Source organism: Enterobacter sp. E14S, assembly GCF_055666685.1.
This window is the reverse complement of record NZ_JBVODQ010000001.1, coordinates 1-56,980: the sequence shown is the minus strand read 5'-3', so window position 1 is coordinate 56,980 and position 56,980 is coordinate 1. Positions and strand designations below refer to the sequence as shown.

The 56,980-nt window shown below is 54.2% G+C and carries 55 protein-coding genes and 2 pseudogenes (1 of these 57 cut by a window edge); 29 read left to right on the top strand and 28 right to left on the bottom strand.

From position 1 onward, the window contains the following. Positions 1-179 carry the 3' portion of an asparaginase gene (gene ansA / locus ACZ6J2_RS00285; RefSeq protein ID WP_008500705.1) on the top strand. 838 nt of this gene lie to the left of the window's left edge, so 179 of the gene's 1,017 nt are visible here — the last part of the coding sequence; its start codon lies off the left edge, out of view; it ends in the stop codon at positions 177-179. A gap of 9 nt (positions 180-188) precedes the next feature. Beyond that, positions 189-830 (top strand): bifunctional nicotinamidase/pyrazinamidase, encoded by a 642-nt coding sequence (pncA, locus tag ACZ6J2_RS00280; RefSeq protein ID WP_471724455.1) that lies wholly within the window; start codon positions 189-191, stop codon positions 828-830. 45 nt (positions 831-875) lie between these two features. On the opposite strand, the gene ACZ6J2_RS00275 is transcribed toward pncA, so the two are convergent. After that, entirely contained in the window at positions 876-1,139 is a 264-nt protein-coding gene (locus ACZ6J2_RS00275) for a YeaC family protein (RefSeq protein ID WP_196239757.1), read from the bottom strand. A 56-nt stretch (positions 1,140-1,195) separates the two neighbouring features. Next, positions 1,196-1,609: a peptide-methionine (R)-S-oxide reductase MsrB gene (gene msrB, locus ACZ6J2_RS00270; RefSeq protein WP_008500710.1), complete on the bottom strand. Its 414-nt coding sequence runs from the start codon at positions 1,607-1,609 to the stop codon at positions 1,196-1,198. Between the two features lie 339 nt (positions 1,610-1,948). Here msrB and gapA point away from each other — a divergent pair, with 339 nt between their 5' ends. Continuing rightward, positions 1,949-2,944, top strand: coding sequence for a glyceraldehyde-3-phosphate dehydrogenase (gene gapA / locus ACZ6J2_RS00265; protein WP_023311257.1), 996 nt, complete (start codon positions 1,949-1,951; stop codon positions 2,942-2,944). Between the two features lie 74 nt (positions 2,945-3,018). Next, a complete protein-coding gene (locus tag ACZ6J2_RS00260) occupies positions 3,019-3,903 on the top strand; it encodes a D-hexose-6-phosphate mutarotase (RefSeq protein ID WP_471724454.1) in 885 nt (294 codons plus the stop codon). Between the two features lie 78 nt (positions 3,904-3,981). Here ACZ6J2_RS00260 and ACZ6J2_RS00255 read toward each other — a convergent pair whose 3' ends face one another. Continuing rightward, positions 3,982-4,728 carry a MipA/OmpV family protein gene (locus tag ACZ6J2_RS00255; protein ID WP_032657936.1) on the bottom strand — a complete coding sequence of 249 codons (747 nt, stop codon included), beginning with the start codon at positions 4,726-4,728 and terminating at the stop codon, positions 3,982-3,984. A gap of 431 nt (positions 4,729-5,159) precedes the next feature. On the opposite strand from ACZ6J2_RS00255, the gene yeaG reads away from it, so the two are divergent. The 3 genes from yeaG (at position 5,160) to ACZ6J2_RS00240 (ending at position 9,052) form a co-directional block, all read left to right on the top strand. Then, positions 5,160-7,094, top strand: coding sequence for a protein kinase YeaG (gene yeaG / locus ACZ6J2_RS00250; protein ID WP_008500713.1), 1,935 nt, complete (start codon positions 5,160-5,162; stop codon positions 7,092-7,094). Positions 7,095-7,169: 75 nt separating this feature from the next. Then, positions 7,170-8,453 carry a YeaH/YhbH family protein gene (locus tag ACZ6J2_RS00245; RefSeq protein WP_032651499.1) on the top strand — a complete coding sequence of 428 codons (1,284 nt, stop codon included), beginning with the start codon at positions 7,170-7,172 and terminating at the stop codon, positions 8,451-8,453. A gap of 98 nt (positions 8,454-8,551) precedes the next feature. After that, complete coding sequence (locus tag ACZ6J2_RS00240) at positions 8,552-9,052, top strand: YbaK/prolyl-tRNA synthetase associated domain-containing protein (protein ID WP_471724453.1); 501 nt, start codon at positions 8,552-8,554, stop codon at positions 9,050-9,052. Between the two features lie 20 nt (positions 9,053-9,072). On the opposite strand, the gene yoaI is transcribed toward ACZ6J2_RS00240, so the two are convergent. Then, positions 9,073-9,177 carry a small membrane protein YoaI gene (gene yoaI, locus ACZ6J2_RS00235; protein WP_087822389.1) on the bottom strand — a complete coding sequence of 35 codons (105 nt, stop codon included), beginning with the start codon at positions 9,175-9,177 and terminating at the stop codon, positions 9,073-9,075. A 145-nt stretch (positions 9,178-9,322) separates the two neighbouring features. Between yoaI and ACZ6J2_RS00230 the strand changes: the two genes are divergently transcribed. Then, a complete protein-coding gene (locus ACZ6J2_RS00230; protein ID WP_023311252.1) occupies positions 9,323-9,769 on the top strand; it encodes a DUF441 domain-containing protein in 447 nt (148 codons plus the stop codon). On the opposite strand, the gene ACZ6J2_RS00225 is transcribed toward ACZ6J2_RS00230, so the two are convergent. Continuing rightward, a complete protein-coding gene (locus ACZ6J2_RS00225) occupies positions 9,753-10,544 on the bottom strand; it encodes an AraC family transcriptional regulator (RefSeq protein WP_471724452.1) in 792 nt (263 codons plus the stop codon). The genes ACZ6J2_RS00230 and ACZ6J2_RS00225 overlap by 17 nt on opposite strands. Positions 10,545-10,643: 99 nt before the next feature. Between ACZ6J2_RS00225 and ACZ6J2_RS00220 the strand changes: the two genes are divergently transcribed. After that, entirely contained in the window at positions 10,644-11,831 is a 1,188-nt protein-coding gene (locus ACZ6J2_RS00220; RefSeq protein ID WP_471724450.1) for a CynX/NimT family MFS transporter, read from the top strand. Positions 11,832-11,863: 32 nt separating this feature from the next. Here the strand turns inward: ACZ6J2_RS00220 and ACZ6J2_RS00215 are convergent, their stop codons facing one another. Continuing rightward, positions 11,864-12,571: a CTP synthase C-terminal region-related (seleno)protein gene (locus ACZ6J2_RS00215; protein ID WP_048975694.1), complete on the bottom strand. Its 708-nt coding sequence runs from the start codon at positions 12,569-12,571 to the stop codon at positions 11,864-11,866. Positions 12,572-12,672: 101 nt separating this feature from the next. Here ACZ6J2_RS00215 and ACZ6J2_RS00210 point away from each other — a divergent pair, with 101 nt between their 5' ends. Beyond that, on the top strand, positions 12,673-13,017 hold the full coding sequence (locus tag ACZ6J2_RS00210) for a DUF488 domain-containing protein (RefSeq protein WP_471724449.1): 345 nt from the start codon (positions 12,673-12,675) through the stop codon (positions 13,015-13,017). Here the strand turns inward: ACZ6J2_RS00210 and ACZ6J2_RS00205 are convergent, their stop codons facing one another. Together ACZ6J2_RS00205 and ACZ6J2_RS00200 are read right to left on the bottom strand one after the other, a co-directional pair. Further along, positions 13,018-13,323 (bottom strand): nuclear transport factor 2 family protein, encoded by a 306-nt coding sequence (locus ACZ6J2_RS00205; protein ID WP_023311247.1) that lies wholly within the window; start codon positions 13,321-13,323, stop codon positions 13,018-13,020. 80 nt (positions 13,324-13,403) lie between these two features. Further along, entirely contained in the window at positions 13,404-13,658 is a 255-nt protein-coding gene (locus ACZ6J2_RS00200) for a DUF333 domain-containing protein (RefSeq protein ID WP_395994780.1), read from the bottom strand. A gap of 309 nt (positions 13,659-13,967) precedes the next feature. Here ACZ6J2_RS00200 and ACZ6J2_RS00195 point away from each other — a divergent pair, with 309 nt between their 5' ends. Both ACZ6J2_RS00195 and ACZ6J2_RS00190 read left to right on the top strand, forming a co-directional pair. Next, positions 13,968-14,996 (top strand): sensor domain-containing diguanylate cyclase, encoded by a 1,029-nt coding sequence (locus ACZ6J2_RS00195; protein WP_471725038.1) that lies wholly within the window; start codon positions 13,968-13,970, stop codon positions 14,994-14,996. A gap of 45 nt (positions 14,997-15,041) precedes the next feature. Continuing rightward, entirely contained in the window at positions 15,042-15,140 is a 99-nt protein-coding gene (locus ACZ6J2_RS00190; protein WP_029739841.1) for a YoaK family small membrane protein, read from the top strand. 130 nt (positions 15,141-15,270) lie between these two features. On the opposite strand, the gene ACZ6J2_RS00185 is transcribed toward ACZ6J2_RS00190, so the two are convergent. The 3 genes from ACZ6J2_RS00185 to ACZ6J2_RS00175 all read right to left on the bottom strand — a co-directional run bounded on the left by ACZ6J2_RS00185 (position 15,271) and on the right by ACZ6J2_RS00175 (position 18,953). Next, on the bottom strand, positions 15,271-15,519 hold the full coding sequence (locus tag ACZ6J2_RS00185) for a GlsB/YeaQ/YmgE family stress response membrane protein (RefSeq protein WP_006174788.1): 249 nt from the start codon (positions 15,517-15,519) through the stop codon (positions 15,271-15,273). 285 nt (positions 15,520-15,804) lie between these two features. Beyond that, positions 15,805-17,289, bottom strand: coding sequence for a sensor domain-containing diguanylate cyclase (locus ACZ6J2_RS00180; protein ID WP_471724448.1), 1,485 nt, complete (start codon positions 17,287-17,289; stop codon positions 15,805-15,807). 113 nt (positions 17,290-17,402) lie between these two features. Further along, the gene (locus ACZ6J2_RS00175) at positions 17,403-18,953 is read right to left on the bottom strand and encodes an EAL domain-containing protein (protein ID WP_471724447.1); all 1,551 of its coding nucleotides are present in this window, start codon (positions 18,951-18,953) and stop codon (positions 17,403-17,405) included. A 205-nt stretch (positions 18,954-19,158) separates the two neighbouring features. On the opposite strand from ACZ6J2_RS00175, the gene ACZ6J2_RS00170 reads away from it, so the two are divergent. Next, positions 19,159-20,658: an EAL domain-containing protein gene (locus ACZ6J2_RS00170; RefSeq protein ID WP_471724445.1), complete on the top strand. Its 1,500-nt coding sequence runs from the start codon at positions 19,159-19,161 to the stop codon at positions 20,656-20,658. Positions 20,659-20,948: 290 nt separating this feature from the next. Here the strand turns inward: ACZ6J2_RS00170 and ACZ6J2_RS00165 are convergent, their stop codons facing one another. The 3 genes from ACZ6J2_RS00165 to icd form a co-directional block, all read right to left on the bottom strand. Continuing rightward, a complete protein-coding gene (locus ACZ6J2_RS00165; RefSeq protein ID WP_471724444.1) occupies positions 20,949-21,194 on the bottom strand; it encodes a YmjA family protein in 246 nt (81 codons plus the stop codon). Between the two features lie 74 nt (positions 21,195-21,268). Next, entirely contained in the window at positions 21,269-21,616 is a 348-nt protein-coding gene (locus tag ACZ6J2_RS00160) for a DUF1304 domain-containing protein (protein ID WP_471724443.1), read from the bottom strand. 76 nt (positions 21,617-21,692) lie between these two features. Continuing rightward, positions 21,693-22,943, bottom strand: coding sequence for an NADP-dependent isocitrate dehydrogenase (gene icd / locus ACZ6J2_RS00155; protein WP_032657958.1), 1,251 nt, complete (start codon positions 22,941-22,943; stop codon positions 21,693-21,695). 117 nt (positions 22,944-23,060) lie between these two features. On the opposite strand from icd, the gene rluE reads away from it, so the two are divergent. The 8 genes from rluE (at position 23,061) to ACZ6J2_RS00115 (ending at position 30,867) form a co-directional block, all read left to right on the top strand. Further along, positions 23,061-23,714, top strand: a complete 654-nt coding sequence (gene rluE, locus ACZ6J2_RS00150) for a 23S rRNA pseudouridine(2457) synthase RluE (protein WP_023311239.1) — start codon at positions 23,061-23,063, stop codon at positions 23,712-23,714. 9 nt (positions 23,715-23,723) lie between these two features. Next, positions 23,724-24,197, top strand: a complete 474-nt coding sequence (locus tag ACZ6J2_RS00145; protein ID WP_471724442.1) for an NUDIX hydrolase — start codon at positions 23,724-23,726, stop codon at positions 24,195-24,197. Positions 24,198-24,237: 40 nt separating this feature from the next. Then, positions 24,238-25,350: a tRNA 2-thiouridine(34) synthase MnmA gene (mnmA, locus tag ACZ6J2_RS00140; protein WP_032657963.1), complete on the top strand. Its 1,113-nt coding sequence runs from the start codon at positions 24,238-24,240 to the stop codon at positions 25,348-25,350. Positions 25,351-25,376: 26 nt separating this feature from the next. Beyond that, on the top strand, positions 25,377-26,006 hold the full coding sequence (hflD, locus tag ACZ6J2_RS00135) for a high frequency lysogenization protein HflD (RefSeq protein ID WP_032657965.1): 630 nt from the start codon (positions 25,377-25,379) through the stop codon (positions 26,004-26,006). A gap of 19 nt (positions 26,007-26,025) precedes the next feature. Beyond that, entirely contained in the window at positions 26,026-27,396 is a 1,371-nt protein-coding gene (gene purB, locus ACZ6J2_RS00130; RefSeq protein WP_008500757.1) for an adenylosuccinate lyase, read from the top strand. A 122-nt stretch (positions 27,397-27,518) separates the two neighbouring features. After that, positions 27,519-28,190: a two-component system response regulator PhoP gene (gene phoP / locus ACZ6J2_RS00125; protein ID WP_028019015.1), complete on the top strand. Its 672-nt coding sequence runs from the start codon at positions 27,519-27,521 to the stop codon at positions 28,188-28,190. Then, positions 28,191-29,654, top strand: coding sequence for a two-component system sensor histidine kinase PhoQ (gene phoQ, locus ACZ6J2_RS00120; protein ID WP_471724440.1), 1,464 nt, complete (start codon positions 28,191-28,193; stop codon positions 29,652-29,654). 91 nt (positions 29,655-29,745) lie between these two features. Further along, a complete protein-coding gene (locus tag ACZ6J2_RS00115; RefSeq protein WP_023311180.1) occupies positions 29,746-30,867 on the top strand; it encodes a ribosomal protein uL16 3-hydroxylase in 1,122 nt (373 codons plus the stop codon). Between the two features lie 43 nt (positions 30,868-30,910). On the opposite strand, the gene pepT is transcribed toward ACZ6J2_RS00115, so the two are convergent. After that, on the bottom strand, positions 30,911-32,134 hold the full coding sequence (gene pepT, locus ACZ6J2_RS00110) for a peptidase T (protein ID WP_471724439.1): 1,224 nt from the start codon (positions 32,132-32,134) through the stop codon (positions 30,911-30,913). Between the two features lie 237 nt (positions 32,135-32,371). Here pepT and potA point away from each other — a divergent pair, with 237 nt between their 5' ends. The 4 genes from potA to potD are packed head-to-tail and all read left to right on the top strand — an operon-like array spanning position 32,372 to position 36,180. Further along, positions 32,372-33,520: a spermidine/putrescine ABC transporter ATP-binding protein PotA gene (gene potA / locus ACZ6J2_RS00105; RefSeq protein WP_471725036.1), complete on the top strand. Its 1,149-nt coding sequence runs from the start codon at positions 32,372-32,374 to the stop codon at positions 33,518-33,520. Continuing rightward, a complete protein-coding gene (potB, locus tag ACZ6J2_RS00100; RefSeq protein ID WP_033145229.1) occupies positions 33,504-34,361 on the top strand; it encodes a spermidine/putrescine ABC transporter permease PotB in 858 nt (285 codons plus the stop codon). Before potA ends, potB begins: the two co-directional genes overlap by 17 nt. Further along, a complete protein-coding gene (gene potC / locus ACZ6J2_RS00095; RefSeq protein ID WP_471724437.1) occupies positions 34,358-35,149 on the top strand; it encodes a spermidine/putrescine ABC transporter permease PotC in 792 nt (263 codons plus the stop codon). Before potB ends, potC begins: the two co-directional genes overlap by 4 nt. After that, positions 35,146-36,180, top strand: a complete 1,035-nt coding sequence (gene potD, locus ACZ6J2_RS00090; protein ID WP_471724436.1) for a spermidine/putrescine ABC transporter substrate-binding protein PotD — start codon at positions 35,146-35,148, stop codon at positions 36,178-36,180. Before potC ends, potD begins: the two co-directional genes overlap by 4 nt. 46 nt (positions 36,181-36,226) lie before the next feature. Here potD and ACZ6J2_RS00085 read toward each other — a convergent pair whose 3' ends face one another. Next, positions 36,227-37,456, bottom strand: coding sequence for an EAL and HDOD domain-containing protein (locus ACZ6J2_RS00085; protein ID WP_471724434.1), 1,230 nt, complete (start codon positions 37,454-37,456; stop codon positions 36,227-36,229). A gap of 236 nt (positions 37,457-37,692) precedes the next feature. Between ACZ6J2_RS00085 and ACZ6J2_RS00080 the strand changes: the two genes are divergently transcribed. After that, positions 37,693-39,624 carry a methyl-accepting chemotaxis protein gene (locus ACZ6J2_RS00080; protein ID WP_471724432.1) on the top strand — a complete coding sequence of 644 codons (1,932 nt, stop codon included), beginning with the start codon at positions 37,693-37,695 and terminating at the stop codon, positions 39,622-39,624. A gap of 45 nt (positions 39,625-39,669) precedes the next feature. Here the strand turns inward: ACZ6J2_RS00080 and cobB are convergent, their stop codons facing one another. The 5 genes and pseudogenes from cobB to lolC all read right to left on the bottom strand — a co-directional run bounded on the left by cobB (position 39,670) and on the right by lolC (position 44,607). Beyond that, entirely contained in the window at positions 39,670-40,491 is an 822-nt protein-coding gene (cobB, locus tag ACZ6J2_RS00075; protein WP_045888802.1) for a Sir2 family NAD+-dependent deacetylase, read from the bottom strand. 14 nt (positions 40,492-40,505) lie between these two features. After that, positions 40,506-41,417 (bottom strand): N-acetylglucosamine kinase, encoded by a 912-nt coding sequence (gene nagK / locus ACZ6J2_RS00070; RefSeq protein ID WP_214578979.1) that lies wholly within the window; start codon positions 41,415-41,417, stop codon positions 40,506-40,508. A gap of 53 nt (positions 41,418-41,470) precedes the next feature. Continuing rightward, positions 41,471-42,715, bottom strand: coding sequence for a lipoprotein-releasing ABC transporter permease subunit LolE (lolE, locus tag ACZ6J2_RS00065; RefSeq protein ID WP_032657985.1), 1,245 nt, complete (start codon positions 42,713-42,715; stop codon positions 41,471-41,473). Beyond that, positions 42,715-43,416, bottom strand: a complete 702-nt coding sequence (lolD, locus tag ACZ6J2_RS00060) for a lipoprotein-releasing ABC transporter ATP-binding protein LolD (RefSeq protein ID WP_010429765.1) — start codon at positions 43,414-43,416, stop codon at positions 42,715-42,717. Before lolD ends, lolE begins: the two co-directional genes overlap by 1 nt. Continuing rightward, positions 43,409-44,607 (bottom strand): annotated as a pseudogene (gene lolC, locus ACZ6J2_RS00055) (lipoprotein-releasing ABC transporter permease subunit LolC). Before lolC ends, lolD begins: the two are co-directional and overlap by 8 nt. A gap of 255 nt (positions 44,608-44,862) precedes the next feature. Here lolC and ACZ6J2_RS00050 point away from each other — a divergent pair. From ACZ6J2_RS00050 to ldtC, 3 genes are all read left to right on the top strand, one after another. After that, entirely contained in the window at positions 44,863-45,936 is a 1,074-nt protein-coding gene (locus ACZ6J2_RS00050) for an acyltransferase family protein (protein WP_471724430.1), read from the top strand. Between the two features lie 149 nt (positions 45,937-46,085). Beyond that, on the top strand, positions 46,086-49,532 hold the full coding sequence (gene mfd / locus ACZ6J2_RS00045; protein WP_471724429.1) for a transcription-repair coupling factor: 3,447 nt from the start codon (positions 46,086-46,088) through the stop codon (positions 49,530-49,532). Positions 49,533-49,681: 149 nt separating this feature from the next. Then, positions 49,682-50,647 carry a L,D-transpeptidase LdtC gene (gene ldtC, locus ACZ6J2_RS00040; protein ID WP_471725034.1) on the top strand — a complete coding sequence of 322 codons (966 nt, stop codon included), beginning with the start codon at positions 49,682-49,684 and terminating at the stop codon, positions 50,645-50,647. 527 nt (positions 50,648-51,174) lie between these two features. Here the strand turns inward: ldtC and ACZ6J2_RS00035 are convergent. The 7 genes and pseudogenes from ACZ6J2_RS00035 to ACZ6J2_RS00005 all read right to left on the bottom strand — a co-directional run. Then, on the bottom strand, positions 51,175-51,513 hold the full coding sequence (locus tag ACZ6J2_RS00035; RefSeq protein WP_208763763.1) for a hypothetical protein: 339 nt from the start codon (positions 51,511-51,513) through the stop codon (positions 51,175-51,177). After that, positions 51,513-52,886 carry a hypothetical protein gene (locus ACZ6J2_RS00030; RefSeq protein WP_471724428.1) on the bottom strand — a complete coding sequence of 458 codons (1,374 nt, stop codon included), beginning with the start codon at positions 52,884-52,886 and terminating at the stop codon, positions 51,513-51,515. Before ACZ6J2_RS00030 ends, ACZ6J2_RS00035 begins: the two co-directional genes overlap by 1 nt. Then, a complete protein-coding gene (locus tag ACZ6J2_RS00025; protein WP_471724427.1) occupies positions 52,886-53,143 on the bottom strand; it encodes a PAAR domain-containing protein in 258 nt (85 codons plus the stop codon). Before ACZ6J2_RS00025 ends, ACZ6J2_RS00030 begins: the two co-directional genes overlap by 1 nt. A gap of 13 nt (positions 53,144-53,156) precedes the next feature. Beyond that, positions 53,157-53,828: a YidX family protein gene (locus tag ACZ6J2_RS00020; protein WP_471724426.1), complete on the bottom strand. Its 672-nt coding sequence runs from the start codon at positions 53,826-53,828 to the stop codon at positions 53,157-53,159. Between the two features lie 46 nt (positions 53,829-53,874). Beyond that, complete coding sequence (locus ACZ6J2_RS00015) at positions 53,875-54,594, bottom strand: T6SS immunity protein Tli3 family protein (protein WP_471724424.1); 720 nt, start codon at positions 54,592-54,594, stop codon at positions 53,875-53,877. A gap of 13 nt (positions 54,595-54,607) precedes the next feature. Next, positions 54,608-56,746, bottom strand: coding sequence for a T6SS effector phospholipase Tle3 domain-containing protein (locus ACZ6J2_RS00010; RefSeq protein WP_471724422.1), 2,139 nt, complete (start codon positions 56,744-56,746; stop codon positions 54,608-54,610). After that, positions 56,743-56,980 (bottom strand): annotated as a pseudogene (locus tag ACZ6J2_RS00005) (type VI secretion system tip protein VgrG); the annotation flags it as partial. The pseudogene ACZ6J2_RS00005 and the gene ACZ6J2_RS00010, both read right to left, overlap by 4 nt.

Sequence of the window (56,980 nt, the reverse complement as noted above, 5' to 3'; positions counted from 1 at the left end):
TGGGCGGCTATGCCACCGGCAACGCGCTGGCGCATGCGGGAGTCATCAGCGGCTTCGATATGACCGTTGAGGCAACGCTGACTAAACTTCACTATTTACTGAGTCAGGATCTGGACATTCAGTCCATTCGCAGCGCGATGATGCAAAACCTGCGCGGCGAGCTGACCCCGGACGAATAAGGAGTGCTCATGAAGCAACGCGCCCTGCTACTGGTCGATTTGCAAAATGATTTCTGCGCGGGCGGTGCGCTGGCAGTCGCCGAAGGTGACAGCACCGTTGACGTGGCAAACACGCTGATTGACTGGTGCAAAGCCCGCGGCGAAGCGGTTGTCGCAAGCCAGGACTGGCACCCGGCGAACCACGGCAGCTTTGCCAGCCAGCACGACGTCGAGCCTTTCACTCAGGGGGAACTCGACGGGCTGGCGCAAACCTTCTGGCCGGATCACTGCGTACAGCAGACGGAAGGCGCGGAGCTACATCCGCTCCTGAATCAGAAAGCCGTCGACGCGGTGTTCCATAAAGGTGAAAACCCGGCTATCGACAGCTATAGCGCGTTTTTTGATAACGGGCATCGCCAGAAAACGGCGCTGGACGCGTGGTTACGTCATCACGAAATCACGGAGCTGATCGTGCTGGGCCTGGCGACGGATTACTGCGTGAAGTTTACCGTGCTGGACGCGCTCCAGTTAGGTTATACCGTCAGCGTCATCACCGACGGCTGCCGCGGGGTGAACATTCACCCGCACGACAGCGCTCAGGCGTTTATGGATATGGCTGCGGAAGGCGCGACGCTGTATACGCTCGAAGACTGGCTGGAAACGCAGGCGTAGTCTTTTACGCCCTCTCCCTGTGGGAGAGGGTATCAACCCGCACCGTTATTGCATTTTCATCGTCGCAATCGGCTTCGGCGTGATGCCGAAGTCTTCTTTCAGCTCGCGCTTGCTCTTCATCACCATCTGGCCCTGGGTGTCGATCGTCATGTGCTGCGCGTCGGTGTTATTGCGCGCCTGCCACAGCATCACCAGCTGAAGACTGTTCTCTTTTTGCTCCGGCGTCAGCGCAACGCCGTCGGGCCATTTTCCCAGTTCTACGGCGGTCACCAGACGCTGATAAATCTCCGGCGTCATGCCGCTAATCATGTCATCAATATTCACTCTCGCGCCCTTTCAAAGGAATAATTTGCTGAATCGTTTTTTCAACCCTTAATCTGGTCACCGTTTTCATCATCGGTGAAGCTCATTGAGGCCGAATTTACGCAGAAACGCTCGCCCGTAGGCTGTGGGCCATCCGGGAAGACGTGCCCAAGGTGCGCGTCGCAGTTGCCGCAGCGAATTTCCGTACGCACCATGCCGTGCGACGAGTCGGTCAGGTAGCGAATGGCCTCATCGCTCACCGGCTCGTAGAAACTCGGCCAGCCGCAGCCAGAATCAAATTTCGTTTGTGAATTGAACAGAGGCGCATCACAGACCAGGCAGTGGTAGACGCCGTCTCGCTTGTTGTGCAGTAAACGCCCGGTGAACGGCGGTTCCGTTCCGTGATTCTGCGTCACGTAAAACTGCATTTCTGTGAGGTTTTTTTTCAAATCGTCAGGGTTACGTTGGTTCGACATATGCTTACATCTCGCTGTAGAAACAGACATCTTTAACCCGGATTCTAACAAAACATTAACACCCTTGCGTGCACTTTTGATCTAAACTTATGTGTCGCGAATAAGCGGTCAGGCAATTGTGATCATGTTCACATTTTTATCCTGAGAGGACTTTAAAATCCCGGCTCAGCCCCCATATGGGTGCAAGCTCAAAGGGAAAGTGAGGCGAGTCAGTCGCACAAACGTTAGTCACAGGATTGATTTGTCGCAATGATTGACACGATTCCGCTTGACGCTGCGTAAGGTTTTTGTAATTTTACAGGCAACCTTTTATTCACTAACAAATAGCTGGTGGAATATATGACTATCAAAGTAGGTATCAACGGTTTTGGCCGTATCGGCCGTATTGTTTTCCGTGCTGCTCAGAAACGTTCTGACATCGAAATCGTTGGTATCAACGATCTCCTGGACGCTGAATACATGGCGTACATGCTGAAGTACGACTCAACTCACGGTCGTTTCGACGGCACCGTTGAAGTGAAAGACGGCCACCTGGTTGTTAATGGCAAAACCATCCGCGTTACTGCTGAAAAAGACCCAGCTAACCTGAAATGGAACGAAATCGGTGTTGACGTTGTTGCTGAAGCAACCGGTATCTTCCTGACCGACGAAACTGCGCGTAAACACATCACCGCTGGTGCGAAGAAAGTTGTTCTGACTGGTCCTTCCAAAGACAACACCCCAATGTTCGTTCGTGGTGCAAACTTCGAAACTTACGCTGGCCAGGATATCGTGTCTAACGCATCCTGCACCACCAACTGCCTGGCACCGCTGGCTAAAGTTATCAACGACAACTTCGGCATCATCGAAGGTCTGATGACTACCGTTCACGCGACTACCGCTACTCAGAAAACCGTTGATGGCCCGTCTCACAAAGACTGGCGCGGCGGCCGTGGCGCGGCTCAGAACATCATCCCATCCTCTACCGGTGCTGCTAAAGCTGTAGGTAAAGTACTGCCAGAACTGAATGGCAAACTGACTGGTATGGCGTTCCGCGTTCCAACTCCTAACGTATCCGTTGTTGACCTGACCGTTCGTCTGGAAAAAGCTGCTTCTTATGAAGAAATTAAGAAAGCGATCAAAGCTGCTTCCGAAGGCGCAATGAAAGGCGTTCTGGGCTACACCGAAGACGACGTTGTATCTACCGATTTCAACGGCGAAATCTGCACTTCAGTATTCGATGCTAAAGCAGGTATCGCACTGAACGACAACTTCGTGAAACTGGTTTCCTGGTACGACAACGAAACTGGCTACTCTAACAAAGTACTGGACCTGATCGCTCACATCTCCAAATAAGTTGAGATGAGTGTTTGATCCAAAAAGGCGACTTCGGTCGCCTTTTTTATTGTTTTTAGACAGAGGATTGCTTAATGACTAATAAAATTTTTGCACTTCCGGTAGTCGAACAACTTACCCCTGTGCTCTCCCGCCGTCAGATTGACGGTGCCGACGTTATCGTCGTTGACCATCCACGCGTTAAAGCGTCCGTGGCGCTGAACGGCGCGCACCTGCTCTCCTGGAAACCGGAAGGTGAAGCCGAAGGTTTGTGGCTGAGCGATGCGACCTCCTTCAAAAAAGGGGCGGCTATTCGCGGTGGCGTACCGATCTGCTGGCCGTGGTTCGGCCCGTCCGCACAGCCGGGTTTGCCGTCTCACGGTTTTGCCCGCAACCAGCAGTGGACGCTGAAAGCGCATAACGAAGATGACAACGGCGCAGTGCTGACCTTTGAGCTGCAGGCTAATGATGAAACCCGCGCTCTCTGGCCGCACGATTTCACCCTGTATGCCCGCTTCAAGCTGGGTAAAACCTGTGAAATCGAACTGGAAGCTCACGGCGAGTTCGAAACCACCTCTGCCCTGCACACCTATTTCAACGTGGGTGATATCAGCGCAGTGAAGGTGAGCGGCCTGGGCGATACCTATATCGACAAAGTCGATAACGCGAAAGAAGGCAAACTGAGCGACGGCGTTCAGGCATTCCCTGACCGTACCGATCGCGTTTACCTGCACCCGGAAGCGTGCAGCGTGATCCACGACGGTGCCCTTAACCGCGGCATTGAAGTGGTGCATCATCATCACAGCGACGTGGTGGGCTGGAACCCGGGTCCTGCGCTGTCCGTCAGCATGGCCGACATGACGGATGATGGGTATAAAACGTTTGTCTGCGTGGAAACGGCTCGCGTGACTAACCCGCAGAAAGCGAGTGAAGAAAAACCGTCTCGTTTAGGGCAGACGATTCGCATTGTTAAGCGATAAATTCTCTGCACCACGCTAAAGCAAATGGGGCGCAAACGCCCCGTTTTAATGCATCAATTGCACTATATTAGTGCGCAATCAGAACTTGTAGCTCACACCCACAGAGAAGATGCCTGCCCAGGACTTATCGACCATCGGGCTATCCTTCACTTCGTCGCTCAGACGCTCATAGCGGCCAGTACCGTACACGCTCCAGTCGCCAAGGAAGTTGTAGCTCGCGGTCAGCTCCAGGTAAGGATCCCAGCCGTCATCTGCACTGTAGCTTTTCAGACCACTGCGGCGGGACTCGTTTTTAGAGACGCCGTAATAGTAGTCGTTGTAGTTCTCGCTGTTGTACTGCACACCGATACCCGGCGTCAGGGTGAGCCCGCCGTTGGTGTAGCGGTACAACCATGCCAGATCCCAGATAAAGCCGTTGCTGTTATCCAGCGTGTCACCCGCCAGGGCCGTACGCAGGAAGCCATACTCGGTGTTATGTACATACGAGAGCCCGGCCATCATGGTGCTTTTACGCTTGTCGAGCTGGCGAAGCGCATGGCTGTCGCTGTCACCCGGCTTGAAGTGCGTTGGATCGTAGTAGGCCATGATGGAGAGCTTATCGGCCTTATCGTTCCAGAGATAGTAGCCGCCGCCGAGCCCGCGGAACCAGACGTTGTCGCCTTCATAGGTGATAACGGGAACAGGATAAACATCACGGTCATACTGTTTATACGGGCTGTTAATGACGCCAACACCCGCGCCAACCGTCCACTGACTTTCCGCCTGCGCGGTGTTCACTGCGGTCGCGGCAAGGATGCCTAATGCCAGAAGTTTGAGTTTGGTCACAATCCATTCTTTCCTGTAGTCAAATAATCAGCGGATGAAGTGTAACCGCCATTCCCGTACATCCCAAAATTTTTTGCCTGCTAATCAGTCTGATTAACCCGTTATTTTTAACTTTTCAGATGACAACACGCTTTCATTTATATGACCACTGAATGAAAAACGTGCATTTGTCTTATAACGACAGTGGAAATTTTTGGATGAGTTATTGATATGTCATTGAAAGTAGATTTTCTGGGCATGCAAGTTTTGCAAATGCCATCTACGCTTTAATTTAAGAAGAGTTTTCCTGAACACCCTGCGGTTCTTAGCGTCTGACCTGGCACACAGGTTGCTGCTCTGGCAGTGAGGTGCGAGAGATTCTCTTCCGGGAGCCTCCACTACTCATACGAACGGCTCTTATCCTGTGCTAAAAAACGAAAGGACGGCATGCCATGAATATATTCGATCACTATCGCCAGCGCTATGAAGCTGCCAAGGACGAAGAGTTCACACTGCAGGAGTTTCTTACCATCTGTCGGCAAGATCGCAGTGCCTATGCCAATGCGGCAGAACGGCTATTGATGGCTATTGGTGAGCCAAACATGGTTGACACTGCCCTGGAGCCTCGGCTTTCCCGTCTCTTTTCGAATCGGGTGGTCGCCCGATACCCGGCGTTTGAAGAGTTCTATGGTATGGAAGATGCCATCGAACAGATTGTCTCCTATCTGAAGCATGCCGCTCAGGGTCTGGAAGAGAAGAAACAGATCCTCTATTTACTCGGCCCGGTGGGTGGCGGTAAATCCTCGCTGGCTGAACGCCTGAAGTCGCTGATGCAGCGCGTTCCTATTTATGTGCTGAGCGCCAACGGTGAACGCAGCCCGGTGAACGACCATCCGCTGTGCCTGTTCAATCCGCAGGAAGACGCGCAGATTCTGGATAAAGAGTATGGCATCCCGCGTCGCTACCTCGGCACCATCATGTCGCCGTGGGCGGCAAAACGCCTGCACGAGTTTGGTGGCGACATCACCAAATTCCGCGTGGTGAAGGTCTGGCCATCTATCCTTGAACAGATCGCTATCGCCAAAACGGAACCCGGTGATGAGAACAACCAGGATATCTCGGCGCTGGTAGGTAAAGTCGATATCCGTAAGCTGGAAAACTTCGCGCAAAACGATCCGGATGCCTACGGTTACTCAGGCGCGCTGTGCCGTGCGAACCAGGGGATTATGGAATTCGTCGAGATGTTTAAAGCACCGATTAAAGTGCTGCATCCTCTGCTGACGGCTACCCAGGAAGGCAACTACAACGGGACGGAAGGTATCTCCGCCCTGCCGTTTAACGGGATTATTCTCGCCCACTCGAACGAATCTGAATGGGTGACCTTCCGTAATAACAAAAACAATGAGGCCTTCCTTGACCGCGTGTACATCGTCAAGGTGCCTTATTGCCTGCGGATCTCCGAAGAGATCAAAATTTACGAGAAACTGCTTAACCACAGCGAGCTGGTGCACGCTCCTTGCGCACCGGGAACGCTGGAAACGCTGTCGCGCTTCTCCATCCTTTCACGTCTGAAAGAGCCGGAAAACTCCAGCATCTATTCGAAAATGCGCGTCTATGACGGTGAAAGCCTGAAAGATACCGACCCGAAAGCGAAGTCGTATCAGGAATACCGCGACTATGCCGGGGTCGATGAGGGGATGAACGGTCTGTCCACGCGTTTCGCGTTTAAGATCCTCTCCCGCGTCTTTAACTTCGACCATGCGGAAGTGGCGGCCAACCCGGTTCATCTGTTCTACGTGCTGGAGCAGCAAATCGAACGCGAGCAGTTCCCGCAGGAGCAGGCTGAACGCTACCTTGAGTTCCTCAAAGGTTACCTGATCCCGAAATACGCCGAGTTCATTGGCAAAGAGATCCAGACGGCCTACCTGGAATCCTATTCAGAATACGGGCAGAACATTTTCGACCGTTACGTCACCTATGCTGACTTCTGGATCCAGGATCAGGAGTACCGCGACCCGGATACCGGCCAGCTGTTTGACCGTGAATCCCTGAACGCGGAGCTGGAAAAAATCGAGAAGCCTGCCGGGATCAGCAACCCGAAAGACTTCCGTAACGAGATTGTGAACTTCGTCCTGCGCGCCAGAGCGCATAACAACGGGCGCAATCCGAACTGGACCAGCTACGAGAAGCTGCGCACGGTCATTGAGAAGAAAATGTTCTCCAATACCGAAGAGCTGCTGCCGGTGATCTCGTTTAACGCCAAAACCTCAACCGATGAGCAGAAAAAGCACGATGATTTTGTCGACCGTATGATGGAAAAAGGCTACACCCGCAAGCAGGTCCGCCTGCTCTGCGAATGGTATCTGCGCGTGCGTAAATCGTCTTAAAAACAAGTGCCCGGTGGCGGTTAGCGCTGACCGGGCCTACAAAATGCAAGTTGGCAAATGCAGTACGGGGGGTATATGACCTGGTTTATTGACCGGCGTCTTAACGGCAAAAACAAGAGCACGGTGAACCGCCAGCGCTTCTTGCGTCGTTATAAAGCGCAAATTAAACAGTCTATCTCCGAGGCCATCAACAAACGCTCGGTGACCGACGTCGACAGCGGCGAGTCTGTCTCCATCCCCACCGATGACATCAGCGAACCGATGTTTCATCAGGGGCGAGGCGGCCTGCGCCATCGCGTACACCCAGGTAATGACCACTTCGTTCAGAACGACAGAATTGAGCGTCCTCAGGGCGGCGGCGGTGGTTCAGGAAGCGGTCAGGGACAGGCCAGCCAGGACGGTGAAGGTCAGGACGAATTTGTCTTCCAGATTTCGAAAGACGAATATCTCGACCTGCTGTTTGAAGACCTGGCGCTGCCGAATCTGAAAAAGAATCAGCATCGTCAGCTTAATGAATACAAAACCCATCGCGCGGGCTATACCGCCAACGGCGTGCCCGCCAATATCAGCGTCGTGCGTTCGTTGCAGAATTCGCTGGCGCGACGAACGGCCATGACGGCGGGCAAACGGCGCGAACTGCGCGAGCTGGAGAGCAGCCTGAAGGTCGTGGAAAATACGGAACCAGCGCAACTGCTGGAAGAGGAGCGCCTGCGTAAAGAGATTGCGGAACTAAGAGCGAAGATCGAACGGGTACCGTTTATCGACACCTTCGACCTGCGCTACAAGAATTACGAAAAACGCCCTGAGCCCTCCAGCCAGGCGGTAATGTTCTGTCTGATGGACGTGTCCGGCTCGATGGACCAGGCCACGAAGGATATGGCGAAGCGTTTTTATATTCTGCTCTACCTGTTCCTGAGCAGAACCTATAAGAACGTGGAGGTGGTTTATATTCGTCACCATACTCAGGCGAAAGAAGTAGATGAACATGAGTTTTTCTACTCGCAGGAGACCGGCGGGACCATCGTATCAAGCGCTCTGAAGCTGATGGATGAAGTGGTCAAAGAGCGTTACGACCCGGCGCAGTGGAACATTTATGCCGCGCAGGCGTCCGACGGCGACAACTGGGCCGACGACTCACCGCTGTGTCACGAGATTCTGGCGAAGAAAATTCTGCCGGTGGTGCGTTACTACAGCTATATCGAAATTACCCGTCGCGCGCACCAGACCCTGTGGCGGGAGTATGAACATCTGCAAGCAATGTTCGATAATTTTGCCATGCAGCATATCCGTGACCAGGATGATATTTATCCGGTGTTCAGGGAGCTGTTCCATAAACAATCTGCTACCAGCAACGCATAATCCAACAGCCAGCGAACGCGCTGGCTGTTTTCTTTCGACCCCGTTCATCCCGTGCTAATGTAGAACCCTGCAAAATGGATTATCACCGGGAAATCGTTATGACTGACGACGTTATTGGGGCAGAAACCCACCAGCAGCTGATCACCTTACTCACCGAGCAGGGCGCGCGGTTTCGCGTCATGGAGCACGAGGCGGTCGGGAAATGCGAAGCGGTAAGTGAAATTCGCGGGACCGATCTGCGACAAGGCGCAAAGGCCCTGGTCTGCAAGGTGAAGGGAAACGGCGTAAAAAAACACGTTCTGGCGATCCTCGCCGCCGATCTGCAGGCCGACCTGAGCCAGCTTGCCAGCCATTTTGGCGGGCTGAAGGCCTCCCTCGCCAGCCCGGCTGAGGTCGGTACCCTGACCGCCTGCGTTTTCGGCGCTATCCCGCCCTTTAGCTTCCATCCTGATTTGGCGCTGGTTGCCGACCCGCTGCTGTTCGAGCGTTTTGACGAAATCGCCTTTAACGCCGGTTTACTGGAGAAATCCGTGATTATGGATACCCAGGATTACCTGCGCATCGCCCGCCCTGAGCTGGTAACCTTCCACAAAGCGTAACCGTGATGGCTGACGACCTGTCAGCCTTTTCTTTCCAGAAACAGCACGGAGGCGACGAGAATAATGGCAATAGCGAAAAACGATGAGGAGATAATCAGCGTTTCAACAAACATGTGATCGTTCATGATGGCGACCCCTTTTGCGATATCTGCCTTCGTTTTAATCCGCGTAAATGACAAGGTTATGACAGCAATATAATCTTTTTAAAACTGTCCTCCGCCGCGTTTGCGCTTACAGTAAGCAAGTTGATTATTTTGGCAAGGATTCCCTATGTTTGACCCTACTCTGCTCATTCTTCTGGCACTCGCCGCGCTCGGCTTTGTCAGCCATAACACCACCGTCGCCATCTCGATTCTGGTGCTGATTATTGTTCGCGTGACCCCGTTAAATAGCTTTTTCCCGTGGATAGAAAAACAAGGCCTCACCATCGGGATCATCATTTTAACCATCGGGGTAATGGCGCCCATCGCCAGCGGCACGCTTCCCGCTTCAACCCTGCTGCACTCGTTTGTAAACTGGAAATCGCTTGTGGCAATCGCGGTGGGGATTTTTGTCTCGTGGCTGGGCGGGCGCGGCGTTACGCTGATGAGCAGCCAACCCTCGCTGGTGGCGGGCCTGCTGGTGGGCACCGTGCTGGGCGTGGCGCTCTTTCGCGGCGTTCCGGTGGGGCCGCTGATTGCGGCAGGCCTTGTCTCTCTGTTTATTGGGAAGTCGTAGTCAGGCTGGCCATATAACGCGCCGGCGTCTGGCCCAGTCCCTTTCTGAACATGGTGATAAACGCGGTGGTAGAGTCATAGCCGAGTGTCTGTGCCACCTGCTGTACCGATTTCCCACCGATCAAATGCTGTAACGCCACGATCAGCTGCAGCTGGTGACGCCAGCGGCGAAAGCTTAAACCGGTCTCTTTCACCACCAGCCGCGCCAGGTTGCGTTCGCTCATGGCAAAGTGGCTCGCCCACTGCGTCAGCGTCTGCCAGGCGGCGGGCTCTTCCGCCATTTTCTCGCTCATCAGCCGAATTTTAGGATGGGGCGAGACGGGCAGCTGCAGATGCTCCTGACGCTGGAGCGGCAGCTCGTCAAACAGAACGTCCACCAGGCGCAACGTGGCAGCAAGAGGGAGCTGTTCACGCGTTTTTTCCGCCAGGGATAAAATCAGCTCCCGCACCAGAGGGGAGATTTTCAGGGTGCAGCAGCGGTCGGGCAAGCTTGCCGCCCCCGGTTCAATGAACAAAAAGCAGAGCTGCGCGCCCGGGGTGGCCCTGTTGCTGTGCGGCATCTGGCCGGGGATCCAGACGGCGTACTGAGGCGGAACCATCAGCATGGCATTTTCCACTTCGCAGGTGATCGCGCCGCCGAGGGCCAGAATCAGCTGCCCCTTACGGTGATGATGCCGGGGAATATACTGTTCCTCCGCCACCACGCGGATGCGAAATGCGACGGCAGCATCGTGCTGGCTATCGGGATCATAGCCGTCCAGTCCCAGACCAATCATCAGTTTGTCCGATTTTAGCGATAAACTGTCATTTTAGCCTGATTTAAACCGCCGGGAAAATCGGTATTGTGTGCGCTCGCTTGAACGTATGAGAACATAATGACTACTGCTATTCGCACCTCAGGAAAACACGGCGCGCTGTTGATTGCAGGCATCCTGATGATTGCCACTACGCTTCGCGTCACCTTTACCGGCGCAGCCCCGCTGCTCGACACTATTCGTCTTGATTATGGCTTAAGCACGGCGCAAACCGGTCTGCTGACCACCCTACCCCTGCTGGCTTTCGCCCTTGTCTCACCGCTCGCCGCAGGCGTTGCCCGGCGTATTGGCATGGAGCGCAGCCTGTTTGTCGCCCTGCTGCTGATTTGCGCCGGAATTGCACTTCGCTCGCTGCCTTCCGCCGCGCTGCTTTTCATCGGAACCGCGGTCATCGGCTGCGGGATTGCGCTCGGGAACGTGCTGTTACCCGGATTAATTAAGCGTGACTTCCCGGGCCAGGTAGCCCGACTCACCGGGGCCTATTCCCTGACGATGGGGGTCTCGGCGGCGTTTGGCTCAGCGATGATTGTTCCCCTGGCGCAGGGTAGCGCAGGCTGGCATGGCGCGCTGCTGATGCTAATGGCGTTTCCGCTGGTCGCGCTGCTGCTCTGGCTGCCGCAGTGGCGCCAGAAACATATTGCGACGGTAACGGGCGCTGGCGCGCTGCATAACCGCGCCATCTGGCGCTCGGCCCTCGCCTGGCAGGTCACGCTCTTTTTGGGGATTAACTCGCTGATTTACTACGTCATCATCGGCTGGCTGCCGGCGATATTGCTCAGCCACGGCTACAGCGAAGCGCAGGCCGGCTCGGTGCACGGACTGTTGCAGCTGGCCACGGCCGTGCCGGGGCTTGCCGTTCCGCTGATCCTCCACCGTCTGAAAGATCAGCGGGGGATCGCCGGCTCGGTGGCGCTGATGTGCGCGGTAAGCGCGGCAGGGCTATGGTTTATGCCTGACATGGCGGTGATGTGGACGCTGGTGTTTGGCTTTGGCTCCGGAGCAACGATGATCCTCGGCCTGACGTTCATCGGTCTGCGCGCCAGCTCCGCGCACCAGGCTGCAGCGCTGTCCGGCATGGCGCAGTCGATTGGCTATCTGCTCGCCGCCTGCGGCCCTCCGCTGATGGGGAAAATTCACGATAGCGCGGGAGACTGGCAAATCCCGCTTCTGGGCTGCGCCCTGGCCGCCGTGATAATGGCGCTCTGCGGCGTGCTTGCCGGGCGAGATCGCGAGATCGCGCCCCGTTAAAGACTGTGGCAGACCATCGGGTCTGCCTTTTCCTACCCGCGAGCCGCGCGCAGCATCGCCTGCACCAGCACGACCGGGCGACCTTCCAGCGCTGCACGCTCATGCTGGAATAAGGTGATCACGAAGAACGGGTGCGTAACCAGTTCTGCGGCGCGAATTTCCCCCTGTTCGTCCCAGCCCGTAACATGCATATCACCGCTTTCCAGCGCCTGGGAAAACGCCGGCGACACGCCATAGTTACAGTGATAACCCTCTTCTATTTCCGGCTTGCCGTACGCTTTCGCGATCAGCGTATTTTTGCGCAGCTCAATCGCATCGGTTTTTTCCACCAGCGAGCAGGTCAGCGGCGCAATCACCATGGTGCCTTCGGTATCCGTCTCGGCATGTGCCGCATCGGCCCAGCCCAACACATTGCGAGCATACTCAATCAGCGCGTGCTGGAATCCGCCGCAGGTGCCCAGGAACGGTACGCCGTTTTCACGCGCATAGCGCGCGGCGATAAAGGCCGCCTCGGTGTTTTTATAGGGGCTGGCAGGCACCAGCCAGATGGCGTCGTAGCCCACCAGATCTTCAGGGCTTGTCAGCTCCGTGGTGGCAAGCCAGTCGTAATCGGCGGTGAGGTCAAGGACTGCGGCGGCGTCGTCAATGGCCAGCGGGATCGCCTGATGCGCAATAACACTGGGATTGTAATCGCCAACCAGCGCAATACGCAGCGTCGTTTTAACCGGGAGGTGTTCCATGAAAGGTTCCTTATGCCAGAGTATTATCAGATAACATAAGGAACCTCAGACTACCGATCTTCTGCAATTATCACAATACCTTAAATTGGGAGGGTGGAATTATGATTCAATGCAAACGCGTATACGAGCAGGCTGGTCCGGACGACGGCTATCGGGTACTGGTGGACAAACTGTGGCCGCGCGGGGTTAAAAAAACGGACCTCACCTATGATGAATGGTGCAAAGCGCTCACGCCCTCGAATGAATTACGCAAGGCCTTTCATAGCGAAACCATTGATTTCGCCGCCTTCAGCAAGGCCTATCGGGAAGAGCTGGCGCAGCATGCTGACGAGGGAATGCGTCTTGCGACTCTGGCGAACAGGCAGACCGTCACCCTGCTCTACGCTGCAAAAGACACAAAGCAGAATCACGCCCTGGTATTAGCCGACTGGCTACGCCATCTCTGATCAGCCGATCGCCAGCTCGTCAAGCATTTGCGGCGCTTCATCGGGGGTGAGCGGCATCAGATGTTCGGCGCGGACAAACGCAAAGCCGTGCTGGTTGTCAAAGGCGTAAACATCGCCAGTCACCAGCCAAAGGGCGCGATCGGCGGTAGCGGGTAATTGCGTCATCACGCCATTGACCGGGTTAACGAAACGCAGGCCGGGCTGACACAGGCCAAACAGCTCAACAGATTTACCAATATTGCGACGGCCTGACGCCGTGCGGGCACCGATGATCATCGCCATGCTACCCGGTTTAAGCTGAAACATACTTCTCTCACGGTAACGGTAGCCAGGGACTGGCTAAGAATAATCCTAAAGAGAAGTGTATCGCAGGCAATATAGGTCTGTCACCTGGCGGGTTGCGGATGGTCGCGACGATAGAGCGTCCATTCATCAATCACTTCGCCCCCCGGTAATTTGCACTCGGTACGGACGCCCTGCGGGCTTTGAACCGGGACCTGTTCCCCCCCTTTCTCCAGGCAGTACACGGAGGCAGGGTTCGCCATACCGATAGCGTGCGGTGGTTTCGGCGCATCGGGTGGGGTTGTTTTCGCGGTGCAGGCAGCCAGGGGAAGCGCCAGCGCCAGAAGCAGAAATCTCATCTCATTGATCCTTTTGACATCATGACAGTCTAAGGGTAACGGGTCATCGCCCCTTTCTCCATGATTTCTCCATTTTAACTGCACTTTTCAACACTATAGTGTGGCATGTTCTCGATATGACCAGAGAACATCATTCCGTAATCAAGATGTCTTTGCCCCGGTCTCAACAACGGGGCCTTTTTTCTCTGCTGCTGCCCTCTCCCTGCATATATTAAATTTTTTATATTCATGTTTTACTATGCCTGAAGTCTAAAAATTCAGCATAACATGCAGATGCAGACGTCTTCTGCCTGGGAGTCATTCTACGTCATGTCGGATATTATCCTTGCCCGTGTTTCAGAAACCCTCGCCACTGAACAATCTCTTGAAGGTCTCGTTCGCCAGCTGCTGGAGATGCTGGAGATCGTGACTGACATGGAGTCGACTTACCTCACCAAGGTAGATATCGAAGCCCGACTGCAGCATATCCTCTACGCCCGCAACAGCAAGCAGATGACAATTCCTGAGGGGCTGAGCGTCCCGTGGGATGAAACACTGTGCAAGCGCGCGCTGGATAGCGACACCGTATTCAGCAACGACGTTCCCGAACGCTGGCCGGAGTGCGAGACGGCGAAAGCGCTCGGCATTACGACCTACATGAGTATTCCTGTCCATCTTGCGGATGGTTCACTCTACGGAACGCTCTGTGCCACCAGCACGGCCAGAAAGCCGCTTAGCGAGCGCGGTGAACAGGTTCTAAAGTTATTCGCCGGGCTGATTGCCCAGTCCATTCAGAAAGAGTCGCTGGTAACCCAGCTTCGCGAAGCCAATGCGGCCCTCATCGCGCACTCTTACACGGATGCCCTTACCGGTTTACCCAACCGTCGCGCCATTTTTGAAGATCTGACCACGCTATTTTCGCTGGCGCGGCACCTTAAACGTAACACCGTCATCGCGTTCATCGATCTGGATGATTTCAAGCTAATTAACGATCGTTACGGCCACGAGGCTGGCGACCAGTTCCTGATTGAAGTGGGCAAGCGTCTGACGGAAGAAAAACAGCAGGACGATATCATTGGCCGGCTGGGCGGCGATGAGTTTCTGGTCGCGTCGTTGAGCACATCCCATAGCGAAGGAGATAACGCGCAGATCACGCTGCTCAAAACGCGCCTCAGCGCCTGTATTGCCGGTGAATACTGGCTGGGTAGCGTCAACCTCATTTACCCCGGAGCCAGCGTCGGCGTTATCGAAGTGGACCCTCGGGTAACCGATCCGGACAGCGCATTACGCGACGCAGATGTCGCGATGTATCAGGATAAGAAAGGAAAAAGCAAAACACGCTTTCTCACTATGGATTAACCCCGTACACTCTACGGCGTTACAAAAACCGAAACAGGTGATGATATGAGAATAGGGATCCTCTTCCCGGTCGTTATTTTTATAACGGCAGTGATTTTTTTAGCATGGTTTTTTGTCGGTGGTTACGCGGCGCCTGGGGCTTAAATGAGAAAAACGACCCTCGTTATGCTGATCGTTGCCATCGCGGCGTTTGCCGGTACGCAGCTTGGCTGGTGGTAAACGCCACTACGTAAAAAGGCCGCCATCTGGCAGCCTTTTTTAACGCTTGTAAGCCTTAGCTTTTGATTTTTCTGTAGATAAACAGAACAACCAGCGCACCGATGACCGCGACGGCAAAGCTGCCGAAGTTAAAGCCATCGACTTTGCCAAAACCGAACAGCGTACTGATCCAGCCGCCGACTACCGCGCCGATAATACCCAGTATTACGGTGACGATAAACCCACCGCCATCTTTGCCCGGCATGATCCACTTCGCCAGAATACCCGCAATAAGCCCAAAGATAATCCAGGATAAAATTCCCATAACTTTCCTCTCTGTATGGTTTTTGTCATTAAATCAACGACACAAAAAAGAATAGCACAGGATTTCAGAAAGGAAATTTGTGATAGGCATCACAATGAGAGAATGCGCAATTATTCATCAACAAAAAGAGCCTGCCGCATAAACTGTGGGGTTGCATCTTTTGTTGAGAAAGATTATCTTTCTCAACACTGAATAGTTGAGCGTAACACTCAGGTATTCAGTACGACATTGCTCACATTGCTTCCAGTATTTCTTGCCCACTCCTGAGTGGGCTTTTTTTTCTGTTCATACCCCAACAAACGCGTACCGGTTACGTCCCGCGCGCTTTGCCTGATAGAGCGCCTGGTCAGCGGCAATAATGATATTCTGCTGGCTGCCCGCGATGTCGACCGCACGCGCGGTGGAAATCCCGACGCTTACCGTCACCCGTCCGAAGGGGCTAAAATCATGCGCGATTTGCAGGGAGAACACGTTGCGAATAATCGTCTGCGCCAGTCGAAGCGCCTCCTGAATATCCGTATCAGGCAATATCAGCGCAAACTCCTCTCCGCCGTAGCGCGCTACAATCTGATTATCACGGGTAAGGCTCTCCCTGAGACTGTTTCCCAGCAGCGTCAGACACCGGTCCCCTTCCGGATGGCCGTAGTTATCGTTGTATTTTTTGAAGTAGTCCACGTCCACAATCAGTATGGAAATTGCTGCGTCATGTGCGGCACAAGTCGCGATTTCAGAGAGGATTCTTTCATCAAAAATGCGACGGTTGTACAGCCCGGTCAACGCATCCTCGGAAGCGATAATCTTCAGCGCCTTATTATCTCTGGTTTTTCTGGATAAGTCGAAATACAGGAAGTATGACGCGACGATAAGTATCGCAGTGAAAACGAAAATGAGTAGCGCCAGCTGAATGGCCTGCTTGCGCCACGGAGCGAGGGCTTCATCAATGCTGACGGCCACGGTGGTCACCAGCCCGTAGCGTCGGTTTTTCTCATAGGCATAAATGCGCTCGATTTTATCAAACCGCGAAACGGAACTGGCTATCCCGGTATTCTGTACCTTAAGGTATTTCCTGAAGAGGGGTGAATCAGAAAAAATCGTGCCGACGTAGGTATTTTTAAAGGGGTGACGGACCAGCAGCACGCCGGATTGCGTCGTTAAGCCAATGACGCCCAGATGACCAATATTAATCTGCCCGTAAAGCGCGAGAAAATTCTCGATACCCAGCGTCACCACCACGACACCGTTAAATGCTCCGGTGTGGGTTTCAAGACGACGACTAATGGTAATGACCCATTTGCCATTGGTTCTGCTTACCACGGGCTCACCAATAAAAATCTGCTGATTTTTATTTTCCTTGTGATAGATAAAAAATGACCTGTCCGATCCTTTGCGTGGGCCTGTAAAAGTTTCGTGCAGCGCGGTAAAGATATCGCCCTGAGCGTCGTAAACAACCACATTATTTATCTGGGTAAGAAGATTATCCTGATTATTTATCATCCGCTGAATATTGGTCGCCTGTTGCGGCGTCATGCCATAAATTTCGATTATGTCGGAAACGGTAGTAATTAACATTTCGCTTTGACGCATGATCCCCTCGGTATAGACATCAAGGGTATGGCTCAGGTTAGCAACGCTGGTATTAATTTGCTGTATTGACTGCTGTCTGGACGTGGCAATTTGGACGGCAAGCGACAGCGAGATGATCAATGAGACAATGATGACGGTAATGGTTGTTGTGTAAAAAGTATTTTTCACATGCACGAGCTTTTCCACCTTATCACGCCTGACATCCCTGGCTGACAACTCTTGTCACTGTAACAAAGCTCGGGATAAGAGGAAAATGAATTGCACTTAAGCATACAACAGAAGCTCGTCTTTATTTCGTTTTACAAACTAACGGTCTCCCTGGGTTTAGATAAAATGACTTTAATAAAATCGATATAGGATACGGGTTTACCAAAATAATATCCCTGTAACAGGGTTATCTCATTACGGTTGAGATACTCCAGTTGCTCTTTTGTTTCTACGCCTTCAGCGACAATGCGCAATGAGAGTTTTTTCGCCAGGTCAATGACGCAGTCCAGCAGAATCGTTGAGTCTTTTTCCTCTGAAACCCGGTTCACAAAGCTTTTATCAATTTTAATATAATCAATGGCCAGTGCATTAAGGCATGACAGCCCGGAATACCCCGTACCAAAATCATCCAGGGCAATAACAAAACCGGCTTTATGCAGCATGTTGAGGTTTTCCACGAGGTGAGGATTATCGATCAGCGGTTCACGCTCGGTCACCTCAAGAACCAGTTTGACCTCTTTACCCTGAAACCCGTTCCCGAAGACGCGACAGTCACCGATAAATGAAGGCGCATTAATATGCCTGGCGCTGATGTTTACCCCGATATGAAACCCGTCCGGTAGATTAGGCAAAAGCGGCTTAAGCTGGGTCACCACTTTCGCCATCAATCCTTTGGTCAGCGGAATAATCAACCCGCTGCGTTCGGCAATCGGAATAAAGACATCCGGCGGGATAAAGCCTGACTTTGGATGCTTCCATCTTGCCAGGACCTCAACGCCGTACAGCCCGCCGGTATCGCCGTTCACGATCGGCTGGTAATAAGGCTCGATCTCCCCCTGAAAAATGGCCTTACGTAAGTCGTCTTCAAATGAGGTGCTTTTCCCCTTGTATCTGCGGATCAAAATGCCTACCGCCACCGATAGCGCAAGAATAAGCAGTATCAGGCTCCATCCCTGTTGCAAAAGCCGCGTCAGGCTGAAAAAGGCAGGAGGCTGCCAGGCAAGGCTGAAGGGAAATTGCGTTGATGCCGTAAGCGCTCCCGTCCAGGAGGCCGCTTTCCAGCCCCTCACATCGCCGTTGCGAACAAGCATGCTTTCGCCGACAACCAGCCCCAGGTCCACGCTGTTCGATGCGCTTGCAATGACGTCCTGCAAATGCGCGTCACTGATGCTGACAATGACGCGCCCTCCCGCGATGGGCATCTGGAAGATAAGCACCGGAATGCCGTTCACCAGTCGATTGCCGGGTAACAGCATCAATTTTTCGGCAGGTAACGTCTCAGGATGAATAATCAACATGCCATTCCCGGGAAGGGAAGTACAGATGATTTTACCCTGCAGCTCGATCATGATGGCGCGCAGATGCGGTTTCAGCGCTGCCTCTGTCCCCAGCGCCAGCTGTCCGCTACTGGTACACCCTTCGGCCGCAACGCGCTTTGCCGTGCTGGCCGCACTGACGGCTTCAGCCAGAATGTTTTCTATTTTTTGGGTGCTGGCCGTGGCGGTATGACTATTACTCAGTTTCGCCATCTGCCATAGCTGCCAGTTAATAATCAAAATGCCGCTCAGAAAAAGAAACAGAGCGCTAAGAATTGGGATCATCACGTTGCGCACGATGTTTTCCTTAATAGAAAAATCAAGCATGGATGTTCTGGTTGAAGAGCCTGTGCTAACCCGGTATTGGTTATAACAATGAAAATAGCTTAGCTGAGAATTGTCTTAAAAAACTGATACTTTCGTATGAGTTCACCTGCCGGCATTTACTCACATGACGTGACTATCAGGCTTGTTCCTTGCCCTGGCTGTGTTAAGATTTGTGAAATCAGGGAGCGGACTGGATATCTGGAAAATGAAAAAGCTCATTGCCGTTGCTATCGTTTCGACGCTTCTGGTTTTCCTGTCTCTTTATGCGGTCAATGCTGTAATCTTCGGTCAGCAGAAGAGCAAACAGCTTGAAATATCCCATACCCTTTTACGTTATTCAGAAGACGTGTCCCAAAGCGTGGCGCTGGGTCTCAAAAGCATCACGACGCAGGGATGTGATAAAACCAGCCTCGATCGCTACAGACAAATTAAGCTTAATAATCTTTATTTTGCCGATATCGGCTTTATTGAGAAGGGAAAAATTGTCTGTACCGCTTTTTGGGGGAAACTCGCGACGCCCGTTCCACTTCCTGCAGAACTGCATAAAACGCCGAGGGGCTTTCTCCTGGCCCAGTTTTCGAGAAAAGACTTTTTCACGGGCAATGCGGCAATTTATAATAATATTATTATCTTCACCTCCCGCTATGCTTACGATAAATTCACCCCGGTCACCGCAAGCTATTCGCTCAGTGCTACCACCAAAGACTTCGGCAGAGTCTTTTTTTCGGCCGCCACGGAGCTAAATCAGCAGAGCTGGCTGCATTCGACGTTGTTTACCCTGACCCTGACACAGTGCAGCGCCTTCTGGGACCTGTGCGTCATCGTGAAGCATCACGACGCCGGGCTGGCCTCGTTACCTTCGTTTATCTTTGCGCTTCTCGCGGTCATTCTCTGTTTTATCTGGATTGCGATAACGTTATTTATCTTCCGTATCTATGAAGACCGTTTTTCTCTGGAACGTACGCTGATAAAAGCCGTCCTCACGAATACCATCAGCGTTAACTATCAGCCCATTATTCGCATTCACGATCAAAAAATCGTGGGTGTAGAAGTTCTGTCGAGATGGCGTGACCAAAAACACGGGGACGTCTCTCCGGAGCTGTTTATCCCATTAATTAAGAAGATCGGTCTGTATAAAAAATATTACAGTAATATTATCGAAAAATCCCTTTCCGAAATTGCCCCTCTGGCGATAAAACACCAGCTGATAGTCTCAATAAACGTTGGGCACAAGGAAATTGAAGATGGACAGTTCATTACCATTTTGCGTCGTGCGTGTTTTGCCAATCACCTTCCCCTTTCCCTGATGAAGGTCGAACTTTCTGAGAAAGCCGTTTCCACGGCAGATATCCTCGAGGGATTCTGTCAGGAGCTGAAATCGCTCGGCGTTAAAATATCAATAGATGATTTTGGCGTGCAAAACTCCAATCTCGCCCGCCTTTCGCTGCTTGAATACGATGAAATCAAAATTGATAAGTCGCTGGTGGACGGCATCAGCGAGCATTATAAGCAAAACATCTTTGCAATCTTCTGCGATGCCCTTGCAAGATTGAATAAAACGCTTGTTTTCGAGGGCGTGGAAAATGAAATTCAATATCGCTTTATTGCAAGCAGATATCCCGATGCGCTGATTCAGGGATGGTATTTTTCAAAAGCGCTCACCCGGAGCGGGCTGGCGAAGCGACTCACCGGGGTCGCACCGTAACCCGAAGCCTTGCGCGTCCGTTTTTTTCCAGTCGGGCATTTCTATTTTTTACGCAAAAACATATAGTCGTCACATTCAGACGGTAGATTACCCTGAAGCACACTCATATTTTGGTTAAAAACGTGAAATTATCCTTACTATTCCCAGTAGTACTCTTTTGTCTGACCGTTATTTTCGCGCTGTTTATCGACGCCCCCGCTTCGCATATTCTGCGGAAAAAATGCATGTGGTCCGATAGCGTGATGCTGAGCTGTATCGCCAAGCATCAGCATAACGGCTTTTGAAGCAGACTATTCATTTCCCCACTGATTGAGGAAGTTCGCAATATCATCAACGCGACCCGCACGGATCCCGGCCTCAGTGGCCATCTCCTGCTGGGCTTCCTCGCTAATCTCTTCATTATTCGATAAACGGGTGATCAGCAGCTGGAAATAATGTGCCAGCGCGTCACGCTCTGACTCAGCGACCGGCTCAGCGGCTTCCGTCGCGTACTCATCGGCAATGTCATAATATTTCAGTGGGATATCGTTGTTCATAACTGTCTCGTCGCTAATCTTTACGGGTAAAGCCATCAGTATATCGGACGCCTTATCTCAACCAAAGCATTGCTTCAGATGAGTAACGCAAGCAGCGCTGCGAGAGCGGGCGCGGCCTGTACATACAAAATTTTTCGGCTGGCGGTGGCTGCGCCAAAGAGTCCGGCGATCAGCACGCAGGTCAGGAAGAAGATGGCCACCTGAATCCCCTTTTCCCCGAGCCAGAGGCTCCAGAGCAGCCCAGTTGCCAGAAAACCGTTATACAGCCCCTGATTCGCGGCCAGCACGCGGGTCTCGCGCGCAAAATCAGGACGCAGATTAAAGGCCTTATGCCCTGTTTTGGTATTCCACAGGAACATTTCCAGCACAAGAATGTAGAGATGGATGAGTGCAACGACAGCGATAAGTACAGTGGCTAACATCGTGTTGTCTCCCGCAGGCAGAGGCAAAAAAACGGGAACCCTCAGGCCCCCGCTCTTGTTTAACCCAGAATCTGGATTACATGTTCGCGATAATCGCGTCGCCAAACTCTGAACATTTCAGCAGCTTAGCGCCTTCCATCAGACGTTCGAAATCGTAAGTTACGGTTTTCGCGTTGATCGCGCCTTCCATACCCTTAACGATCAGGTCTGCGGCTTCGAACCATTCCATGTGGCGCAGCATCATCTCTGCGGACAGGATGATAGAGCCTGGGTTCACTTTGTCCTGGCCTGCATATTTAGGTGCAGTACCGTGGGTCGCTTCGAACAGAGCGCACTCGTCACCGATGTTCGCGCCAGGGGCGATACCGATACCGCCAACCTGAGCAGCCAGGGCGTCAGAGATGTAGTCACCGTTCAGGTTCATACAGGCAATCACGTCGTATTCTGCAGGACGCAGCAGGATCTGCTGCAGGAACGCATCGGCGATCACATCTTTAATGATGATCTCTTTGCCGGTGTTCGGGTTCTTGATCTTCTGCCATGGGCCGCCGTCGATCAGCTCACCGCCGAACTCTTCTTTCGCCAACTGGTAGCCCCAGTCTTTGAACGCGCCTTCGGTGAACTTCATGATGTTGCCTTTGTGAACCAGAGTCACAGAGTCACGGTCGTTGGTGATCGCGTATTCGATGGCCGCACGCACCAGACGTTTAGTACCGTCTTCAGAGCATGGCTTGATGCCGATACCGCAATGCTCAGGGAAGCGAATTTTCTTCACGCCCATCTCTTCGCGCAGGAATTTAATCACTTTTTCTGCGTCAGCAGAGTCCGCTTTCCATTCGATACCCGCGTAGATGTCTTCTGAGTTTTCGCGGAAGATAACCATATCGGTCAGTTCAGGGTGCTTAACCGGGCTTGGGGTGCCCTGATAGTAACGAACCGGACGCAGACACACGTACAGGTCCAGCTCCTGACGCAGTGCCACGTTCAGGGAACGGATACCGCCGCCAACTGGCGTCGTCAGTGGGCCTTTAATAGCAACGCGGTAGTCGCGGATCAGGTCCAGCGTTTCTGCTGGCAGCCAGACGTCCTGGCCATAAACTTGAGTAGATTTCTCACCGGTGTAAATTTCCATCCAGGAAATTTTACGCTCGCCTTTGTAGGCTTTCTCAACAGCGGCATCAACCACTTTCAGCATCGCCGGGGTAACGTCTACACCGATACCGTCACCTTCGATGAACGGGATAATCGGATTGTGAGGAACGTTAATCTTGCCGTTTTGCAGGGTGATCTTTTTACCTTCCGCCGGAACAACTACTTTGCTTTCCATTAACCTCTCCTTCGAGCGCTTCTGGTTGTTACTGATCTTATGTTAATAAATTGTAATGAGCCCTTCGATAGTACCTGATTGTCCTGCGCCATGAAAGGTCTTCGTTATTAGGCTATAATGCGGCAATTGATAACGCCTGAAAATACCATGAAGAAAACTTCTTTTACAAAACACCGGGTTGAGCGATTCAGCTCGCGACAAGCCGCCAGAAGACCGCAGGAAACCCAGCCGAAGCGGGTTATTTTGTTCAATAAACCCTACGATGTTTTGCCGCAGTTTACCGATGAAGCCGGGCGCAGCACGCTGAAGGACTACATCCCCGTGCAGGGAGTCTACGCGGCCGGGCGCCTGGACCGCGACAGCGAAGGCCTTCTGGTCTTAACCAACGACGGCGCGTTGCAGGCAAAGCTCACGCAGCCGGGTAAACGCACCGGCAAAATCTACTTCGTCCAGGTGGAAGGCGAGCCGGATGACGCGACGCTGGCAGCGCTACGCAGCGGCGTGACGTTGAACGACGGCCCAACCCTGCCCGCAGGTATTGAACGCGTGAATGAGCCGGAGTGGCTGTGGCCGCGCAACCCGCCGATTCGCGAACGCAAATCCATTCCGACAAGCTGGCTCAAAATCACCCTTTATGAAGGCCGCAACCGCCAGGTTCGCCGCATGACCGCACACGTCGGCTTCCCTACCCTGCGTCTGATTCGCTACGCCATGGGCAGCTACACCCTGGAAACGCTGGCAAACGGCGAATGGCGCGACGTCACCCCTTAAGGAGTCACTATGTTTAAACCTCATGTCACGGTTGCCTGCGTGGTCCACGCCAGGGGTAAATTCCTTGTTGTTGAAGAGAGCATTAACGGCAAAGCGCTGTGGAACCAGCCTGCCGGACACCTTGAAGCCAATGAAACCCTGCTGCAGGCAGCAAAACGCGAGCTGTGGGAAGAGACCGGCATCCACGCTGAGCCCCAGCACTTCATCCGTATGCACCAGTGGATCGCGCCGGATCACACCCCGTTTCTGCGCTTTTTATTCGCCGTTGAGCTTAGCGAAACGTGCGCCACAGAGCCGCAGGATGACGATATCGATCGCTGTCTTTGGGTCACCGCCGACGAGATCCTGAACGCGCCAAACCTGCGCTCGCCGCTGGTTGCGGAAAGCATTCGCTGCTGGCAGTCAGGCGCACGCCTGCCGCTGGATGTCATCGGCGCATTTAACTGGCCGTTTACAGAGGGTGTCAATGGTAGGGGGGCGTGATAGAATACGCCGCCTTGAAGTTCAATGTCGTGAGTATTCCATGTCAGATAACAGCCAGAAAAAAGTGATCGTCGGCATGTCCGGCGGTGTCGATTCCTCCGTTTCCGCCTACCTGTTACAGCAACAGGGCTATAAGGTGGAGGGCCTGTTCATGAAGAACTGGGAGGAAGATGATGGCGAGGAATACTGCACCGCCGCAGCGGATCTCGCCGACGCGCAGGCCGTATGCGACAAGCTCGGCATTGAACTGCACACCGTTAACTTTGCCGCAGAATACTGGGACAACGTTTTTGAACTTTTCCTGGAAGAGTACAAAGCGGGCCGCACGCCGAACCCGGATATTCTGTGCAACAAAGAGATCAAATTTAAGGCCTTCCTGGAATTCGCCGCGGAAGATCTGGGCGCTGACTACATCGCGACCGGTCACTACGTGCGCCGTGCAGACGTCAATGGCAAAAGCCAGCTGCTGCGCGGTCTGGACGGCAACAAAGATCAAAGCTATTTCCTCTATACGCTGAGCCACGAGCAAATCGCCCAGAGCCTGTTCCCGGTCGGCGAGCTGGAAAAGCCGCAGGTGCGTAAAATTGCCGAAGAGCTGGACCTCATCACCGCGAAGAAAAAAGACTCTACCGGCATCTGCTTCATCGGCGAGCGCAAATTCCGCGATTTCCTGGGACGTTACCTGCCTGCACAGCCGGGTAAAATTGTCACCGTCGACGGGGAAGAGATTGGCCAGCATCAGGGGCTGATGTACCACACGCTCGGCCAGCGTAAAGGCCTGGGTATTGGCGGGACCAAAGAAGGTAGCGAAGATCCATGGTATGTTGTCGACAAAGACGTCGAAAACAATATTCTGGTTGTTGCACAGGGACACGATCATCCGCGTCTGATGTCCGTTGGACTTATCGCGCAGCAGCTGCACTGGGTCGATCGTGAGCCGCTGAAAGGCACCCTGCGCTGCACGGTGAAAACCCGCTACCGTCAGACCGATATTCCATGCACCATTACCGCGCTCGATGACGATCGCATTGACGTGCGTTTCGACGAGCCGGTCGCCGCCGTCACCCCGGGTCAGTCTGCTGTCTTCTACAGCGGCGAAATCTGTCTGGGCGGCGGGATCATTGAACAGCGCCTGCCGCTGCCTGCTGTTTAATACGATTCACACATAAAGGAGACCGTGTGGCGAAGAACTACTATGACATCACCCTGGCGCTGGCGGGAATTTGCCAGTCAGCCCGTCTGGTGCAACAGCTGGCGCATCAAGGTCATTGCGACGCAGATGCCCTGCACGTTTCACTGAACAGCGTTATCGATCTCAACCCCGGCTCGACCCTGGGCGTGTTCGGCGGCAGTGAAACCAATCTTCGTCTCGGTCTTGAAACCCTGCTCGGCGTGCTTAACGCCAGCAGCCGTCAGGGATTAAACGCGGAGCTGACCCGCTACACGCTGAGCCTGATGGTGCTGGAGCGTAAGCTGAGCGCTGCAAAAGGCGCAATGAATACCCTGGGCGATCGCATTGCCGGGTTACAGCGCCAGCTTGACCATTTTGATCTGCAGTCCGAAACGCTGCTGAGCGCTATGGCCGGCATTTATGTTGACGTCATCAGCCCGCTGGGCCCGCGTATTCAGGTCACCGGATCCCCTGCCGTGCTGCAAAGTCCGCAGGTACAGGCAAAAGTGCGCGCGTCCCTGCTGGCAGGTATCCGCGCCGCCGTGCTGTGGCACCAGGTGGGCGGTGGCCGCCTGCAGTTAATGTTTTCTCGTAATCGCCTGACCACTCAGGCAAAACAAATTCTTGCTCATTGTTAACCTCCCGGAGTTGCGAATTATGGAATTATCCTCACTGACCGCCGTATCCCCTGTCGATGGACGCTACGGCGATAAAGTCAGCGCGCTGCGCGGGATCTTCAGCGAATATGGTTTGCTGAAGTTCCGTGTTCAGGTTGAAGTACGCTGGCTGCAAAAGCTGGCCGCCCAGGCAGCAATCAAGGAAGTTCCTGCTTTTGACGAAAAGGCAAACGATTACCTTGATAAAATCGTTGCCGAGTTTAGCGAACAAGACGCCGCGCGCATTAAAACCATTGAACGCACCACCAACCACGACGTGAAAGCGGTTGAGTACTTCCTGAAAGAGAAAGTGGAAAGCGTCCCTGCGCTGCATGCCGTGTCTGAGTTCATTCACTTCGCCTGTACCTCTGAAGACATCAACAACCTCTCTCACGCGCTGATGCTCTCCACCGCGCGTAAAGAGGTGGTGCTGCCTTACTGGCGTAAAATCATCGACGCGGTTAAAGCGCTGTCCGTGGAATACCGCGACATTCCGCTGCTCTCCCGTACCCACGGCCAGCCAGCCACCCCATCCACGATGGGTAAAGAGATGGCGAACGTCGCGTATCGTATGGAGCGCCAGTACCGTCAGCTGGAGCAGGTTGAGATCCTCGGCAAAATCAACGGCGCGGTCGGTAACTATAACGCCCACATCGCCGCTTACCCGGAAGTGGACTGGCACCAGTTCAGCGAAGAGTTCGTGACCTCTCTGGGCATTCAGTGGAACCCGTACACCACGCAGATTGAGCCGCACGACTATATCGCCGAACTGTTTGACTGCATCGCGCGCTTCAACACCATCCTGATCGACTTCGATCGCGACGTGTGGGGCTACATCGCCCTCAACCACTTCAAGCAGAAAACCATCGCCGGTGAAATCGGCTCTTCCACCATGCCGCACAAAGTAAACCCAATCGACTTCGAAAACTCCGAAGGCAACCTGGGCCTGGCGAACGCCGTGCTGCAGCATATGGCAAGCAAACTGCCGGTATCCCGCTGGCAGCGCGACCTGACCGACTCCACCGTACTGCGTAACCTGGGCGTGGGCATTGGCTACGCGCTGATCGCGTACCAGTCCACCCTGAAAGGCGTGAGCAAGCTAGAAGTGAACCGTGACCGTCTGCTGGACGAGCTGGACCACAACTGGGAAGTGCTGGCGGAGCCAATCCAGACCGTGATGCGCCGTTACGGTATCGAAAAACCTTACGAGAAGCTGAAAGAGCTGACCCGCGGCAAACGCGTTGACGCCGAAGGCATGAAGCAGTTTATCGACGGTCTGGCGCTGCCGGAAGAAGAGAAAACGCGCCTGAAGGCGATGACCCCGGCGAACTACATTGGCCGCGCCATCACCATGGTCGACGAGCTGAAGTAACGCCCCTCTCCCCCTTTTCGCCCGAAAAGGGGGATGCTTTCCCCGGTTTACTCAATGTTTATCCCCACAACAACATAATCAGCGTTAAACTATTCATACCAATTATTTAGGGAGAAGAGATGATGCGCGTACTGGTTGTTGAGGATAACGCATTGCTACGCCATCACCTGAAGGTTCAGCTTCAGGAGATGGGACATCAGGTGGACGATGCTGAAGATGCAAAAGAAGCCGATTATTATCTCAATGAACACCTGCCGGATATCGCCATTGTCGATTTAGGGTTGCCTGACGAAGACGGTCTGTCGTTAATTCGCCGCTGGCGCAGCCACGATGTCTCCCTGCCGGTTCTGGTTCTGACCGCCCGTGAAGGCTGGCAGGATAAGGTCGAAGTGCTCAGCGCGGGTGCAGACGATTACGTCACCAAGCCGTTTCATATCGAAGAGGTGGCGGCGCGCATGCAGGCGCTGTTACGCCGCAACAGCGGGCTGGCTTCACAGGTTATTTCCATCCCACCATTCCAGGTCGATCTCTCCCGCCGGGAATTAGCGATCAATGATGAAGTGATCAAGCTCACCGCCTTCGAATACACCATCATGGAAACGCTGATCCGTAACAATGGCAAAGTGGTGAGCAAAGATTCCTTAATGCTCCAGCTTTATCCTGATGCTGAACTGCGCGAGAGCCATACCATTGACGTGCTGATGGGCCGTTTGCGTAAGAAAATTCAGGCGCAGTATCCGCAGGATGTGATTACCACCGTCCGTGGCCAGGGCTACCTGTTCGAATTACGCTAAATGAGAGTAATTTTGCGCCACATTCTGCCCCTCTCGCTGCGGGTTCGTTTCTTACTGGCAACAGCCGCCGTCGTGCTGGTGCTGTCGCTCTCCTACGGCATGGTCGCCCTGGTGGGCTACAGCGTCAGCTTTGATAAAACCACCTTTCGACTGTTGCGCGGTGAAAGCAATCTGTTTTATACCCTGGCGAAGTGGGAAAACAACCGAATCACCGTCGAAATGCCGGAAAACCTCAACCAGCAGAGTCCAACGCTGGCCCTGATTTATAACGAAAAAGGGAAATTACTGTGGGCGCAGCGTGATATCCCCTGGCTGGTTAAAAGCATTCGTCCGGACTGGCTCAAAACCAACGGGTTTCATGAAATTGAAGCCGATCTCAACACCACCAGCTCGCTGATCCGTGAAGATCGCTCCCTGCAGCAAAAGCTGAACGAGATCCGCGCCGACAACGCCGAAACGGAGATGACGCACTCCGTCGCGATTAACCTCTATCCGGCGACGCTAAACATGCCGCAGCTGACCATTGTGGTGATCGACACCATTCCGGTCGAGCTGAAGCGTTCTTATATGGTCTGGAGCTGGTTCATCTACGTTCTGGCTGCGAATCTCCTGCTGGTGATCCCGCTGCTGTGGGTGGCGGCGTGGTGGAGCTTGCGCCCCATTGAGTCACTGGCGAAAGAGGTTCGTGAGCTGGAAGAACATCATCGCGAGAAGCTGAACCCGGAAACCACCCGCGAGCTCACCAGCCTGGTGCGTAACCTCAACCGCCTGCTGAAAAGTGAACGCGAACGCTACGATAAATACCGTACCACCCTTACCGACCTGACCCACAGCCTGAAAACACCGCTGGCCGTCATGCAAAGTACCCTGCGTTCAATGCGCAGTTCGAAGCTGAGCGTCGATGATGCCGAGCCGGTGATGCTGGAACAGATCAGCCGTATTTCACAGCAAATTGGCTATTACCTGCATCGCGCCAGCATGCGTTCCGGCAGCGCGCTCCTGAGCCGCGAGCTGCACCCGGTAGCACCGCTTCTGGATAACCTCACGTCCGCCCTCAACAAGGTGTATCAGCGTAAAGGGGTGAACATCAGCCTCGATATTTCGCCAGAGATAAGCTTTGTGGGTGAAAAAAATGACTTCATGGAAGTGATGGGTAACCTGCTGGATAACGCCTGCAAATACTGTCTGGAGTTCGTGGAAGTGTCTGCGCGTCAGACGGAAACCGAACTGCATATTATCGTTGAGGATGATGGCCCGGGGATCCCGCGCAATAAACGCGATGTGGTGTTCGATCGCGGTCAGCGCGCCGATACGCTGCGTCCCGGTCAGGGCGTCGGGTTAGCCGTCGCGCGTGAGATTGTCGACCAGTACGACGGAAAAATAGAAACCAGCGAAAGCCTGCTGGGCGGCGCCAGAATGGAGGTTATTTTTGGTCGCCAGCAGCCCATATTGAACGATAGTTAACCCGTTATGTGAAAAATGCGAGGATCTCGCAGCCGGGGGGCTGAGCTTCCGTTATAATCCGAGTCAGTAAGAGCCTGCGGAATAAAAAAATATGGATTATCACTTAACGCTTAACTGGCCCGAGTTTATTGAACGTTACTGGCAAAAACGCCCGGTGGTTCTGAAACGCGGATTCAGCAATTTTGTCGACCCTATCTCGCCTGACGAGCTGGCAGGTCTGGCCATGGAAAACGAAGTCGACAGCCGTCTGGTCAGCCACCAGGACGGGAAATGGCAGGTTAGCCACGGTCCTTTCGAAAGCTACGATCACCTCGGTGAAAACAACTGGTCGCTGCTGGTGCAGGCGGTCAACCACTGGCACGAGCCGACTGCCGCGCTAATGCGCCCGTTCCGCGCCCTGCCCGACTGGCGCATGGACGATCTGATGATCTCCTTCTCCGTGCCGGGCGGCGGCGTAGGTCCACATCTTGACCAGTACGACGTGTTCATCATTCAGGGTACGGGCCGCCGCCGCTGGCGCGTGGGCGAAAAAGTGCCGATGAAGCAGCACTGCCCGCATCCTGACCTGCTTCAGGTTGACCCGTTTGAAGGGATTATCGACGAAGAGCTGGAGCCGGGCGATATTCTCTATATTCCGCCGGGATTCCCTCACGAAGGCTACTCCCTGGAAAACTCACTCAACTACTCCGTAGGGTTCCGCGCGCCGAGCGGCCGCGAGATGATCAGCGGATTTGCCGACTACGTTCTGCAACGCGAGCTGGGCAGCTATCGTTACAGCGACCCTGATGTGCCTGCGCGCGAGCATCCGGCGGATATTCTGCCAGAAGAACTCGATAAGCTGCGCGGCATGATGCTGGATTTGATCAACGAGCCGGAGCACTTCAAACAGTGGTTTGGTGAGTTTATCAGCCAGTCTCGTCATGAGCTGGACGTTGCGCCGCCGGAGCCGCCTTATCAGGCTGACGAGATTTATGATGCGCTTCAGCAGGGCGACAAGCTGACGCGTCTGGGCGGGTTGCGCGTGCTGCGCATTGGTGAAGAGGTGTTCGTCAACGGCGAGAAGCTGGACTCTCCGCACCGTCCGGCGCTGGAAGCCATTGCCAGCCATCTGGTGCTGACTGCCGACACCTTTGGCGATGCGCTGGAAGATCCTTCCTTCCTCGCGATGCTGGCCGCGCTGGTCAACAGCGGGTACTGGTTCTTTGAGGACTGAGTCGCTCTAATGCCCGGTAAGCGCTTCGCCACCGGGCTTTTTCTTACCGCTTCGCGGTCAACTCCGCTATCCGCACTATCACCTTCACCGCTTTTTCCATCCCTTCCAGCGTCACAAACTCATGCTTGCCATGGTAGTTGTAGCCACCGGTAAACAGGTTCGGGCACGGCAGCCCCATAAACGACAGCTGAGAACCGTCGGTGCCGCCGCGAATCGGCTTCAGCTGCGGTTCAATATCGCAGTCGCGCATCGCCTGCTGGGCGATATCGAGAATATGCGGATGCGCCATCACCTTCTCGCGCATGTTGTAATAGCTGTCTTCAATGATCAGCTCAATATAGCAATCAGGGTGTAATCCTTTACCGACCTTCTTGGCGATCTCCATCATCTTACGCTTGCGTGCCTCAAAGGCTTTGCGGTCGAAATCGCGGATGATGTAGTGCATCTGCGCGCTGTCCACGGTGCCTTTGATGCTGGTCAGGTGATAGAAACCTTCATACCCTTCGGTCTGTTCAGGGCTCTCTTCCGCCGGGACTTCTGCATGAATTCTGGACGCCAGCGACAGCGCGTTCACCATGACGCCTTTCGCCGAGCCGGGATGAACGTTGTTGCCGACAATTTTGATGGTGACAGACGCAGCATTGAAGTTTTCATACTCCAGTTCACCGACGCCGCCGCCGTCGACGGTATAGGCCCACTGCGCGTTAAAGGCTTCCACGTCGAAGTGCTTCGCGCCCTTGCCGACCTCTTCATCCGGCGTAAAGGCCACGCGGATATCCCCGTGCGGGATATTTTTGCCCTTCAGCACCGCCAGCGCCGTCATGATTTCCGCGATACCCGCCTTGTCATCCGCCCCCAGCAGCGTCTTCCCGTCGGTGGTGATCAGCGTCTGACCGAGCAGCTGGTGCAGCACGGGGAACATCACCGGCGAGAGCACCTCGTCGCCAATGCCCAGCGCAATATCGCCGCCGCGGTAGTTTTCCACAATCTGCGGGTTCACATGTTTACCGCTAAAATCCGGAGAGGTGTCGACATGGGAGATAAAGCCAATCGCCGGAATATCACCCGGGACATTCGCCGGCAGCGTTGCCATCACAGTGCCTTTTTCGCTTAACGTGACGTTGACCAGCCCCATGGCGTCAAGCTGCTCTTTAAGCAGGTTTAATAACTTCCACTGGCCTTCAGTGCTCGGCACCTGGCGAACACCCGGCTTAGATTGGGTATCCAGCGAAACGTACTGTAAAAAACGCTCAAGTAATTTATCCATGCAGTCACCCTCACTTTTCGTGACAACATTATCAGTAAGCATCAAAACGCAAATATTGCGTCAGGTCACTTTTATCCCGCAAACGAGAATATTTTCCGTTTATATGGTTATGCGTTAGTAAATGTAGCTTATGAATCAGTGACAAGGTTTGGCGTTCGCAGGGGATTGCCGTAGAATGTCCGCCCTCATTACGAGTCACCAAGGTGGTTACACACAAACCCCGCTTCAGTCTGCTGCCTGAGGCGTCTATATGGGACAGCGCAAAAATTGAATACACAATCCCGTTCACGTTCACCGCTGGTGCAACTGGAACGAATTCGTAAAAGTTTTGATGGTAAAGACGTTATTTCCGACCTCACTCTGACCATCAATGACGGTGAGTTTCTGACGCTGCTTGGCCCCTCGGGCTGCGGCAAAACAACCGTACTGCGCCTTATCGCCGGGCTGGAAAGCGTCGATAACGGCCATATCCATCTTGAAAACCAGGACATCACCCAGGTTCCTGCCGAAGACCGCCACGTCAATACCGTTTTTCAGAGCTACGCCCTGTTCCCGCACATGACCGTGTTTGAAAACGTGGCGTTTGGCCTGCGGATGCAAAAAACGCCGGCGAATGAGATCGAACCGCGCGTCACCGACGCCCTGCGCATGGTGCAGCTTGAGACGTTTGCCGAGCGTAAACCCCATCAGCTTTCCGGCGGCCAGCAGCAGCGCGTGGCCATCGCCCGCGCCGTGGTCAACAAGCCGCGCCTGCTCCTGCTGGATGAATCCCTCTCCGCGCTGGATTACAAGCTGCGCAAGCAGATGCAGAACGAGCTTAAAGCCCTGCAGCGCAAGCTCGGCATTACCTTTGTGTTTGTCACCCACGATCAGGAAGAGGCCCTGACCATGTCCGACCGCATCGTGGTAATGCGCGACGGCAAAATCGAGCAGGACGGCACGCCGCGCGAAATCTACGAAGAGCCGAAGAATCTGTTTGTCGCCAGCTTCATTGGCGAGATCAATATCTTCGACGCCACGGTGATTGAGCGTCTGGACGACCAGCGCGTGCGCGCCAGCGTTGAAGGACGCGAGTGCAATATCACGGTGAATTTCCCCGTCGAAAAGGGACAAAAACTCAACGTTCTGCTGCGCCCGGAAGATCTGCGCGTCGAGGAAATTCACGGCAATACCGAGGCCGAAGGGTTAATCGGCTATATCCGCGAGCGCAACTACAAAGGGATGACGCTGGAGTCCGTTGTCGAGCTGGAGAACGGCAAGATGGTGATGGTCAGCGAGTTCTTTAACGAAGACGACCCTGACTTCGACCACTCTCTCGACCAGAAAATGGTTATCAACTGGGTAGAAAGCTGGGAGGTTGTGCTGGCTGATGAAGAACACAAGTAAATTCCAGAATGTGGTGATTGCCACGATCGTCGGTTGGCTTGTGCTGTTTGTCTTTTTACCCAACCTGATGATCGTTGCCACCAGCTTTCTGACCCGCGACGACGCTAGCTTCGTTTCGCTGGTCTTTACGCTGGACAACTACGCGCGCCTGCTCGATCCGCTCTATTTTGACGTGCTGCTGCACTCGCTCAATATGGCGCTGATTGCCACCCTTGCCTGTCTGGTGCTGGGGTATCCTTTCGCATGGTTCCTCGCGGGCCTGCCGCAAAAGGTGCGGCCCCTGCTGCTGTTTTTACTGATTGTTCCCTTCTGGACCAACTCGTTAATCCGCATCTACGGGCTGAAAATCTTCCTGAGCACTAAAGGCTATCTCAACGAGTTTCTGCTGTGGCTGGGAGTGATTGATACGCCGATCCGCATCATGTTTACCCCGAGCGCGGTGATTGTCGGCCTGGTCTATATCCTGCTGCCGTTTATGGTGATGCCGCTCTACTCCAGCATCGAGAAGCTGGATAAACCGCTGCTGGAGGCGGCAAAAGATCTGGGCGCTAACAAGCTGCAGACCTTCATCCGCATTATTATCCCGCTGACCATGCCGGGCATTATCGCGGGCTGTCTGCTGGTGATGCTCCCGGCGATGGGCTTGTTCTACGTGTCGGATCTGATGGGCGGCGCGAAAAACCTGCTGATCGGTAACGTAATCAAGAGCCAGTTCCTGAACATCCGCGACTGGCCGTTCGGGTCCGCGACCAGCATTACGCTGACGGTGATCATGGGCCTGATGCTGCTGGTCTACTGGCGCGCCTCACGCTTGCTGAATAAAAAGGTGGAACTCGAATGATCGGTCGACTGCTTCGCGGCGGTTTTATGACCGCCATTTATGCCTGGCTCTATATCCCGATCGTTATTTTGATCGTGAACTCGTTTAACAGCTCACGCTTCGGGATTAACTGGCAGGGTTTTACCACCAGCTGGTACAGCCTGCTGATTAACAACGACAGCCTCCTGCAGGCCGCTCAGCACTCGCTGACGATGGCGATCTTCTCCGCCACCTTTGCGACGCTGATTGGCTCGCTCACCGCCGTGGCGCTGTACCGCTATCGCTTTCGCGGCAAACCGTTCGTCAGCGGTATGCTGTTTGTGGTGATGATGTCGCCGGACATCGTGATGGCCATTTCGCTGCTGGTGCTGTTTATGCTGCTGGGCGTACAGCTTGGCTTCTGGTCGCTGCTGTTCTCGCATATCACCTTCTGCCTGCCGTTTGTGGTGGTGACCGTTTTCGCGCGCCTGAAAGGGTTCGACGTGCGCATGCTGGAGGCGGCGAAAGATCTGGGCGCCAGCGAGATGACCATCCTGCGCAAAATCATCCTGCCGCTGGCGATGCCCGCCGTGGCGGCCGGTTGGCTACTTAGCTTCACCCTTTCGATGGATGACGTGGTCGTGTCCTCCTTCGTCACCGGTCCGAGCTATGAAATTCTGCCGTTGAAGATTTATTCAATGGTGAAAGTTGGCGTCTCACCGGAGGTGAACGCGCTGGCGACCATTCTGCTGGTGTTTTCGCTGGTTCTGGTGATCGCCAGCCAGGTTATTGCTCGTGATAAAACAAAATCTCAGGGGACAATGAAATGAAAAAAATGCTCGCCGCTGCGGCGCTGGTGCTTGGCATGGGTGCCGCGCACGCTGATGACAGCAAAACGCTCTACTTCTACAACTGGACCGAGTACGTGCCGCCGGGCCTGCTGGAACAGTTCACAAAGGAGACGGGCATCAAGGTTATCTACTCGACCTACGAGTCGAACGAAACCATGTACGCCAAGCTGAAAACCTACAAAGACGGCGCGTACGATCTGGTCGTGCCTTCCACCTACTTTGTCGACAAAATGCGCAAAGAGGGCATGATTCAGAAGATCGACAAAACGAAGCTAACCAATTTTGCAAACCTCGATCCAGAGATGCTCAACAAGCCGTTCGACCCCAATAACGACTACTCCATTCCGTACATCTGGGGTGCGACCGCTATCGGCGTGAACAGCGATGCCGTCGATCCGAAAGCGGTGACAAGCTGGGCCGACCTGTGGAAACCAGAATACAAGGGTAGCCTGCTATTAACCGACGACGCGCGTGAAGTGTTCCAGGTCGCGCTGCGCAAGCTGGGCTACTCGGGCAACACGACGGATCCTAAAGAGATTGAAGCGGCATATGCCGAGCTGAAAAAGCTGATGCCTAACGTGGCGGCGTTCAACTCTGATAACCCGGCAAACCCGTATATGGAAGGCGAAGTGAATCTGGGAATGGTGTGGAACGGCTCTGCGTATGTCGCCCGCCAGGCCGGTACGCCGCTTGAGGTGGTCTGGCCGAAAGAAGGCGGGATCTTCTGGATGGACAGCCTTGCGATCCCCGCCAACGCGAAAAATGTTGAAGGGGCACACAAGCTGATTAACTTCCTGCTGCGCCCGGACGTAGCGAAACAGGTTGCCGAGACGATTGGCTACCCGACGCCAAACCTCGCCGCACGCAAGCTGCTGAAGCCTGAAGTGGCTAACGATAAATCGCTCTATCCGGATGCCGAAACCATCAGCAAAGGTGAATGGCAGAACGATGTCGGTGACGCCAGCCGCCTCTACGAAGAGTATTACCAGAAATTAAAAGCGGGCCGGTAACGGTATCGCGTTCTTCCTCACGCCGTACGTGCGGCGTGAGGAAGGATTAACTGACCGCATTCTCCCCTGCCCAGATTGTCGCCTTTCTCATCGCCTCAACCACATCCTCATCCGACAGACCCAGCGCCTCACGAACCCGGGTCGCCTCGTCCCACTGCTGCTGTTCATAGTATCGGCATAGGCTCACCATATCGGCTAACCGTCCCTCCTTGTGGCACAGGGCATTGCTCACGCTCTGCGGGACCGCAATTTGTTTCATCAACTCGGCCATCGGCAACTCTAAGAGAGTATCGAGCAGAGAAAACAGGCCGCACATGAAGGCATTTTCAGCCAGCGTCGGTTCGTTCATCGTCTCGGCGATCAGTTCGCAGAACTTGCCGCGCATCATGCTCAGCGGGTAAAGCTCGCTGACGGTGTCATTGCCCGCACTGGCGAGGACCACGACCGCAACAAACCGTCTCAGTTGGTTTTCCCCGAGGTATCGGAGGACTTCGCTCAGGGTTAACTTGCTGAAATTACAGGCACCGATATGTTTAAATGCGGTGTGTTTCATGTAGCGCATGATTTTCCAGGACAGCGTGAGATCGGTTTTAATCAACGATTCGACGATCCGAAAATCAGGCTTATTGCGCCCAACCTCCATTTGCAGCCGAAAAATTGCCAGCTGATTTTGCGATAGTCGTTTATATTTAATGACCTCCGGACGGCAGAAAAAATAGCCCTGAAATAGCGAGAATCCCTCTTCCCTGTATTGGCTGAATTCCTCTTTAGTCTCAATTTTTTCAGCAAGATATTTAATATGCCCGGTTAAATGTTTACGCTCTTTCAGATACTGTTTAATTTGCGCTAAGGTATAATTTCTGACGTCAAATTTCAGTATTGAAATATAGGGTAAAAAAGCATCCCATTCTGGAGCAAGGGTGAAATCATCAAGCGCAAACTGATAACCATCCGCACTCATCTCCCTGACGGCCTGCAACAGCTCCGCTCCCGGTACAGCATCTTCCAGGATCTCAATGACCACGCTCTCTTTATCCAGCGCTTCTCCACTGCGGTCTATGACCATTCGCGAAGGGAAATTAATAAACGACGTATGTGCCCCGGCGATGCGCTGGGACGGCACGCATAAAAACTGATCTGATATCATCCTGGAGGTGGCATATTCCGCCGACACATCCGGAAAACGGTTTGTCATCCCATCTCTGAAGAGCAGCTCATAGGCCACCGTCTTCATCTCAGGGTTAAAAATGGGTTGTCGCGCAATAAATCCGTACATATCCCATCCTCCTCTACAACTTTATATTTATTAGCATCCTCTTTCTACACGACGATAACGAGCTTTATCGAGCACTATTTTGATTGAATGCACAAAATAAAAGCATCCACACTAATTAACTGGATTTACAAATCAAAATTTAAATTAAATATCCCTGGCGCTCTACAGAAAGAGGAGAAAATATCCGATAAGGAATATGTGCCTGCCCGACATGCACGATATTACGGGAGATGAGAATGAAAGACGCCGTGGTCCAAAGAAAAAAAATAAGAGTCAAGACGTTGATGCTATTGTCCATTTTCCTCACCGTAACGGTGGGCTTTACGGCAACGATCGGGTTTATGATGTGGCAGTGGATGGCCCAGCAGGAGGTTCTGGCCAAAAAACATATCCGCCAGATTGCCGAGGTGCAAGCGTTGCAGGTCAGTAAACAGCTGGATTCTGCCCTGACTGCCGCCCGGGATATGGGCAACAGCGCCCTGGCGCTGCGCGAGGCGGGCGTGACCGATCGTCAGAGCCTGAACCAGCTGCTCATCCACTACCTTTCGGCTCACCCGCAGTTTCTCTCCATGTCGATGGCCTTTGAGCCTAACGCGTTCGACGATAAAGATGCCGTCTGGGCCGGTCAAAGCGGTGAAGATCCTGCCGGGCGCTACGCCCGCTACGTCGACCGCGACGCCGCCGGCAAACCGGCATTACACCTGCTGACGGACATCGAAACGCCCGGCAGCGGCGATTATTATCTGCTGCCGAAACAACGCCATAAAGATGTGATCATCGAACCCTATATCTATCCCTACAACGGCGTGGACGTGATGCTCACCTCGATTGCCGCCCCCATCATGCGTGACGGTCAGTTTCTGGGCTCGGTCACCTCTGACTTCTCTCTCGCCACGCTGCAGTCGACGATCGGCGCGATTAAACCGTGGAACGGCACAGGCTACGCCCTGCTCCTCTCCGCAGCTAATAACGTGGTGTCCAGCCCGGACAAGCGCGCGGCGGGCAAGCCTTACGCCGGTCAGATTGCCGGTCATGACGTCACCCGCATTAACGATCCGCTGCTGAAGGAGGACGTGTTTATCACCTGGCAGGACATCGCCGTCGGTAACAGCCAGACGCCGTGGAAACTCGCCATTATCACGCCGGTCAGCGAAGTGATGGCCGAAGCGCGCGCATTTTTACTGAAAGCCATCATCATGATGGTGCTAAGCATCGTGGCGGTTAGCCTGGTCATGGCACAGATCTTCACCCGCAAAGTTGACCGTCCGGTTGGGGGAGAACCTTCGGAGGCGGCCGGGATCGCCCTGGCCGTTGCCCGGGGAGACCTGAACAACACCATCCCGGTGCGTTCCGGAGATACCCACAGCATTTTTTATGCCCTGCACACCATGCAGATGCAGCTCAAGCGCATCGTCGACAACATCAGCGAAGCCAGCCACTCCGTACACGGCGGCACCAGCGAAATTTCGGCGGGCAACCTGGACCTCGCCTCGCGAACCGAGGAACAGGCGGCTGCGGTTGTTGAAACGGCAGCCAGCATGGAAGAGATTTCAGTCACGGTGAAGAATAACGCCGACAACGCCCACAAGGCGACCACGCTGACCGATCGCGCCGCGAGCCTCGCCGGGCATGGCGAAACGCTGGTGAACGACGTGGTCGTGGTGATTGGGGAGATTGATGAGAGCGCGCGTAAGATCGGCGAGATTAACAGCATTGTCGACGGCATCGCCTTCCAGACCAATATCCTGGCGCTGAATGCTGCCGTTGAAGCGGCACGGGCTGGCGAACAGGGGCGCGGTTTCGCGGTAGTCGCTGGGGAAGTGCGCAATCTTGCCCAGCGAAGCGCCAACGCGGCAAAAGAGATCTCTCAGCTGATTGCCGAGTCCTCAGGGCGCGTGAGCAAAGGCGTTGAGCTGGTCAATGAAACCGGGGTAATGATGAAACAGGTGATTGAAGCGGTATCGCATGTGCATCTGGTCATCAACGATATCGTTCAGGCGCTGGACGAGCAGAATCGCGGGATTAGCCAGGTCAGCACAGCCGTTAACCAGATGGACAGCACGACCCAGCAGAACGCCTCTCTGGTTCAGCAGATCTCTGCGGCGGCGCTCTCGCTGGATGAGCAGGCTAAATCGCTCGAGAAGACGCTGGGGTTCTTCCATTCATAAATAAAAAGGCACCCGCTGGACGGGTGCCTTTTCACGCGATTGCCGTTATAGCCCTTTCAGCAGCTTGTCGACAAACTCCGGGACGACCGTGCTTGCCAGACCGTAGTGTTTCTCTTCAAACTCGCTGCCCACCTGGCTTGGCTCAAGATTGAGTTCTACCGTATGCGCACCGTGCAGGCGCGCTTCGTGGACAAACCCCGCCGCCGGATAAACATGACCGGATGTGCCGATGGCGATAAACACGTCGGCCATCGCCAGCGCGCTGTAGATATCATCCATTCCCAGCGGCATTTCGCCGAACCAGACCACGTGCGGACGCAGGCGCGACGGGAACTGGCAGCAGTGGCACTTATCCTCTGGCAGCACGTCCTCTTGCCAGTCCAGCACCTGACCGCTCCAGGCGCAGCGAACCTTGAGCAGCTCGCCGTGCATGTGGATGATGTTCTTGTTACCGGCCCGCTCGTGCAGGTTATCGATATTCTGCGTCACCAGCAGAAAACGATCGCCGAGCGCCTCTTCGAGCTTCGCCAGCGCCAGATGCGCCGCATTCGGCGCGACGTCAGGCTGCTGAAGCTGACGACGGCGGGCGTTGTAAAACGCCTGGACGAGATCCGGATCGCGGGCAAAGCCTTCCGGCGTGGCTACATCCTCCACGCGGTGCTCTTCCCACAGCCCGTCCGCCGCGCGGAAGGTTCGAATTCCTGACTCGGCGGAGATCCCCGCCCCGGTCAGCACCACCACTCTGGGTTTATCCATCGCTTCTGGCATTATTCTGTCTCTGAAAAAAATCCGCTGGCGCAAGCGCTCACGCAAGCGGCGTTTGTTTTTGCGAAAACGGCTGAGTCGACCCTGGCGACGCGACAGCATAGAAACCTCGTAAACTAATCGGTGAGATGAAGGAATGCGGCTCCGCGCATGCCTCCTGCGTCCCCGTGTCGCGCGCGTTCAATACGTGGCACGCGGGCAACCGGCAATAAATGTCGGGGCAAACGCCCGGACAACCGTTCCGTAATCGCGGTAAAGTTTGAAAGCCCTCCCCCGATCACCAGCAGATCCGGGTCGACGATGGTGAGAATATTTCCCAGACACACCGCCAGCAGATCCAGATAACGCTCGACGTGCTCACGCGCCTGCGCATCCCCTTGCTCCCACAGGGTAATGATTTGAGGGGCCTCAAGTTTCTGATGATAGAAGTGTTCGTAAAGCCATGCAAACCCGCGACCGGAGAGGGTGTTCTCAATACAGCCGTGCTGGCCGCAGCCGCAGCGGGTCAGCGGGAAATCGCGCCCCACGACTTCCAGGGCATCCACCGGGAGACGGATATGACCAAACTCGCCGGTGATGTAGCTGCGCCCGGTGATTGGCTTCCCGTTGATCACAATTCCCCCGCCGACGCCGGTACCGAGGATCAGACCCATCACCAGCGGATACTGACGGAACTCATCGTCCCAGGCTTCGGAGAGCGCAAAGCAGTTAGCATCATTGTCTAAACGCACGTCGCGTTCAAGGAGGGCAGAGAGATCGGCGCGGAGCGGTTTACCGCTGGCGGCAGGCACGTTGGCGGCATACAGCGTGCCGTCGTCGGTTTCGGGCATACCCGGAATGCCGATGCCGACGCTGCCTTTCACGCCAAAGCGTTCATCGGCCTGCGCCACCAGCGCGGCAATCGCGGTTAAAAATTCGTCGTAGCTTTCGCGCGGCGTGGGTACGCGGGTTTCCCACTGTAGCCTGAGATCTTTATCAAACACGCCGAGCGCAATCTTGGTGCCGCCAATATCAAATCCGTAATACATAACGCATTCCTCTTTTAACCTGGCGGCCCGAAAGCCGCTAGATCATGACGTAATTACTGGCCACTTAATACCCTCGCCGGATCAATTCGGCTTGCGCGACGCGCCGGATACCAGCTTGCCAGCAGACTCAGTAAAAGTGCTGTAACCAGCACATAAAAAACGTCCAGCCAGTGCAGTTCAGACGGCAGGAAGTCAATAAAGTAGATATCACCCGACAGGAACTGGTGACCAATAAGCTTTTCGATCCCGTTGATAATCGGCGTCAGCTGCAGGGAAACCACCACGCCAATCACCACGCCGCACAGGCTGCCGAACAGACCCGCCAGTAAACCGTACCAGACGAAGATGGCGCGAATAAGACCGTCTTTCGCCCCCAGCGTACGCAGCACGGCGATGTCGCCGCTCTTGTCCTTGACCGCCATCACCAGCGTCGAGACGATATTAAAGCACGCCACACCAATCACCAGCACCATCGCCAGATACATAATGGCGCGGATCATCTGGATATCACGGTACATATAGCCGTAAGTGCCGATCCAGCTCTTGATGTAGACATAGTTATTGGTCACGCTGCCCGCGTCGCGTACCAGTTTGTTGGCGTTAAAGACGTCGTTCACCTTAATGGCAATGCCCGTCACGCTGTCAGCCATGTCGAGATACTGGCGCGCATCCTCCATCGGCACCATCGCAAAGCTATGGTCAAGCTGACCGCTCAGCTGAAGAATACCGGTGACGTGCAGGCGCACGCGCTTAGGCTGCTGCAGCTTGTGGTCGGCGCTGGCGTTCGGGATCATGATCGACACCCAGTCGCCCTGCTTCACCTTCAGGGCATCGGCCACGCCTTTACCCATAATGATCTGCTGCTCACCGGCCTTAAAGTTGGCCCACGCGCCGTTCTGCACATAGTTTGGCAGCGCGCTGAGACGCGCTTCCTGGGCGGGGTTGACCCCTTTCACCTGAATGGCACGCAGGTTTACCCCGCTCTCCACCAGCCCGGTAAAGTTAATGTAGGGCGCGGCCGCGGCAATGCCCGGCACCTTTTCGACTTTGGCGAGCGCATCGCTCCAGTTCGTCCACGGCTGGTTAACCGGCTCGATCTCCCCGTGCGGCACTACCGCCAGAATGCGGTTATTCAGCTCGCGCTCAAAGCCGTTCATGGCGCTTAAGCCCACAATCAGCACCGCCACACCGAGCGCAATACCGATGGTCGAGATGACGGAGATCAGCGACACCATGCCGCCGCGACGGCGACCGCGGCTAAAACGTAAACCGATGAGTAACGATAACGGTGACGCCATTACTCTGCTCCCATCAGGGTCAGTTCCGCGTTCAGATGGCCGTCGCGCATCTCAAGCTGACGCCCCATGCGTTTTGCCAGCTGCAAATCGTGGGTCACGACCAAAAACGCGGTGCCCTGCGAGGCGTTCAGCTCGCCCAGAAGCTGGAAAATACTGTCCGCATTGCGGGCATCCAGGTTACCGGTAGGCTCATCCGCCAGCACCAGACGCGGGTTGTTGACCAGCGCACGGGCAATCGCCACGCGCTGCCGCTCGCCGCCGGAAAGCTCAGAGGGACGATGGTTACCGCGATGGCCCAGCCCTACCGCTTTCAGCATGTCGCTGGCGCGGGCGTTAATTTCTGCCGGTTTCTTTTTGCCAATCAGCAGCGGCATCGCCACGTTTTCCAGCGCCGTGAAATCAGGCAGCAGGTGGTGGAACTGGTAGATAAAGCCCAGCTCGCGGTTACGCAGCTCTGCCTTCGCCGCGGAGGACATTTTGCTCATCGGCTGGCCGGAGAAAATCACGTCGCCCTCGGTTGGCGTATCCAGCCCGCCCAGCAGATGCAGCAGCGTACTTTTGCCCGAGCCGGAGCTGCCGACAATCGCCATCATCTCGCCTTCGCCCACGCTGAAGCTCACATTGTGCAGCACGTCGGTTTGCACAGTGCCTTCCTGATAGCGTTTGGACAGGTTGTCGCATTGCAACAGGATCTTATTCATAACGTAAAGCCTCAGCGGGTTGAGTGGCGGCAGCGCGCCAGGAAGGATAAAGCGTAGAAAGCAGCGCTATGGCCATCGCGGCCAGCGCAATACCGACCACCTGCAGCGGCTCGATAGCTACCGGCAGCGCCGCGCCGTCGAGCAGGGCGCCGATGATCGGCATTAAGTTATTAAGCTGGCTGGCAAGCAAGGCCCCCAGCACGGCGCCGAGCAGCGCGCCAATGATGCCTGCGCTGGCTCCCTGCACCATAAATACCGCCATAATCTGGCGCGGCGTGAGCCCCTGGGTTTGCAGAATGGCGACTTCGCCCTGCTTCTCCATCACCATCAGGCCCAGCGAGGTAATGATGTTAAATGCGGCCACGGCCACGATCAGGCTCAGCAGCAGCCCCATCATGTTTTTTCCATCCGCACGGCCTGGAACAGTTCGCCTTTACGCTCGCGCCAGTCCTGCCATTTGGTGCCGTCCGGCAGTTTTTGCTGGCTGAGGGTATCGACCTTCAGCGGCGCGTCAAGCCACAGGCGCCAGCCGGTAATATTCCCTGCCGGGTAGCGCATCAGGCGTGAAGCGTCCTGAATGTTAACCAGCATCTGGTAACCATCGACTTCGCTGTTGGCGGCAAAGGTACCAATCACGTTAAACAGGCGCTGGCTTGGCAGGCGCCCCATCGGCGTAAACTGGCTGGCAGAAGGCACCATCACGCGCAGCTGATCGCCGCGGTTGACGCCAAGCTGTCCGGCAAGCTGTTCACCCAGAATCACGTTGTATTTCCCGGCTTCCAGATCGGTCTGCTTCACGTTAACCAGATACGGCGTCAGCGGATCGTTTTGCGCCGGGTCGATACCCAGCATCACGCCGACCGCCACGCTGCGGGCGCTTTGCAGCACCACGTCGCCGGTCGTCAACGGCGCGACGCGCGTGACGCCCTGTAACTTCGCCGCGCTTTCCGGCAGCTGTTGCGGGTTAACCGAACCGTTGGATGATGAGAGAACGGCCTGCGGCATCAGCCCCAGGATGTTATTTTGCAGCTCGCGCTCAAAGCCATTCATGACGGAAAGTACCGTCACCAGTGCCATCACGCCAAGCGTAATGCCAATAGTCGAAAGCCAGGAGACAAAGCGACCGAAGCGGTCCGCGGCGCGCCCACGCATGTAACGTAAGCCTATGAAGAGTGCGACAGGTTGATACATGAAATCCGTCTGTTTGCTGATAGCAGACCCACGAGTATATAAGCGAATCCGTTAAGCGTAAATGACTGAAACAGTAAGCTTTGGTAATCATTCTTCCGAAAAATTCAGATAAATCAGGGTGCTATTGTCTGAATACTCACCTCGCAACCTCCACCTTTTCCGAAAAACCACGGATACAGACTGTTACCCATTACATCCCGGCTTCGTTTTACAACAATTGCTCGTTCGTTTATGGCAATAAGGTAGTGGCGAACAATGAAGCAAAAAGCATTATGGATTAACCAGATAAAAGGGCTGTGTATCTGCCTGGTGGTTATCTATCATTCGGTTATCACGTTTTATCCGCATCTGATCGGGCTGCAGCACCCGCTCTCCGGCCTTCTCGCCAAATGCTGGGTCTATTTTAACCTCTATCTCGCACCGTTTCGTATGCCGGTCTTCTTCTTTATCTCCGGCTATCTGATCCGTCGTTATATTGACGAAGTGGACTGGCGAACCAGTCTCGATAAACGGATCTGGTGCATTGTCTGGGTCCTGGCGCTGTGGGGCGTTCTGCAATGGCAGGCGTTGACCCACCTGAACGCCTGGCTGGCGCCCGAGCGTGAGCTTGCCACCTCGTCGAACGCGGCCTACGCCGACTCGTTCTCAGGCTTTGTGCTGGGGATGATCACCGCCAGCACCAGCCTGTGGTATCTGTATGCCCTGGTAGTCTACTTCACGCTGTGTAAACTGCTGAGCCGCTGGAAGCTGCCGGTACTGGGGCTGCTGGCGCTGGCGAGCATCGCGATTAACTTCATGCCGCTGCCGTGGTGGGGAATGAACAGCGTGGTCCGCAACATGATCTACTACAGCCTCGGGGCGTGGTATGGCGCAGAGCTGATGGCGTGGATGAAAAGCGTCAACCTGCCCCGCATCTGGCTGGCAACCGGCGCTTTCGCCGCCGTCTCCGTGGTACTGTGGTTTGCTAACGTTCCGCTTCTGCTCTCATTGCTGTCGATTGTGTTGATCATGAAGCTGTTCTACAGCCTTGAGCAGCGCTATGCCGTTAACCCGAATAATCTGCTGAACGTGATTGGCTCAAATACCATTGCGATTTATACCACCCACCGTATCCTGATTGAGGCCTTTAGCCTGTTCCTGATTGGCGAAATGAATGCCGCCTCGTGGCCGGTCTGGGCAGAGCTCACCCTGGTACTGGTCTACCCGTTTGCCAGCCTGCTTATCTGTACCCTTGCCGGGCTCGGGGTGCGTAAAATCTCCACCGCGCTGTTTGGGGACGTTTTCTTCTCTCCTCCGTCTACGCTGACCCTGTCACCTTCAACGCGTTAATACCCTCTCCGCCCCCGTTTCGGGGGCGTTTAGCCCTGCCGTGCGGTTACGATTTGCTTATGTAAAACGATCGAGGATAATAAAGACATTGCGTATCAGTGATATGCCCCAATACTGTTGGTATATCCATAAGAGACTCTGACATAGCCATGCCTGAACACTATCGTTATTCCTTGCCCGTCAAAGCGGGCGACCAGCGCCAGCTGGGTGAACTCACGGGCGCGGCGTGCGCCACGCTGGTGGCGGAAATTGCCGAGCGTCACCCTGGCCCGGTGATTCTGGTTGCCCCGGATATGCAAAACGCCCTGCGCCTGCACGACGAAATTCGCCAGTTCACCGATAGCCTGGTGTTCAGCCTGGCCGACTGGGAGACGCTGCCGTATGACAGCTTCTCTCCGCATCAGGAGATCATCTCCTCGCGCCTGTCGACGCTCTATCAGCTGCCGACCATGCAGCGCGGCGTGCTGATTGTGCCGGTGAACACCCTGATGCAGCGCGTCTGTCCGCACAGCTATCTGCACGGTCATGCGCTGGTGATGAAAAAAGGCCAGCGCCTGTCCCGTGATGCCCTGCGCGCGCAGCTTGACGGTGCCGGCTATCGCCACGTCGACCAGGTGATGGAGCACGGGGAATACGCGACCCGCGGCGCACTGCTCGACCTTTACCCGATGGGCAGCGATCAGCCGTATCGTCTGGATTTCTTTGATGATGAAATCGACAGCCTGCGCGTATTCGACGCCGACACGCAGCGCACGCTGGAAGAAGTGGAGTCCATCAATTTACTGCCCGCGCATGAGTTCCCCACGGACAAAACCGCTATCGAGCTGTTCCGCAGCCAGTGGCGCGATAGGTTCGAGGTGAAGCGCGACGCGGAACATATTTATCAGCAGGTCAGTAAAGGCACGCTGCCTGCTGGGATCGAATACTGGCAGCCGCTGTTCTTCAACGAGCCGCTCCCTGCTCTGTTCAGCTACTTCCCGGCGAATACGCTGATTGTTAACACCGGGGATATCGACGCCAGCGCCAGCCGCTTTGAAAGCGAAACCCGCGCTCGCTTCGAAAACCGGGGCGTTGACCCGATGCGTCCGCTGCTGCCGCCGGAAGCGCTGTGGCTGCGCACCGACGAGCTCAACGCCGAGCTGAAGCGCTGGCCGCGCATGCAGCTGAAAACCGACTCGCTTGCCGATAAAGCCGCCAATACGAACCTCGCCTTCCGGACGCTGCCGGACCTGGCCGTTCAGGCGCAGCAGAAATCGCCGCTGGATAATCTGCGCAAGTTCCTGGAGTCCTTTACCGGCCCGGTCGTATTTTCCGTTGAGAGTGAAGGCCGCCGCGAAGCGCTCGGTGAGCTGCTGGGACGCATCAAAGTTGCGCCGAAGCGCATTCTGCGGTTAAGCGAAGCGACCGGGAATGGTCGTTACCTGATGATTGGCGCCGCCGAGCACGGGTTCATTGACACGCTCAACAACCTGGCGCTGATTTGCGAAAGCGACCTGCTGGGCGAGCGCGTCGCGCGCCGTCGGCAGGACAGTCGTCGGACCATCAACCCGGACACGCTGATCCGTAACCTGGCCGAGCTGCATCCGGGCCAGCCGATTGTGCACCTGGAGCACGGCGTCGGACGCTATCAGGGGATGACCACCCTGGAAGCGGGCGGTATCAAAGGTGAGTACCTGATGCTGACCTACGCCAACGATGCCAAACTCTATGTGCCTGTTTCGTCCCTGCACCTTATCAGCCGCTACGCGGGAGGTGCGGAGGAGAACGCGCCGCTGCACAAGCTGGGCGGCGATGCCTGGGCGCGCGCGCGCCAGAAGGCAGCGGAAAAAGTGCGCGACGTGGCGGCCGAGCTGCTGGATATCTACGCCCAGCGAGCGGCCAAAGAGGGCTTCGCCTTTAAGCACGACAAAGAACAGTACCAGCTGTTCTGCGACAGCTTCCCGTTTGAAACCACGCCGGATCAGGCCCAGGCCATTAATGCCGTGCTGAGCGACATGTGCCAGCCGCTGGCAATGGACCGCTTAGTCTGCGGCGACGTCGGCTTCGGAAAAACCGAAGTGGCGATGCGCGCCGCCTTCCTTGCGGTGGAAAACAACAAGCAGGTGGCGGTGCTGGTGCCGACCACCCTGCTCGCCCAGCAGCACTTCGACAACTTCCGGGACCGTTTCGCCAACTGGCCGGTACGTATAGAAATGCTGTCGCGTTTTCGCAGCACCAAAGAACAGACGCAGATCCTCGAACAGGCAAGCGAGGGTAAAATCGACATTCTGATCGGCACCCACAAGCTGCTGCAAAGCGACGTGAAGTGGAAAGATCTGGGGCTGCTGATCGTTGACGAAGAGCACCGCTTCGGGGTGCGTCATAAAGAGCGCATCAAAGCGATGCGCGCGGACGTCGACATCCTGACCCTGACCGCAACGCCGATCCCGCGCACGCTGAACATGGCGATGAGCGGCATGCGCGATCTGTCGATTATCGCCACGCCGCCGGCGCGCCGTCTGGCGGTAAAAACCTTTGTCCGCGAGTATGACAATCTGGTGGTGCGTGAGGCGATCCTGCGTGAGGTGCTGCGCGGCGGCCAGGTGTATTACCTGTATAACGACGTCGAAAATATCCAGAAAGCCGCCGACAGGCTGGCGGAACTGGTACCGGAGGCGCGCGTTGCCATCGGGCACGGGCAGATGCGCGAACGCGAGCTGGAACGGGTGATGAACGACTTCCACCACCAGCGCTTTAACGTGCTGGTGTGTACCACCATCATTGAGACCGGGATCGACATTCCGACCGCGAACACGATTATTATCGAACGCGCGGATCACTTTGGTCTGGCGCAGCTTCACCAGCTGCGCGGCCGCGTCGGGCGTTCGCACCATCAGGCCTACGCCTGGCTGCTGACCCCGCATCCGAAAGCGATGACCACCGACGCGCAAAAGCGTCTGGAAGCCATAGCCTCGCTGGAAGACCTCGGCGCAGGCTTTGCGCTGGCGACACACGATCTTGAGATCCGCGGTGCCGGCGAGCTGCTGGGTGAAGACCAGAGCGGCTCCATGGAGACCATCGGCTTCTCGCTCTATATGGAGCTGCTGGAAAACGCGGTCGATGCCCTGAAGGCCGGACGCGAGCCGTCGCTGGAAGATCTCACCAGCCAGCAGACCGAGGTCGAGCTGCGTATGCCTTCCCTGCTGCCGGACGATTTCATTCCGGACGTGAATACCCGACTGTCGTTCTACAAGCGCATCGCCAGCGCGAAGAAGGAGAACGAGCTGGAAGAGATCAAGGTGGAACTGATTGACCGCTTTGGCCTGCTGCCCGATCCGGCGAGAAATTTGCTGGATATCGCGAGGCTGCGCCAGCAGGCGCAAAAGCTGGGGATCCGCAAGCTCGAAGGCAATGAAAAAGGCGGCGTGATTGAATTCGCCGAGAAGAATCACGTCAACCCGATGTGGCTAATCGGCCTGCTGCAAAAACAGCCGCAGCATTTCCGTCTGGATGGTCCAACCCGTCTGAAATTTACCCAGGAGCTGACGGAGCGCAAAACCCGTATGGACTGGGTGCGTAACTTTATGCGCCAGCTGGAAGAGAACGCGATCGCATAACCTCCCTTCCCCCTGTCAGCCCGGCGCTACGGGGGGGACAATTTACAAACTCTTTGCACTTCACCCGATCTTCCCGACATACCCATTCGCCATAATTATATTTAACGTCTTATAAAACAATAACCTTATCATTTATATGGATTATTATGATGATGACCTCTTCGCGTTTTACTCGCTGGATGACCATGTTTGCGCTGGCAGCCATCGTCGCGGTAGCGCTTCCCGCTCGGGCAAACACCTGGCCCCTTCCCCCTCCCGGCAGCAAGGTCGTAGGTGAAAACCGCTTTCATGTGGTTGAAAATAATGGTGGTTCACTGGAAGCGATTGCCAAAAAATATAACGTCGGTTTTCTGGCTCTGCTGCAGGCGAACCCCGGTGTCGATCCGTACGTCCCGCGCGCGGGCAGCGTACTGACCATCCCGTTACAGACTATCCTGCCGGACGCCCCGCGCGAGGGGATGGTGATAAACCTGGCCGAACTGCGTCTGTACTATTACCCGCCGGGTAAAAATGAAGTCACCGTCTACCCTATCGGTATTGGTCAGCTGGGCGGCGACACGCTGACGCCGACGATGGTCACCACCGTCTCGGATAAACGCGCGAATCCAACCTGGACCCCAACGGCCAACATTCGTGCCCGCTATAAGGCCCAGGGCATCGATCTTCCAGCCGTGGTGCCGGCAGGTCCGGATAACCCGATGGGTCACCACGCGATCCGCCTCGCGGCATACGGCGGCGTCTACCTGCTGCACGGAACGAACGCGGACTTTGGCATCGGCATGCGCGTCAGCTCCGGCTGTATTCGCCTGCGCGATGACGATATCAAAACGCTGTTTAACGTCGTTACGCCGGGAACCAAAGTGAATATTATCAATACGCCGATTAAAGTTTCAGAGGAGCCCGGCGGCGTGCGGCTGGTTGAGATCCATCAGCCGTTATCGAAAAACATTGGCGACGACCCGCAGACGCTGCCCATTAACCTGAATGCCGCGATGGTAAGCTTCAAAACGAATGCGAATACCAACAGCGTGGTGATGGAGCGTGCGATGGAAGCGCGGTCAGGCATGCCGACCGATGTTACCCGGCATCACGATGTCGCCCAGCAGTCGATGTAATTCAGAAAGAAAAACGCCCTGCACATGTGCAGTAATGCCGTTCACTTAAGGCTCGCGTGACTTAAAGCTGAACGGATATCCAGGCGGCACATAAAGCACTGAACGATCGCATCGTCGGTGCTTTCTTTTTTCTGGCAGGATAAAGGCTTTAACATTTTGCCTCATTCCTTTCAAATGCTTAGGGATGTTTCCCGTCGCACCTTTGCCACAGCCCCGTACCTGGGAGACCAGGATATCCCGGGTTCACAGTAGGTGGCAACGAGCTGCTGCTTAAACTCAGGAGAATAATCAGGGCAGCCTTTACGCCTGCCGGGAATCACATTTTTCTGCATATCTGACATTTTGATTCCCACCACTTATTTGGTGTACACCACGTTGTCGGATGCATCAGATTATGACCAGAAGCGAGATCCCAAACAGGCAGAAGCCGCACTAACGCTGATTCAAAAAATATCAAAGAATTGAAAGTTATTCACTCTACTATTTCAGACATGTAAAGACAGCGGGCACAAAGCCCGCTACATTTATCAATGATATATAACATAAGACATGGTTAAGACTGTACTCCCCAGATACATAGCCAATATCATTAAAAATGTCTTAAAGTCTGTAAAAAATTTCAGCGGCACACTAACAAAGTAATTCCGTCGAGAAGGGTTACGTATCGACATATATAACTGGTAGATTTCCGGAGAATCTTTCAATGACTGTAATTTATTGTGCGTACACCAGTGCTTTTTGTTTCTGTAATCAAAAGACAAATCAATATACACTGCCATTAACGCAAGCATCACACCTAAAGCCAAGCCATCATAATAAAATACAGCTTTGTGAGGTAAAATCAGAGCAATTAGTTCATTCATCATTACATTCCCATATGCTCACGAGCTTTATCACCATAAAACCAGGTAAAAAATGCCCCCACCACCAAAAACATAACTATACATAGAACAGCCATTATAATTAAAAACCAGCCGGATATAGATTTACCGCCATCACCAAAACTGCCAATGGTTATCATAATTCCAAAAAAGAACATCAACCCGGCGATCCCACAAACTTCCCACGGTGTCGTGTATCTTTTCTCCTGGGGATAATCAGGTTGGCGAGTTAACCGGGACGACAGAGCCGTCATTGAAAATCTGTTCTTTTCGGAAGCAGCCACCAGTTGATCGCCCTGCGCATACGTTACCGCATCGGCCGCCAGAGCCAGCATCAGCCAAGGATACCCGGCAGAATGCTCACCGAGCGATATTTCAAGCTCCAGCCGGTCCGGCACAGCTTTTTTCTCATCCAGCACTTCCAGCAGCGGGTACTTTTCTGTACGTGAAAGCCCGGTATACCAGATCTGTTTGGGTTTACTGACCGCTTCCGCACGCAGATAAACAGGTACTGTTTTTTCAACGTCCGTGACACCCGTCATCGGCTGATAAAGGTAAACCGGTTTTTCTCCTTCCGTTTTAACGTAGTAATTCGTGAGGAAAAGCGCGGTGACATTTTCCATCTGCTTCGACTCTTCTTCGTCAGAATGCAGATCGACACAGATAAGCAGGCGTTCAACGACGTATCCGTTCGTCTGCTTTATCCACTCCGTGATTTTCGTATAGTCCGGGCATTCAGACAGAAATGTTATTTTCTTGGTAGCGATCGCTAAACGTTCAAGCACGCGCCTGAGCTCATCGCTACAGGATTCGTCCCCGTCTCGTACCCACACCAGCGCTTCAATCTGCCGGTACTGAGAAAGTTTTCCGACCATCGGCTCCAGGACGTGGATAATAGCCTGCCCGGCTCTCGTGAAATCGAAGGATTCTTCCAGTTCGATTTTCAACGGCATTTTAGCGGCCAGCGGAAACTCCCCCTCAAGTTTCAGCATACTCAGCGCCAGTTCCTTCGTTGCCTTTGGAGGCGTCAGTACAGACCAGCCAGCAAGGGTAATATTTCCCCTGGCGTAGCTGACAACCTTGTATTCCTGCTGGGCCGCAATCAGCAATCGCGTTTCCATGTAGTGCCTGAGCCCGTGATACACAGTAGAGAACACTTGTACGAACCCCGTCAGAAAAACAACCGGAATAACCACAGACTGGGCAAGAAAATCGAGATCGACATGCTTATTACCCGGCCATGTGACAGCCCGGACGCCCAGGCAGATAACCACGACGACCACATTTAAGAGACATATCCACAGATAGGGGAAACGCTCTTCAAATTCATCCTGTTTGGAGAATAACCACCAGTTCATTAAACAACCCCCGCCGTGGGGAGCGTGGTGCGAATGGCACAACCACACGCCGCTCTACAACCATCCACGACCACACCGCGGCCGTTCATCGTCCAGGTCGGATGGCACTCGTTAATAGGAAACGTTCCTTTATGCTCAGGGCACGTCACCAGATCGTCTTTCAGGGCCACTGGCAGGCCCATAAATTGCGCACCGGACGCTTTAATCACTTTTCCGCCGCTCACCAGTGGATCGTTCAGTCGAATTACACCGTTCATAATTTAATTCCTTTTAGTGAGCTTTCATTGATCCCATGCTCAAAATAGCAACAATAGGCACCCCAATTAATTGCAATGGTGACGTAACAATGTCCACTGCAATAGTTACAGGATACAAGACTGCGCCTGCGACGCGTGGGGATGTTGACGTCGTTTCTTTATAAAATTCAATATTTACAGGACTATGAAACATTAACACTTTAGTATTGTCCTGTTGAGGATTTTTCTTATGAATACTTCCAGAAAGAAAACGCACAGCAAGTTCACACTCATCACCAGAAAAACAATTAAAACCATGTTTTTTCAATGAGTTTAAAGTCCCCTCACTCAAGCGCTCACTCTTATAATCTATGTAGATATTTCCAGTAAACGAACTATTATCGTTTGAAATTACAAATTTTCCATTCCCTCGGGCCGTAAGATTTTTTCTATCAATCGCGTTATCACTAAGAATGCTTATAATTGAATCCCCTCCACTAGCGAGTAAGTAATCAAAATTTTTCCCAATAAAGACCCAACCTTCATTTTTATTATTATCTATTCCTTTGGAAAACCCAATAATATCGTCATTACTATATGATATTGATATATTTTTACCATCACTAATCTCATCAGAGAGCGCAGAAGTCAGACACCCAGATAAAAAATGAACAAAGCACAAACAAAAACAATGTCTTACATACACAAAAACCAATCAACTTAGTTATTTTCATATTTCACATCCTTTTAAGTTAATAATGCTTTCGCCCTGCATCCATATCGCAGCGCATGTGATCCCAGCCCGTATAGCCCTTCACTTCCGGAACCTTATCGGGTTGATTCTGCCAATTGGTTTTAAGTTGCTCAGTAGAGCCTTCTAAACCTTGTTTGGTCATATACACCATTCCCCAAGGCCAGCCAGGTGAACGAGGTTCCACTTTCCCGCTTACCTTTTGCCCAGTTCCGTCGTCAACGGTATATTCAATCCCAGGACCACCAGCGGCAAGGCGCGGGTCGTCAAACGGTTTGGACGACATATACAGTCGATGTTTGGTCTGCAAAAAACCCTGATCGTTGACGACAGTGAAAGAAAGAACATCTTCATAAGGAGGACCATCATCCCCATTTGGCTCATTACGACCAGGTGCAATACCTACAGAACGCCAGGTTTGTCCGTAATCTTTAGAAACCATAAATCCACCGGCACCCCAGCCTGTTATTGCAATATATCGTTCTGACGGATGTATAAACTTGCGGGTAAATAATCGGTAATACTGACTGACTGGCTCCGTATGAATGCCTCGTTTGGTATCCGTATACCAGAGCTCGCCCTCACAGTCCCAGCCCTTCAGCTCCAGATAACGATGGTCATCAAAACGGTAAACTACCTGCGTCGGCGGTTCTTTCGCCTGACAACCGGAACCTATCAGTACCGCTGCTAAGGCAATATCCGTTGTATATTTCAGACTCATATCTGTCTCCCTGTCATGATTCCCACCACGATTTTTGTTTCGCTATTCCCAGGTCGCTGTCAGATTTTGGCTTCGGCATATCCCACTGTAGATTTGCCACTTCCTGATTCCCGACGGTCAGGTCGCGGGACGGCCTGACGGTTGTCGCGTTGTTAAACTGGTTTTCCACGCCGAACTCACCTTTAGGCAGAACATCATCGGGTTTATTCATAAACCATTTGGTCAAGGCTTCATTCAATTTACCTGAACGGTAATAGTCTCTCGCATGTTGATTGCCATTCTGCGGATCGCGCCAGTCTGCGCGGTGTAACAAGCCTTCCCAGAACTTACCCGCCTGATAGTCAAAGGACTTGCACTGACCGATTGCCAGGTCGAATGCCATCGCGTGCGACGGTGCAAATTCACTGGCGACGATAGAAGAGTGCTGGCTGTAGCCTACCGGATCGGTGTTCTGCCACTCCTTTTCAAGTTCGTCACGGGATTTAATCCAGGTCAGCGTCAGCTGAGAAAAATCTCTCGTTCCCGTCACTTCACCGCGAATAACTTCATGCCCCCGGTCAAAACTTTCCACCTGCAGCTCGTTAGGCGTTAATACATGGCCCGGTTGCCAGCTGATACGCTGATAGCTACTAAGCGCATAGGTAGCCGATGCCCTGCGCGAAATGGCACTGGCTTTAGCTGAATAGGAAATGTAAGCGTCAGGACTGTCCGGGTCGATATACGCGGTGTACGGTTTATCACTGGTTTTCGGATCGTTATCCGGATGGTTATCCTGCCCCATGAGTTTGAAAATAAACGGCTCCGGCAGCTCTTCGCCGTTTATCACAACATCGCTGTACGAATATCCCGCATTCATCACCGGCGTGGTGCTGAAATCACCTTTCCTCTCCGGTGCCATCTTAAACGGCTCCGTCTCCATGCGGCCAACCCAGCGATGCTGGCAGAATACCCGCTGACGCAGGTTAGGAATGTCAGCAGCCAACTCATTGGGAATGCCCCTCCAGCCGAATCCCTGGATATTTTGCAGAGAAACCGTGCCATCCTGCGGGCACCAGTAGTTATAGACTTTGCCGTTGTTATCACGCCGGTATTTAGCATCCTGACGTAATGGATTATCTGAAGGCTTGCGCGCGGCACAGCTGGCTTCCATTGCCTGCATATCAGTCTCTGACAGGCTTTTCCCTTTGTACTGGGTCGCCATCAATGCGCAGAAGTGTTTAAACGTCTCCTGACGGGCAAACGCCGTTTGATGATGCCCGGTCTGGGCGTTTTCAAGTAAACGCTCTTCAAGCGAATACGGCGAGTGATTCAGAATGACGCAGTTAACCGGCTCATATCCTGCCTGTTTAACCAGCATATTTGCCAGCATGGTGATGATGGTTCCCTGGCTATGTGCCACCACGTTAATCACATCATTTCGCGTCACCAGCGGTTCACGTATCTGAAGGATCAAATCCGCCAGCCGCTGGGCGGCAAAAAACTGGTAGATTCGATGCGGGTTGTCGTAGATAGGATGCGTAAAATCGCCACCATTCATATGAAACGAGGCAAATCCGGCAGCGGCCAGCGCCGCGCCGCCCGCCCCCGGCCCCAGCATATCGGGGATATTTGTTGTGGCGTTGGCAAAGGTGCCGCCCCCTTTGGCAAAATTCGCTTCCAGCGCGTTACCAAAGTTATCGTTCTGGAACTTAAGCGTACTTTTCCCGTCATTGCCCAAGTTGGCTTCTTTCTTCTCGTCATTCTCCTGATAAGCATCAAACGGCAGGTGCGCATTGTCTCCCTGCTTGTAAACCTCTTCCCGGTATCGCTTCTGGTCTGCCTGGTAGTCTTCATGCGTAACAGGCTTATACCCCCAGTAGAACGGGATAACAGGCGAACGGCCAGGATGGGTAATTCTGTAATCACCCCATTCATGCACGTAAAAATCCTGACGATTAAGACGCTTACTCAGTCCCGCAAGAATGCCTTTTTCCTGGTTCTGGTAGGCCTCCCCGACGTCGTTTACCCCGTGAACGAGGATCACAATCCCCGGCATCGGACGCGGGACGCCCACACGGCGGGTCTGGGCCACCTCCCCCAGACTTTTGTGAACAGGAATATCACCTTCAGATATCACCCGTGGAGCATACGGGCTTTGTTTGGCTTCCGTCATTCCATTAACTCCATTTTGTAGGTGTCCAGGTCATCAGCATCGAGTAACGCTGAATGGCCGTTGCTGTCCGTTACTCCTTCCACCACTTTTCCGGCCGAGCTGGTCAGCCTGAATTTTTTGTTTGCGAGAATCTGCTCCGGGTCGTCTCCGGCGTGCAGCTGGTAGCGGAGTTTAAACGCGCCCTGATTGAACGGCGGGACCGTGACCTGTGCGCTTTCCGGGCCGTCGTACTTG

Bases quoted from the DNA above. Each gene is read 5' to 3' on its own strand.
- yeaG (WP_008500713.1), top strand. From the start codon at position 5,160: ATGAATATATTCGATCACTATCGCCAGCGCTATGAAGCTGCCAAGGAC.
- pepT (WP_471724439.1), bottom strand. From the start codon at position 32,134: ATGGATAAATTACTTGAGCGTTTTTTACAGTACGTTTCGCTGGATACC.
- mfd (WP_471724429.1), top strand. From the start codon at position 46,086: ATGCCTGAACACTATCGTTATTCCTTGCCCGTCAAAGCGGGCGACCAG.
- msrB (WP_008500710.1), bottom strand. From the start codon at position 1,609: ATGTCGAACCAACGTAACCCTGACGATTTGAAAAAAAACCTCACAGAA.
- ACZ6J2_RS00240 (WP_471724453.1), top strand. From the start codon at position 8,552: ATGACTGACGACGTTATTGGGGCAGAAACCCACCAGCAGCTGATCACC.
- ACZ6J2_RS00195 (WP_471725038.1), top strand. From the start codon at position 13,968: ATGTCGGATATTATCCTTGCCCGTGTTTCAGAAACCCTCGCCACTGAA.
- ACZ6J2_RS00015 (WP_471724424.1), bottom strand. From the start codon at position 54,594: ATGAGTCTGAAATATACAACGGATATTGCCTTAGCAGCGGTACTGATA.
- ACZ6J2_RS00050 (WP_471724430.1), top strand. From the start codon at position 44,863: ATGAAGCAAAAAGCATTATGGATTAACCAGATAAAAGGGCTGTGTATC.
- ldtC (WP_471725034.1), top strand. From the start codon at position 49,682: ATGATGACCTCTTCGCGTTTTACTCGCTGGATGACCATGTTTGCGCTG.
- ACZ6J2_RS00185 (WP_006174788.1), bottom strand. From the start codon at position 15,519: ATGGGAATTTTATCCTGGATTATCTTTGGGCTTATTGCGGGTATTCTG.
- ACZ6J2_RS00220 (WP_471724450.1), top strand. From the start codon at position 10,644: ATGACTACTGCTATTCGCACCTCAGGAAAACACGGCGCGCTGTTGATT.
- cobB (WP_045888802.1), bottom strand. From the start codon at position 40,491: ATGCTGTCGCGTCGCCAGGGTCGACTCAGCCGTTTTCGCAAAAACAAA.
- ACZ6J2_RS00035 (WP_208763763.1), bottom strand. From the start codon at position 51,513: ATGATGAATGAACTAATTGCTCTGATTTTACCTCACAAAGCTGTATTT.
- ACZ6J2_RS00230 (WP_023311252.1), top strand. From the start codon at position 9,323: ATGTTTGACCCTACTCTGCTCATTCTTCTGGCACTCGCCGCGCTCGGC.
- ACZ6J2_RS00160 (WP_471724443.1), bottom strand. From the start codon at position 21,616: ATGTTAGCCACTGTACTTATCGCTGTCGTTGCACTCATCCATCTCTAC.
- potB (WP_033145229.1), top strand. From the start codon at position 33,504: ATGAAGAACACAAGTAAATTCCAGAATGTGGTGATTGCCACGATCGTC.
- icd (WP_032657958.1), bottom strand. From the start codon at position 22,943: ATGGAAAGCAAAGTAGTTGTTCCGGCGGAAGGTAAAAAGATCACCCTG.
- ACZ6J2_RS00275 (WP_196239757.1), bottom strand. From the start codon at position 1,139: ATGATTAGCGGCATGACGCCGGAGATTTATCAGCGTCTGGTGACCGCC.
- ACZ6J2_RS00175 (WP_471724447.1), bottom strand. From the start codon at position 18,953: ATGCTTGATTTTTCTATTAAGGAAAACATCGTGCGCAACGTGATGATC.
- lolE (WP_032657985.1), bottom strand. From the start codon at position 42,715: ATGGCGTCACCGTTATCGTTACTCATCGGTTTACGTTTTAGCCGCGGT.
- mnmA (WP_032657963.1), top strand. From the start codon at position 24,238: ATGTCAGATAACAGCCAGAAAAAAGTGATCGTCGGCATGTCCGGCGGT.
- pncA (WP_471724455.1), top strand. From the start codon at position 189: ATGAAGCAACGCGCCCTGCTACTGGTCGATTTGCAAAATGATTTCTGC.
- ACZ6J2_RS00030 (WP_471724428.1), bottom strand. From the start codon at position 52,886: ATGAACTGGTGGTTATTCTCCAAACAGGATGAATTTGAAGAGCGTTTC.
- lolD (WP_010429765.1), bottom strand. From the start codon at position 43,416: ATGAATAAGATCCTGTTGCAATGCGACAACCTGTCCAAACGCTATCAG.
- purB (WP_008500757.1), top strand. From the start codon at position 26,026: ATGGAATTATCCTCACTGACCGCCGTATCCCCTGTCGATGGACGCTAC.
- ACZ6J2_RS00205 (WP_023311247.1), bottom strand. From the start codon at position 13,323: ATGTTTCAGCTTAAACCGGGTAGCATGGCGATGATCATCGGTGCCCGC.
- ACZ6J2_RS00215 (WP_048975694.1), bottom strand. From the start codon at position 12,571: ATGGAACACCTCCCGGTTAAAACGACGCTGCGTATTGCGCTGGTTGGC.
- ACZ6J2_RS00200 (WP_395994780.1), bottom strand. From the start codon at position 13,658: ATGAGATTTCTGCTTCTGGCGCTGGCGCTTCCCCTGGCTGCCTGCACC.
- ACZ6J2_RS00085 (WP_471724434.1), bottom strand. From the start codon at position 37,456: ATGTACGGATTTATTGCGCGACAACCCATTTTTAACCCTGAGATGAAG.
- ACZ6J2_RS00245 (WP_032651499.1), top strand. From the start codon at position 7,170: ATGACCTGGTTTATTGACCGGCGTCTTAACGGCAAAAACAAGAGCACG.
- phoP (WP_028019015.1), top strand. From the start codon at position 27,519: ATGCGCGTACTGGTTGTTGAGGATAACGCATTGCTACGCCATCACCTG.
- nagK (WP_214578979.1), bottom strand. From the start codon at position 41,417: ATGTATTACGGATTTGATATTGGCGGCACCAAGATTGCGCTCGGCGTG.
- yoaI (WP_087822389.1), bottom strand. From the start codon at position 9,177: ATGAACGATCACATGTTTGTTGAAACGCTGATTATCTCCTCATCGTTT.
- ACZ6J2_RS00190 (WP_029739841.1), top strand. From the start codon at position 15,042: ATGAGAATAGGGATCCTCTTCCCGGTCGTTATTTTTATAACGGCAGTG.
- ACZ6J2_RS00165 (WP_471724444.1), bottom strand. From the start codon at position 21,194: ATGAACAACGATATCCCACTGAAATATTATGACATTGCCGATGAGTAC.
- ACZ6J2_RS00080 (WP_471724432.1), top strand. From the start codon at position 37,693: ATGAAAGACGCCGTGGTCCAAAGAAAAAAAATAAGAGTCAAGACGTTG.
- phoQ (WP_471724440.1), top strand. From the start codon at position 28,191: ATGAGAGTAATTTTGCGCCACATTCTGCCCCTCTCGCTGCGGGTTCGT.
- ACZ6J2_RS00170 (WP_471724445.1), top strand. From the start codon at position 19,159: ATGAAAAAGCTCATTGCCGTTGCTATCGTTTCGACGCTTCTGGTTTTC.
- ACZ6J2_RS00145 (WP_471724442.1), top strand. From the start codon at position 23,724: ATGTTTAAACCTCATGTCACGGTTGCCTGCGTGGTCCACGCCAGGGGT.
- ACZ6J2_RS00010 (WP_471724422.1), bottom strand. From the start codon at position 56,746: ATGACGGAAGCCAAACAAAGCCCGTATGCTCCACGGGTGATATCTGAA.
- ACZ6J2_RS00210 (WP_471724449.1), top strand. From the start codon at position 12,673: ATGATTCAATGCAAACGCGTATACGAGCAGGCTGGTCCGGACGACGGC.
- rluE (WP_023311239.1), top strand. From the start codon at position 23,061: ATGCGGCAATTGATAACGCCTGAAAATACCATGAAGAAAACTTCTTTT.
- ACZ6J2_RS00025 (WP_471724427.1), bottom strand. From the start codon at position 53,143: ATGAACGGTGTAATTCGACTGAACGATCCACTGGTGAGCGGCGGAAAA.
- potC (WP_471724437.1), top strand. From the start codon at position 34,358: ATGATCGGTCGACTGCTTCGCGGCGGTTTTATGACCGCCATTTATGCC.
- ACZ6J2_RS00225 (WP_471724452.1), bottom strand. From the start codon at position 10,544: ATGATTGGTCTGGGACTGGACGGCTATGATCCCGATAGCCAGCACGAT.
- ACZ6J2_RS00115 (WP_023311180.1), top strand. From the start codon at position 29,746: ATGGATTATCACTTAACGCTTAACTGGCCCGAGTTTATTGAACGTTAC.
- ACZ6J2_RS00260 (WP_471724454.1), top strand. From the start codon at position 3,019: ATGACTAATAAAATTTTTGCACTTCCGGTAGTCGAACAACTTACCCCT.
- potD (WP_471724436.1), top strand. From the start codon at position 35,146: ATGAAAAAAATGCTCGCCGCTGCGGCGCTGGTGCTTGGCATGGGTGCC.
- gapA (WP_023311257.1), top strand. From the start codon at position 1,949: ATGACTATCAAAGTAGGTATCAACGGTTTTGGCCGTATCGGCCGTATT.